Genomic DNA, 56,637 nt, shown 5'->3' with positions numbered 1-56,637 from the left:
GGGCGCGAGTGTCGGCACCTCCCCGGCCACGGCCTCGCGGACGTCGTCGCCCGACGCGTTCGGCTCCAGGGCGCGCAGGAGTCGTCCCGACGCCACCGCCGCCGCCGCGTCGGGGTCGAAGAAGGCGGCGGAGATCGTCTGCTCGACCGCGTCCAGCGTCGCCGTCGTCACGCGTTCCCCGCGCGACTGCGCGAGCTGTCCCGCCGCCTGCGCCAGCCGTCGCGTGAGGGCGCGCCGCTCACGTCCGAGCTTCGCCAGCGCTGCGGCGTCGAGGTCCGCCTGCGCCTCCCGCAGCTCGGCGGCCAGGCTCAGCGCCTCCCCCAGCTGCTCCGCCCTCTCCCGAGCGAACACGTTCACGATCCACGCCGCGACCGAGGGCTTGCGCAGCTCTCGCACGGCCGCGGCGGTGGCGGCATCCGCGGTGTCCTTCGCGCGAGCGGTGCGCGCCGCCACGAAGTCGCCCGGCGACGCCGCGTACAGGTCCGCGACGATCTCGTCGAACGTGGAAGCCGCCATGCGCCCACGATACGCGGCGCCAGACCCTACTCGATCGTGAGGTGTCCGCCCCAGTCGGAGCCCACGAGCGTCTTGGTCCCGAAGGTCCCGTCGCCGAGACCGCTGTACAGGTAGACCTCGCCCGCAGGGGTGCGTCCGAGGAGGTCCGCCCGGCGGTCGCCGTTGTAGTCGACCCCGCCCGTGAGCGCCGTGAACTCGATCCACCCTTCGCCGACGACCCGAGCCGTCTGGAAGCCGTAGTTCGCGCCACGGTAGAAGTAGAGCGTCCCGGTGTCCGACGCGGCGATCAGGTCGCCCTTCCCGTCGTTGTCGAAGTCGCCGCCCACGATGAAGTGGAAGCCCTCCCACCCGACTCCGAGTGTGGTCACGCGCCCGGTGAAGCCGCCGGAGCCGTTGCCTTCGTACAGCGACATCGCCCCGTTGGGGGCGACGCCGATCACGTCCTGTCTGCCGTCGCCGGTGAAGTCGGCGCCGGAGACGATGTGCAGCAGGCCGTACCAGCCGTTCCCGATCGCGGTCCCGGCCGCGAATCCTCCCGCACCGTTCCCGGCGTAGAACTCGAGCGTGCCGTCGGATCTCGCCGCGATCAGGTCGGCCTTCGTATCGCCGTTGAAGTCGGCGTGGGTGACGTGGCGACGGCTGCCGCCCCAGAGTCCGAGGGCCGTGGTCGCCGCGGCGAACGACCCCTGGCCGTTGCCGGTGCGCAGACGCAGGTCGCCGTTGCCGGCGACCACGAGTACGTCGGCGTTGCCGTCGCCCGTGTAGTCCGCGGAGGCGACGGTGCCCGAGCCGGTGCCGAGACCGGGGAAGAACAGCGGGATGGTGGCACCGCGCGTGACGTTCGACAGGCACGTGAAACCGTTGTTGATCTGCGAGTAGACGCGGCCGTTCAGCCACACCTCGAAGTGCAGGTGGTAGGCGGCGGAGTTGCCGGTGTTGCCGACCACGCCGATCTGCTGGCCCCGCAGCACGCGGGTGCCCGGCGGGTACCACGCGGTGCTGGCCATGTGGGCGTAGCGGGTGACGTAGCCGCCCGCGTGCTCGATGTCGGTGTAGTTGCCGTATCCGCCGTTCGACGTGCGCGTGCGGACGACGCCGTCGTAGGCCGCCAGGATCGGGGTGCCGCCGTTGCGTGAGATGTCGATGCCGTCGTGGGCGCGGTAGTTGCCCAGACAGCCGTCACCGACCTTGGACTGGATGTTGCCAGACGCCGGGTAGACCATGTAGCCGTCGGGCGCGGCGGCCACGGCCGGGTCGCCCGTGGTGAACGCGGGAGCCAGGGTGCCGAGCATCACCGCGAGCACGGCGACGATCCCGATGCGGCCAAGGCGCAAGCGGGACGTGCGCTCCATCGTGACGTTCTCTCTTGCTCAGCGGCCCCAGGGACATCATGTCCACCGCGGTCACCGTACCAAGCGCGGAGCGCGATATCCGTCAGCGCCACCCCGCGGGCGATGGATCGGTCGGGCGGGTTCCGGCGCTGTCCGCGTCAGAGCAGCTCGTGGTCGAAGAAGTCGCCTCGGGGGAAGATCGCGACCGGAGGCTCGTCGGGTTCGACGTCGTGCGGTTCGACCGAGATCACGACGTGACTCATCGGGGAGACGAGCACGTTCACCCGCGACCCGTCCGCCACGGTGAACGCGACGAATCCGCCTCCCGCCCGGACCGCGGCGTCGATCTCCTGCTTCATCCCGTCCGCCGACTCACCGGGTGCGAGCACGAAGCCGACATCGTTCACGACGATCCGCACGCGCGCCGTCCTCTTCGCCTCATCTGCCACTGCCGTCACCTGTCCCGTCTGCGCGTTTCCGAGGCCCGCCTGTCCGGCGACAATAGGCCTCCGGCTCCTCACACCGAAGGGGGTTGCGCCGATCAGGGATGAGAGGCAGAGGGCCTCGGAGCGGTGTACGGTCAGCACTATGGGCAGACTCCGCTACGACGGTCATTCCGACCCGATTCTCATCGAGGATGAGACCCTGGCGCACCTGAAGATCGTGATCTCCACGAAGCTCCGTCGACAGGAGAGCTTCATGATGACCTGGCTGCCCGTCGCAGCCGGGGTGGACAAGCGCGCGACGATCTGGATCCACCCGGCCATCCCGCTCCAGTTCGGCTTCGACGCGGCGGAGCCGCCCCGCATCGACCCGCACCGCGTGCAGGAGATCATGCAGGCGCTCAACTCCTCCGGTGAGCTCGTGCTGGACGCGCTCACCGCACCCCGCTGAACGGACCGCCGTTCCGCCCACACGGATCAGTCGTGGTTCCCACTCTCCTTCTCTTCGGACTGCTCATCCTGGCGATCATCGTCGGGGCCGCCTTCCTGCGCCCGTGGCTGAACCGCAGCACCGCGGCCGCAGGACGCCGCGCGGGCGACCGCTTCGCGCGAGACCAGCTCGACAAGGCCCTCGCCGAGTTCGGTCGCACGCTGCGGATCCACGCGCCCGCCCCGGAGGCACGGGAGCTCCTGACGATGGCAGCGGCTGCGGGCAAGGACTTCCTCCCGCTGGATGACGGCGCCATCGCCATCCGCTTCGTCGACCCCGACGACACCGTCGTGCGCGTGACCGCCGACCCGATGGGCGCGGTGCTGCGCGTCGAGACCTTCCGCGAGTACATGGGGTTCCCGCAGACCACGGCGCTGTGGACCGAGTTGCGCTCCCGCGTCGCGGCGGCGGCGGGGGCGCGGGGGATCACGGTGTCCGACGGGCCGCCGGTCTCGTACGTCCGTGGCGCGCTGCTCGACGATCGCAATGCCCGCTGGTCACGCTCCGGATGAACCGTCCGTCGGCACCGCCCTCCCCGGTGTGAAGAGGGGCTCACGATCCACAGCCGGCGCAACTAGGCTAGGACCGCGTCGCGCCCGGCACAGCGTCCGCTGAGGACACGGTCGCGACGTGCGCCGGGCGGCCTCCTCGTCCGTGCGTGCGATCCCGTTCGGCGGTCGGAGCCCCCGCTCCGCGTCCGGACACGCCAGAAAGGCCCAACCATGAGCGACTCCCCGGACGGCTCCCGCGACGAGCGGTCGCCGGACTTCTTCGACCAGCTGATCGAGACGGCACCGCGCGACCAGCAGTCGTCGTCGGCGTCGAACGCCGCGTTCACGATCGGCTTCCGCGGCTACGACAAGGGCGAGGTCGACGCGGCGCTCGCCTCCCTGCGGGCGCAGGTGCAGCAGCTGTCCGACCAGCTCGCCGAGACGCAGACCAGGGAGACCGAGTCGGTCGAGGCCATCCGCGCGGAGGAGCGTGAGGCGCGCGAGGCGCTGGAGAGCGAGCTCGCCGCCGCGAACGCCAAGGCCGCCGACGCCGAGCAGCAGGTCGCCACGCTGACCTCCGAGCTCGTCGACACCCCGCAGCCCGATGGCGAGGAGGCGCCGTCTCGTCAGCAGTTCGAGGCGATCCTGCGCGTCGCGGAGGAGCAGGCGAACGTGCTGATCCAGAACGCCGCCGTGCAGGCCGACCGGCTCATGGCGGCGGCGCGCGAAGAGGTCGCCGCGCAGCGCGCCGAGGCCGAGGCCGACGCCGATCGCATCACTTCGCAGGCCCAGCGGGACGCCGACCAGGTGCGCCTGAAGATGGAGACCGAGTACACGGCCCACGAGGCGCGCATCGAGCGGGAGGCGTCGCACGCCGCCGAGAAGGTGAACCAGGCGTCGCAGGAGGCCACCGCGATCCGCACGGAGGCCGAGAAGGGCGCGGCGGCGCTGCGTTCGCTCGTCACGAGGGAGACCACGCAGCTGCGGGCGGATGCGGAGCGCGAGGTGCGCGAGATGAACGCCCGCGTGCTCGAGTTCGAGGAGACGCTGACCCGTCGCCAGGACGACGCGCAGCAGGAGTTCCTGGTGCTGCACAACCAGGCCGTCGCGCACGCGGAGCGCATCACGACCGATGCCAACGAGCAGGTCACCGCTTCCCTGGAGCACGCGCAGCGGATCTCCGCGAAGGCGGACGACTACGAGCGGCTCATGCGGTCGCAGGCGCAGGCGATCGAGGCGGACGCGCAGGTGCGCGCGAGGGAGATCCTCGACCGCGCCAGGGTGAAGTCGCAGAAGATCGTCGATGCGGTCACCGGTCACACGACCGCGGTGCTGCACGACGCCGAGGACCGCACGCGGCAGCTGCGCTGGCAGCAGCAGCAGCTGTCGAGCTTCATGGCCGAGGTGCGCGAGCTCATCCGCCCCGACGGCATCTTCAGCGACGATGCGCTGCCCTCGTCGATCGCGGTCGCCGAGGCCACGATCGACGACGAGGACGAGTCGGGTTCGGAGGCCACCGAGACGGTCGTGGAGACGTTCCTGGGCGACGAGGTGCTGGACGACGAGCTCGACGACGACAGCCCGCTCGAGAAGATCACGATCGACGTGGTGGAGACCGACGACAGCAAGCGGTAGAGCCGGACACGACGAAGGCGCGAGCAGCTCTCTGCTCGCGCCTTCGTCGTGTCGTCGGTGTGGTCAGGCCCTGGCCCGGCGCACGCGGCGGCGTCCGGAGCGCGGCACGGACCGGAGCCCGGAGCGCGGTGCGGGCCGGGCCGCAGCGTCGAGTGCGTCGCAGGCGTCGTCGAGCGAGGCGTAGGTACCGAGGTCGGTACCGCGCTCGTCGCGCAGCACGTGTGCGGCGCCGTCGAACTCGACGAAGCCGGCGAACTCGCCGCCGCGGGTGGCGACGTGCACGTCGATGTCGGCCTGCTTCCAGGTGAGGGGGTCGGACGGAGGGACGGTGGTGGTGCTCATGGCGATGCTCATTGCTATGTGGCGGGCACGCAGGGCGGTCCGCAAGTGAGGAGATCGAAGGCGGCGTCGCGCGCGTCGATGTGCGCGAACCGTGGATGGGCCCTGATCAGTGGCGACGCGGCGGCCGAGAGGGGCGAAACGCACACGTTGCATCGTCAGTCTAGCAGAGATGCCGTGACGACGGGTTCGGGGGCGCGACGGAGGAGGTGGGGACATCGCTCCGCCGCGCACGCTGCCGAGCGAGAGTTCGTCAGGCAGCGGTTGCCGGGGCGACGGGGAATCGCGCGCGCGGCGTGGTCGACGATCGGGCGCTGGGGACGCTCACGATCGCGATCCATCCAGTGCATCACGGGATTGGTCAAGTGTCAAGTTTTTCTTGGATGAGTGTCCAGTTTTTACTTGACGACTGTTCAAATCCGTGACGGTGCCCACTAGCATGACCGATACCGAACGCAGGGACGGAGTCGAGACGAGACGATGAACACAGCGATCAAGAGGGCCGAGCGCGCCGGAACCGACAAGTTCGCCCTCCGTCGACGGAGCCTGGCGGAGGCCGCGCTGGAGGCGATCGCCGAACGCGGGTTCGCCCGCACGGGGCTGCGCGAGATCGCCCAGCACTCCGAGCTCTCCCACGGCTCGCTGCACTACTACTTCACCGACAAGAACGACCTCATCGCGGAGGCCGTCCGCATCTCGCGCGGCCAGCCGGCCGAGCGCTACGCCGCCATCATCGAGACGGCGACCACCCCCGACGAGCTCGCCGGGCGCGTGGCCGACGAGATGGCCAGGAGCCTGAAGGACGACGCGTCGCTGCACCGCCTCTGGTACGACCTGCGCAATCAGGCACTGTTCGAGTCCGGCTTCGGCGACACGATCGAGCAGATCGAGCAGATGCTGCAGGAGGCGATCGGCGAGGTGCTCGCGCGCTACGCGGAACTCGCCGGGAAACCGTGTCGCTTCGACGCCACCCTGGCGTACGCCCTGACCGACGGCATGCTCCAGAACGCCCTCATCCGCCATCTGCGCGGCGACGCGGAGGCGATCTCGCGACTGCGTCAGGAGTGCCTCGCCCTGTTCGCCGCCTGCGTCTGAGCGGCGCGGCGCCTACGTCCCCGCCGGAGCCTCGGCCTCGCGCGTGACCGGCGGTCGGAGCACGAGCACGACCACGACGGCTGCCAGGATCAGTGCGGTGAGCGTCACCGGTACCGGCAGCACCGGATCCAACAGCACGAGTGCCGCTCCGGTCGGCACCACCGTGTTGACCACACGGTCGGCGTTCTCCTTGATCGCGATCCACCAGACGCCGAGGAGGAACACCGCGATGGGGACGGTCACGGTGAACGAAGCGGCCATGCTCGACAGGTGGCTCTCACCGGTGAGCACGTCCAGCTCCACCTCGATGCCTGCCGAGAAGGCGGCGGCCGCCGCGAAAACGAAGTAGTGCGTGTAGCCGTACCGCAGCGACCGGCGGAACGAGGTGATCGCGCGGTGATGCGGCGGCCAGAAGTAGATCCACCAGAGCGAGGCGGTGACCACCAGCGTGAGCACCGAGATCGCGATCAGCGGCCCGAGCGCCTCGACCTCGTCGAGCGCGTCGATGATCGCGTTCGCCGAGGCGAGCAGGCTCTCCCCCAGCACGATGAGAGTGAACAGCCCGTAGCGCTCCGTGATGTGGTGCGGGTGCCACGGGGTCTGCCGGCGGTATTCGGCGAACACCGGGACGGAGATCTCGATGAGGGCGAACACCACGAACGCCACGAGCTGGGCGGGGCCCGTCGGGATCAGGAGGAACAGCACCCAGAGCACCTGCACCCCGGCGATGCCCGCCGCGTACCGGCGGGTGGCGGAGCGCAGCGCACCGGCCGACCGTGAGGCCCTGAGCCACTGCGCGACCATGGCCACGCGCATCACGACGTACCCGATGACCGGCACGGTGAAGTCGCCCTCGTCGAAGGCCCGCGGCACACCGGCAGCGAGGATGAGCACCCCGCCCATCTGCACGAACGTCGTCACGCGATAGAGCCAGTCGTCCGTGTCGAACGAGGTGGCGAACCACGTGAAGTTCATCCACGCCCACCAGATCGCGAAGAACACCATCGCGTACGACGTGATGCCGTGGACGAAGTCGCCGTGCGAGAGGGCGTGGTGCAGCTGTGACGAGGCGATGCTCACGGCCACGACGAACACCAGGTCGAAGAACAGCTCGAGGGTGCTCGCGGTGCGATGCGGCTGCGCCGGATCACGGGGCAGCATCGTTCGCAGGCGAGAACGAGGAGAGGGTGGGGGCGCCGTCACGGCGTCAGGATAGCGCCCGGGCCGCGCCCGACCGCGCACCACCCGCGATGGGGTTTCATCCATTCCCCGGATTTGTCTTCCGTTTCCTGGCCGCGTCCGCTACAGTGTTCCAGGTCTGCAGCGCCTGCTGCACGAAGCCGCCGGTTGGGACGGCGCCTTCGACTCCGAGATGTGGGATCACGGAGTTCCAGCAGGACCCGAGGGGTCGGGACGCAGACGACTGCCGTGAACGTGGGGTTCACGGTCTGGGGATATCAAACTGGGGAAATCAATGTCGCACTGGGGAATTCTGCGTACATTCACGGCTCAAGGGGCCTCGGCATGACGTCCGTCGAGGATGCTCTGAGCATCTCTCGCACGGGATTCGTTCCGGCCACCGCTCCGCGGGCCACCACGTCGTCCACGCGCCCGGCGACCACGCCGCGCGCTTCGGCGACGCTGGAACGGCGTCGGCAGTGGGAACGTCACTATCGGATGCGGCTGCGGATCACGGATGCGGCTGTCATCCTGATCGCCGTCGCTCTGACGGTCGCGGTCCAGCTGACCTCCGGCGTCGTGGCGATCGAGGCGGGGCGCAACGCTGCTCTGCTCGGCCTCGCCTGGTATCTGATGCTGTCGGCGCTCAACACCCGCGACGCCGCCATCTTCGGTTCCGGGGCCACGGAATACCGCCGCGTGGCACACGCCAGCGGCCTGGCATTCGGCATCACCGCTATCGCGGGCGTCCTACTGGCGTGGGAGGGACTGCAGCCGCTGTTCCTCGTCGCGCTGCCTGTCGGGACGTTCGGGTTGCTCGGCGCGCGCTGGGCCTGGAGACGGTGGCTGCAGCGCCGCCGGATCCGGGGCCAGTACGCGTCGCGCACCCTGGTGGTCGGCGCGACCGAAGACGTCGAGTATGTGATCACGTCTCTGCAGAAGGGCGCAGAGAACGGCTACCACGTCGTGGGGACGACGCTGGTGGATCGCAAGGCCGGCGCGTTCGCGATCGGGGAGAGCATCTACCCGGTCGTCGGCGATCTCGACAGCGTCGCCGCCGCGGCAGCCCAGCTCGGGGCGGACACGATCATCGTGGCGAGCCGTCCCGATGGAGACCCCGACTTCGTCAAGCAGCTCAGCTGGCAGCTCGAGGGCACCGCCGCCGAGCTCGTGCTCTCGAGCCGACTGACCGACGTCGCCGGTCCTCGCATCTCGCTGCGTCAGGTCGACGGCCTGCCGCTGATCCAGGTGAAGATCCCGACGTACGAGGGCGGAGTGCACGTGCTCAAGCGCGCGCTCGACATCTTCGTCGCGACGGTCGCGCTGATCCCGATCGCCCTCGTCACCCCGGTGCTGATGGCGCTCATCAAGCTCGACTCGCCCGGACCCGCGTTCTTCTTCCAGGAGCGCGTCGGCCGCGACGGCCGCCGCTTCAAGATGGTGAAGTTCCGCTCGATGAAGACCGATGCCGAGCAGCAGCTCGCTGCCCTCAAGGCGCAGAACGACGGCGCCGGTCTTCTGTTCAAGATGAAGGACGACCCCCGCGTCACCCGCGTGGGAAAGGTGCTGCGCAAGCTGTCGCTCGACGAGCTGCCGCAGTTCTGGAACGTCCTCACCGGCGACATGAGTGTCGTCGGGCCTCGTCCGCCGCTTCCCAGCGAGGTCACGGCGTACGACGGCACCGTGTTCCGCCGCCTGTACATCAAGCCCGGCATCACGGGCCTGTGGCAGGTGTCCGGGCGCAGCGACCTGTCGTGGGACGAGAGCGTGCGCCTCGACCTGCGGTACGTCGAGAACTGGTCGGTCATGAATGATCTGCAAATCATGTGGCGGACCGCGAAGGTGATGATCCAGCCGAAGGGGGCTTACTGATGAATGACGAAGGACAGGTGATCGAGGGCGAGAAGGCGCCCGCGACGCACCGCAGACGATGGATCGCGATCGGTGCCGTGGCACTGCTCGCGCTGGGCGCCGCAGGGGTTGGCGTCGCCCTCGTGACGAACAACGGCGGAGCGCCGTCGGCCTCGTCCACCCACAAGCCCGTCGACGACGGCGACGAGGACAAGGCGGCATCCGAAGATCCGCTGAAGTCCGTCCCGAAGGTGGTCGACGGCCCGATGAGCGATGACCAGGACGCCGAGGTCAAGCGGGCGACCGCGGCCGCCGACGCCGTGGTCGCCGCCCTCGACGAGGTCAGCCAGCGCGGCGACGGCTCGGCGGTCGGCGTCGACGCGGTCGCGACCGGCTGGGTGCTCGGCGAGGTGCAGTCCCACGCACGGGAGCAGATGGACCTGGGCTACACGCAGACGGGCAAGGCGGTCGTCACGAGCGTCACCCCGACGGCGGTGGACCTGGCGTCCTCCCCCGCGACCATCACCCTCAAGGTGTGCGTCGACGTGTCCGACATCGACGTGAAGGACGCGGCGGGCAACTCGCTCAAGGACTCGCTGTACAACCCCGGCCACCCCGTGGCCCACATCTACGGAGCCGTCTTCGAGGACGACACCTGGAAGATCTCGTCGCACGAGATCCCCGACGTTCAGGACTGCCCCGCAGCCTGACCTCCCCCACACCCCCCGGGGGATCGCCGATCTCTCGAACACCCGAACGTGGCTCACCCGCACCTGGAGCGACTCACCCCCGAGTCGCTCCAGGCGAGCCTCACACCCGAAGAAGGACTCCATGAACACTGCAGCACCCGCGCGGAGAGTGAAGGCGACCCGCGCAGCCGCTGGCGCCATGATCGCCGCGGCCGTCCTGGTGGGCTCACTGCTCACCCCGCTCGCGGCGAACGCCGCACCCCCGGCACTGCCGGACGGCCTCTCTCAGGAGACCGCCGCCGCGTCGTGCTGGGAGATCAAGCAGAACTACCCGCAGTCCACCGACGGCGTGTACTGGCTGGTCACCCCGGCGCTCGTCGCGCCGGAGCAGTTCTACTGCGACCAGACCACGTCCGGCGGCGGCTGGGTGCTCATCGGCCGAGGCCGCGAAGGCTGGAAGGAGGGGTACAACGGTTTGCGCACCGCAGCCCAGATCCGCAACACCCCGACCGGCACCGACGCGTTCCAGCCGGCACAGCTGCCGGCCGCGACGGTCGACGGACTCCTGAACAACGGCCGCGTCGACGCGCTGGCCGACGGCATCCGCCTGCGCCGCGCCACCAACACGGCCGGCACCCCGTGGCAGGAGGGCCGGTTCACGTTCACGCAGCGCGATCGCTGGGTGTGGACCTTCGGCGCCGAGCACCGCGTGAAGAACTACAACTTCGACGGCTCGACCGGCACCGGCGGTCAGACCAACAACTTCGGCAACAACAACCAGCTGCGCCGCGTCGTGTTCAGTGAGCAGGCGTCGCACAACTACATCAACGGGTGGGCGTTCGGCTCGAGCATCGGCGGCAGCACCGCGGCCACCTCGTACCTGTGGGCCCCGTCGGGCCAGGGCTACGCGCGGCCGTTCACGCAGGTCTTCCTGCGGCCGCAGCTGAAGCTCGCGAACCTCGACTTCGGCGCCGTGCCCGCCTCGGGCACGCCCGCCTCCACGGTCGCGGCCATCCCGGAGAGCAACGCCATGACCACCGTCTGGGGTGTCTCCGGCTTCGCCAACGGCAGCAGCGGCGAGCTCAACACCGAGGTGGCCGAGTTCGGCGAGGTCGCCGGCAAGGTCTTCGTCGGCGGCAACTTCCGCTACGTGCAGCGCAACGAGGGCGGCACCGGTCAGGTCGAGCAGCCGTACCTCGCGGCCTTCGACGTGAACACGGGCGAGTGGGTCTCCACGTTCCGTCCGCAGCTCAACGGTCAGGTCAAGGCCATCACCGGTCTGCCCGACGGCCGCGTCGCGATCGGCGGGCAGTTCTCCACGGTCAACGGCACCCCGCAGGCGGGCATCGCGATCCTCGACCCCACGACCGGGCAGCTCTCGGGCTGGCAGGTCAACGCGGAGCACCGGGCGACCGGCAGCGTGCCCTACGTGCGCGACCTCGACGTGCAGGGCGACTTCCTGTACGTCGCCGGTGCCATGACGCACCTCACCGCGGTCGGCTCCACCATCAGCGCGAGCACCTGGAACGGCGGTCGCATCAACCTGACGACGGGTCGTCCCGACACCAACTGGAACGCGTTCCTCAACGGCAGCTCGATCGCCGTCGACGCCTCCGACCAGGGCGACCGCACCTACTTCTCCGGCTACTTCAAGATGAAGCAGACCACGTCCACCCCGAGCGCGGCCGCCATCCAGACCGCCGCGGGCGCCCCGCTGGTCGACCCGCTGTGGGTGCCGAAGTTCAGCAAGGCCACGCTCAACGCGGACGGCTCCTACTCCGGCAACATCTGGCAGCTCGGCGTGACCGAGGCCGGTGGGAAGGTGTGGCTCGGCGGCTCGGAGCACTCGCTCTTCGCCTACGACCGGAACACGTTCGAGCGCGTCGGCGGGTCGATCACGAAGAACGGTGGCGACTTCCAGACCGTCGAGCACAACGCGAACCTCGTGATCGGCGGCTGCCACTGCGGCCACTGGGTCTACCAGGACGCGTACTCGTGGAGTGACGTGGGCACCGGCTGGACGCAGGCCGACAAGATGAACCTGATGGGTGCGTGGGACGCGCAGACCGGCAAGTTCGTGGCCGCGTGGTCGCCCGTCGTGCAGGCTCGCGCCGGCTACGGCGCCTGGGGCACGTTCTTCGACAGCACCGGCGTGCTGTGGGCCGGCGGCGACTTCAGCCGCTCGGTCAGGGCGGGCGAGGTCAACCAGTGGTCGGGCGGGTACATCCGCTTCGCCCCGCGCGACACCACCGCTCCCACGACGCCGGGTGCAATCACGGCGACCCCCGGCAACGGCGGCACCGAGGCGACGCTCACCTGGGCGGCCTCGACCGACACCGGAGGCGTGACCTACGAGGTGCTGCGCGACAACCGGGTGATCGCGTCGACGACATCGGCCACCTACACCGTGCCGATCACGGAGACCCCGACGAACTACTTCGTCCGGGCACGCGACGCCGCGGGCAACCGTTCCGCGAGCACGGCGGCCTACGTCGCGCAGCCCGCACCGGCCTCGGCGCTCACGTTCATCGAGAACGGCTCGACCTGGTCGTGGCGGTACTCGTCCGACGCGCTGCCGTCCGACTGGAACACGCTCGCGTTCGACGACGCGTCGTGGAACACCGGCAAGGGCCTGTTCGCCCGCGGGGTGGCATCGGCGACGACCAACATCGACCCGACGAACCTCGCGACGAAGCCGCTGAGCGCGCAGTTCCGCAACGAGTTCCAGGTCACGAACGCGCTGAGCGTCGTGAACGGCAGCATCTCGGTCATCGCGAACGACGGCGTGGTGCTGTACCTCAACGGCGTCGAGCTCGGACGGGTGCGGATGCCCGCGGGCACCCTCACGCAGAACTCCTACGCGAACGGCGTCGTGTCGCACACGACCGCCGCCGCGAACCGGGTCGTGTTCGAGGTGCCGCAGGGCGTGCTCGTGGACGGGACGAACGTGCTGGCCGCCTCGGTCCACGCGAACTACCGCACCACTCCGGACCTGAGCTTCGACCTCGCCTTCACGGCGGAGCGCGGCCAGGCGCCGGCGGCTCCGAACCCGGTCACGGGTCTCTCGGGGACCACCACTCTCGATTCCGCCACCCTCACCTGGACCGCTCCCGCGAGCGGCACCACCCCGCAGTCCTATGTGATCAGCCGGGGCGGCCAGCAGGTCGGCACGACGGACGCCGCGACGACGACGTTCACCGAGAGCGGCCTGACCGCCGCCACGGCGTACGACTACAGCGTGGTCGCGGTCGGGATCGGCGGTCTCGCGTCGACTCCCGCGACGGTCCAGGTGACGACGGCGACTCCGCCGTCGGACAACGAGCTGCCGGTCAGCGTGCCGAGCGGTTCGGCCTGGTCGTGGCGCTACTCGGCCGATCCGCTGCCGGCGGACTGGAACGCGGTGGCGTTCGACGCCTCCTCGTGGGCGAGCGGCTCGGCCGTCCTCGCCCGCGGGGTCGCGACGGCGGCGACGAACATCGACCCGACGAACCTCGCAACCAAGCCGCTCAGCGCGCAGTTCCGGCACTCCGTCACGGTGACGGACGCCGCGAGCGTCGCGAACGGCACGGTCACGGTTACGGCGGACGACGGTGTCGTGGTATACCTCAACGGGGTGGAGCTCGGGCGGGCGAACCTCGGGGCGGGGACCCTGACGCAGAATTCGTATGCCACGGCGGCACCGCGGGCGACCACGGCTGCGGCCAACAAGGTCACCTTCGCGGTGCCCGCCAACCTGCTCGTGGAAGGGACGAACGTGATCGCGGCGTCTGTGCACGCCAACTATCGCGGAACTCCCGACCTGAGCTTCGATCTCGCATTGGACATGCCTCGTAAATGACGAAAATCTCCTACGCAGACGCGCGTCGAGCGCTCGCCTCCGCACAGAAAGCGGGGGCGGGCGTTCCCGCGTACCTGCGCTGGATCAATCGACCGCTCGGCGGCAGGGCCGCCGTGGTCGCCGCCACCTGGGGCGCCAGCCCCAACGGGGTCACGGCGGTCAGCGCGTTGTTCGGCCTCGCGGCCGTCGTCGTGCTGGCCGGCGTCACCGCGTGGTGGGCGGGGCCGCTCGCGGCCGTGCTCCTCCTGATCGGGTACATCCTGGACTCCGCCGACGGCCAGCTCGCGCGCATCCAGAAGCGCGGCGGCCCCGCCGGCGAATGGCTCGATCATGTGGTCGACGGTGTGCGGGCCCCGCTCGTGCACATCGCCGTCGCGGTGCACCTGCTCCGCACGGACGCGTGGCCGTGGTTGGTGCTGGTCGCCGGCCTGTTCTCGGTGCTCGTGTCCGGCTGGTTCCTCTCCCAGCTCCTCGCCGAGAAGCTCCTCCCCAAGACTCCCCCTTCCCCGGACGACGGACGCCGTGGCATCCTGGAGTCGTTCGTCAAGCAGCCTCAGGATCCCTCCACGACGTATGTCGTCCTGGCGTTCATCGGACTGCCGTTCGCGTTCGCGGTGCTCTACACCGCACTGTTCGTCTGGCACGTGCTGATCTTCGCCGGCTCGCTCCGCCGCAAGTACACGCAGCTGACCGCACTCTGAACCTGGACGCATCCGCATGGCACTCATCTCTTCACCGAGCCGTTCGCTGATCGCAGCGACCGGTCAAGACCCCAGCCTGGAGGTCGAGCCGAGATCGCTGCCCGCCTGGCCGGTGCTGACCGTGCTGTGGGGCTACCCGCTGTTCTGGCTCCTCGGGATGCTGCCCTTCGCGTCGGTGATCATGGCGGTGCCCATGGTGGCGCTGCTGATCATGCGGCGGCGCATCCTCATCGTCCCCGGCATCCTGCCGTGGATCGGGTTCGTGCTGTGGATGATCCCGTCGGCGCTCATGATCGATCAGCTCGGTCGCGGCGTCGGCCTCGGCGTACGCATCAGCCAGTTCCTCGCGCTGGCGATCATCATGGTCTACATCGTCAACGCGCGCAGCTCGCTCACGCCCAAGCGCATCTTCAACGGGCTGACCTTCATCTGGCTGTTCGTCATCGTGGGTGGCTACCTGGGGATGCTGTTCCCCGAGGTGCAGCTGACCATGACGATCGGTCGGCTGCTGCCGGACGCGATCTCGAGCAACGACTACGTGTCGGAGCTCGTGTTCCCGACCCTCGCCGAGATCCAGACGCCGTGGGGAGCTGCCGAGCCGTTCGTCCGCCCGTCGGCACCGTTCTCGTACACGAACGGCTGGGGTGCGGCGATGGCGGTGCTCACCCCCATCGCGATCGGCACGGCGATCGGCCACCGCACCGCGCGCGCCATGTGGTTCCTGGTGATCGCCCTCGTCGCCGCGATCCCGCCGGCGATCGCGACCACGAACCGCGGCCTGTTCCTCGGCATCGCGGGCGCGATCGTCTACGTCCTGTTCTGCCTGCTGATCCGCGGACGCTTCCTCGCCTTCTTCTGGGTCACGGTGCTGGGTATCGCCGCGGCCGTCATCCTCTTCCTCTCCGGGTTCCTCGACGGCATCGTGGCCCGCCAGGAGACGGTCGACACGACCGAGGGACGCGGCAACCTCTACGCGGAGACCTGGGAGCGGACGCTGCAATCGCCGGTCATCGGCTGGGGCGCTCCCCGGCCCAGCACCTGGAGCGAGATCTACGTCGGCACGCAGGGCGCGATCTGGAACGCCATGTTCTGCTTCGGGCTGGTCGGCCTCGTCCTGTTCCTCGGGATGATCGTGATGGGCGCGGTGCGCACGTTCGACGCGCCGAACCTGTCGGCGGTGTGGATCCACGCCAGCGTGGTCGTGGCGGTCGGCCTGTCGATCTTCTACGGCCTGGACAGGCAGCTGGTGTTCGTCGGCATCGCCCTCGCGGTGCTGCTGCGGGAGAAGTATCTCGGCAAGTCCTCGTACTGGACACCGCAGCCGACGCCGTTCGCGAAGGCGGCGAATGAAGAGTGAGGGGCTGGCGAAGAGTGGTCTGATCAGCCTGTTCGGCTCCGCTTTCGCCGCCCTCGCCGCCCTGCTGCTCACCGCGATCGTCGGTAACACCCTCGGTGCCGACGGGACCGGTCTGTTCTTCCAGGCGATGGGGATCTTCACGATCCTCACGCAGGTCCTCCGGCTCGGGACCAACAGCGGCATCGTCCGCTACATCGCCGAGCAGCGCGCTTTCCACCGCGTGGGCGCGGAGTGGCGCATCGTGATGTTCGCGCTCGGACCGGTCGCGGTGGTCTCCGGGCTCGTATCGCTCGCGGTCTGGCTGCTGGCCGACGCGCTCGGCGACTGGCTGGCGACCCCGAGCGACTCGGCCGCTCTGGCCGACCTGATGCGCGCGATGGTGCCGTATGTCGTGGTGGGCGCCCTGATCGGCGTCCTGCAGATCGCGGCGCGCATGCTTCGGGGCGTCACTGCCTTCACGCTGCTGCAGAGCATCCTGCTCCCGGCCAGCCGACTGCTGACCGTGCTGCTCGCGGTCTCGGTCGCCGGGGTCGGCGCGTGGGGAGCGTTCGAGGCGTGGCTGCTGCCGCAGCCGTTCTGGCTGGTCGTGACGCTCGTGGTGATCGCGGCGCCGTTCGTGCGCGACTTCCGCCGTCGCCGGGAGAGCACGCCGGGCACGCGACCCACGATGGGCGAGTTCTGGCGGTTCAACGCCCCGCGCACGGTGAGCTCTGGCCTGGAGACCGCGCTCGAGTGGTCGGACGTGCTCATCATCGCCGCGCTCGCCTCGCCCTCCGCCGCGGGCGTGTACGCGGTCATCACCCGTGCCGTGCGCGCGGGTGGCGTGGTCGACAAGGCGATGCGCGTGGCGGTGTCCCCGACGATCTCCGCTCTCCTCGCCCGCGAGAACTACGCCGAGTCCACACGACTGCACACCAAGGTCGTGCGGGCGATGATCCTGATGAACTGGCCGTTCTACATGCTGCTCATCTCGATGGGCCCCGCGGTCCTCGGCATCTTCGGCTCGGAGTTCCGCTCCGGGTGGGGACCGATGGTGCTGCTGGCTCTGGCGATGATGTTCCAGACCGCGTGCGGCATGCTGCAGAGCATCCTCCTGCAGGGCGGGAAGAGCACGTGGCAGATGTACAACAAGGCGATCGCGCTGGCTGTGAGCATCGGAGGCAACCTCGCCCTCGTGCCGCTCCTGGGGGTCTGGGGTGCCGCGATCACCTGGGTCATCGTGATGCTGGCCGACAACCTCATCGCCGCCCTCCAGGTGCACCGCCTGATGCATGTGGACCTGCAGCCCTCGAAGCTGCTCGTGCCGATGCTGCCGCCCGTCTTGATCTTCGGCGGGGGCGGACTCCTGTTCACGTGGTTCGCGGGGTCGAGTCTGCTCGTGCTGCTGGTGGCCGGTGTCGTGCTGTGCGCGGTGTATGCCGCCGTGCTCTGGCTGTTCCGACACGCCCTGCACATCGAGACGCTGTGGCGCCGGATCCCGTTCCTCGGCCGCTGGGCCTGACGGGAGTCCGGCGCCCGAGCGTCAGCGCCGCAGCTTGGTCGCGATGATCGCAGTCCCGCTGCGGAACAGGCGCGGGACGAAGGCGAACCACGGCGCGCGGCGGACCGGCTGCTCGAGCAGGGCGCGCACGGTGTCCGCCCCCGGCGTGGCGATCGTCCCGGGGGCTTCCGCGCCGCCGGAGAGCGCACGGTCGAGCTGGGCGGCGAGTTCAGCGGAGGACAGGGCGCGCCGGATGATCCCGAGCTCGGCCATCTCCGCGCTGAACACGAGCTGGTGATCGTCGACCACCTCGCCGTCGCCGGGCACGCGCGGCACGACGATCGGCACGATGCCCAGGGCACGCATGTCCATCACGCCGCCGGCGCCGCCCTGGAGCACGACCGCGTCGGCCTCCCGGCACAGCGTCAGGAGTTCGGTGTAGGGCAGGATCTCGACGTTCTCGGCGCCGTCGACCGGAGCGGACGGGCCGTGCTGCATCACGAGGCGCACGCCGGGGTTCCGGTGCAGCCACTCCTCCACCCACTGCGAGAGCCGGTCGAAGGGCAGGTGGTACGTGCCGGCGGAGACGACGACCAGCGGCGCGCTCACAGCACGACCCCCACGTTGCGCGACCCGGGGTAGAACCGGCGCATCCGCTCCCACTGCACGAGGAACTCGTCCGCGAACGGGTAGACGAGTCGCCCGCTGAGGCCGGGTGAGGTGATGCGGTCGACGGGCTCCAGGTACACCGTCCGCGCCCCGAAGAACCGCGCCTGGGTGAAGAACGGCAGGGCGATGGCCGCGCCGGTCGAGAACACGATGTCGGGCCGCTCCTCTGCCAGCACGCGTCGGGCGAGACCGAAGTTGCGCAGCAGATTCGGCACGTTCCGCACGGTCGGGTAGTGGATCTCGTACACCTTCTCGTCGGCGAGGCGCGAGCGCGCATCCTCCACCGGGAACGTGGCCCAGCATCGCTCGTGCTCGCCCCACCAGTCCCGCAGCGCCAGCGCCTGGGTGAGATGCCCGCCGGAGGAACAGGCGATGAGGATCTTCATGGCGTCAGATCCCCCGGCCGAGCTTCTGGACGACCTTCGTGATCGCCTGCGGGGTCACGAGCTTCCACGAGATGGCGATCGCGAGCGCCGCCTTGACCTGCTTCGGGTTGTGGCGGAGCGCGCGCCAGGCCCACGAGCGGGCCTCCTTGCCCTGCCCGGCCGAGGCCAGGGAGAACGCGACCTGGGCCTCGATGCGACCGAGGGCCGCGGGGATGGTCGCGAAGTCGGGGTGCTTGCGCAGCAGGTACTGCAGGGCCTCGGCGTACGCGGCCCACTTCCCGAAGTAGTACGACTGCCCCGTCCACAGCACGCGCACCAGCGGCTCGTTCACCACGGTCACGAGCCCGAGGGAGGAACCGCGCAACAGGATGTCGTAGTCCTCGCCGTAGCTGCGCGGAAGCTCCTCGTCGATCAGTCCGAGCTCGCCCAGGAGCACCTCGCGCCGGAACATCAGGCTCGACGAGTGCAGGCCGGGGTTGCGGTTGCGCAGGAAGTCCTCGTGAGTGAGGTCATCGGATGGCACACGGCGGACGATGCGGTTGGTGCCGTCGTCGACGACCATGGCGGTGCCGACGATGATCGCCTCCGGCTTCTCCTCGAAGCGGCGCAGCTGCGCGGCGAGCTTGCCGGGGAGCCACTCGTCGTCGTCGTCGAGGAAGGCCACCAGCCGCCCCTCCGCGGCCAGGATCCCCGAGTTGCGCGCGCCGGCGAGTCCGCGGGTGCGGGTGTTCGAGATGCCGCGCACCGTCCACCCCTCCGGCACCTCGACGTCCGGCACCTCGATCGGGCAGGCGTCGAACACGATGACGACCTCTCCCGTGGCCGAGGTCTTCTGCGCGAGCACGCTCTCGACGCCGAGCTTCATCAGCTCCGGTCGGTTGTGTGTCGGCAGGACGACAGAAACATCCAACTGCATGGTCACTCCCCTTATGTGACGCGTCCGACCCACGCCGTCGGCGTGCGTCAGAATCCCCTGAGATACACCGGGCCCCATCCCGGCGCGAAGTTCGCACTGCCATCAGCGCGGACTTCGGGTTAGTATAGCGGCTGGCGTCTCTACGGGGAGAGGCGCTTCTGAAGGGGAAACCAACTGGGGAAGGGGATTTCGTCGTGCCAGAAAACACTGACACACGACGTGTTCGGGTCGGAGTCGTCGGCGTGGGGAAGATGGGGCTCTCCCATCTGTCCATCGTCCGGGCTCTGCACAACGTGGAGCTGGTGGGCGTCGTCGACGCCACGGACTACCTGCTCGACGTGCTGAACAAGTACACGGGGGCGCCGACGTACTCGACGCTCGACAAGATGCTCGACGACGCGGCACCGGAGGCGGTGATCATCGCCACGCCGAACGCCTCGCACGCTGCACTCGTCCGCAGCGCGCTCGAGCGCGGTGTGCACGTCTTCTGCGAGAAGCCGCTCACGCTGAGCGCGGCCGAATCGCTCGAGCTCGCCGCGTTGGCCGCCGAGCGGGGGCTCATCGCACAGGTGGGCTTCCACAACCGCTTCATCGCGACGTTCCAGGAGGTCAAGCGCCTGCTCGACGCCGGAGCGCTCGGCCGTGTGACGCACGTCCTGGCCGAGGCCTACGGGCCCGTCGTGCTCAAGCCGAAGGGCTCGACCTGGCGCACCAAGCGGTCGACGGGAGGCGGGTGCGTCTACGACTACGCGGCACATCCGCTCAACCTCGTCAACTGGTACCTGGGCACGCCGGAGCGCGTCCGCGGATCGGTGCTGAACAGCATCTTCTCCGCCGACATCGACGACGAGGTCTATTCCACGCTCGACTACCCCGACGGCCTGAGCGTGCAGCTCTCGGTCAACTGGTCCGACGAGTCCTTCCGGAAGATGTCGACCTCGGTCACGATCTCCGGCTCGCAGGGCCGCATCATCGCCGACCGCCAGGAGTTGCGCGTCTACCTCCGCGAGGGGGCGACGATCCCGGCGGGCTACCGTGCGGGGTGGAACATCTCCTACACGACCGACCTCACCGAGCAGGTCGCCTTCTACCTCCGGGGCGAGGAGTACAGCGCGCAGCTGGCATCGTTCGTCGACGCCATCGCGGCGGGCGAGACGGAGGCGCGGGAGAACGGCTTCGCCGGAGCGGCCGAGACGGACCGCGTCATCGAGTGGATCCTGCAGGATTCCGCTGCCGCTGCGGAGTCCGCACCGGCACCTGCCGTGGTCGCCGCGGCACCCGCGGCGAAACGCGGACTGTTCGGACGCGGGAGGAAGGCATGAGCGAGATGACGACGACGACCATGGACCGGCTGCTGCTGGGCGACAACCAGTTCTTCGGCATCAACCACATGTCGGAGGAGAAAGCGCGGGCGCAGGCCATCCGCTTCCAGGACACCCAGGCGATCATCGACGTGGTCGACATCGCCCTCGACAACGGCATCCGCACCCTCATGTGCACCACGCACGAGCGCATCGCCGAGGTCTGCGATCACATGCGCGCGAACCCGCAGCGGTACGCCGACTACCGCTTCTACCCGTGCATGCCGTACGCGCACAAGTACGCCAACGCGGTGACCGACAACGGCATGCTCGGCGCGCTGAAGCAGTTCCTTCCGGAGGAGGGTCTGCTCAACGCGGCGGTGCGCGGCGGCAAGTCGTTCATGAAGAAGGACATCGAGGGCATCATCACGCTGCTCGTCGACGCGGAGATGAAGATGTTCCAGGGCCTCAACACCCCGGTGGTCTTCCTCCAGAACGTCGTGGTCGACCTGATGCTGGGACTCGGCTTCGACGAGGCCTTCGCGATCTTCGATCGTCACGTGCGCGAGCGCTACAACGCGGAGCCCGGCTTCATCACGATGAACCTGCCGATGCTGCTCGACACGCTCGACCGCGTCGGAGTGAAGAACCCGATCGTGTGCGCGAACATCAACGAGATCGGCTTCCGGATGTCCGGCGGCATCGAGGCATACGAGCAGGCTCTGCGTGAGCGCCCGTTCCGCCCCGTGGCCATGTCGGTGTTCGCGTCCGGGGCCATCCCGCCGCGGCGCGCCCTGGAGTGGATCCACGACCACGCGAACGTCGAGTCGATCGTGTTCGGCGCGTCGTCGCGGTCGTCGATCGAGAGCACCACGGGAATTGTCAGGGAGCTTTGGGGGAGCGACGCCGTATAGTAGGCGGACAACACCCGTCCACAGGATGCATCGAGGGGGAATGCTCGGCCCGCATCCGCAACCCGGACGGTGCTGTGCGAGCGACCGGTTTGCACAGCACCGTTTCGCTCCCCCTCGAGATGAAACTGAAGACACACACCCGAACCCCCATCCATCGCATCCTCTTCGCCTTCGTCGCCGCGCTCGCGGTCGTCGGGGCATCCGTCGTCGCCAGCGGGCCCGCCGTGGCCGCTGACACCACGATCACCTCGGTGATCCCCCGCGGCTCCGCGGGGTGGTCCTACTACCGGGCCGCGACGCCTCCGCCTGCCGGGTGGCAGACGGCCGCCAACACCTGGAAGACGGGCACGGCACCGCTCGGTGCCGGCACCGGGACCGGCACCATCGGCACGCTCATCCCCCGCACGTCGGGTCAGCAGCCGATCGCCACGTACGCCACCAAGACCTTCACGCTCACTTCCGATATGCCGGAATGGGCGTGGGTGAACACGTGGGCCGACGACGGCATCGTCATCTGGATCAACGGCGTCGAGATCGGCCGCAAGAACGCCCCCACCGGGCGCATCACCGACAAGAGCTACGCGACCGCCGCTCCGTCGTCCACCGCCGCCCGCAAGAACCCGGTCTCGTTCTCCATCCCGAGCCGACTGTTCCGCACCGGCACCAACACCATCGCCGTGCAGGTGCTCTCCAACTGGCGAGAGACCCACAACATCAGCTTCGACGCCCACCTCGTGCGCGAGGACAAGCCGGCCGTGACACCGCCGCCGAAGCCCACGCCGACTCCGACGCCGACTCCCACGCCGAAGCCCACGACAACACCGAGCCCGACGCCGAAGCCGACCACCCCGCCGGCGCAGCCTCAGAAGCCGACGACGCCTCCCGCATCGGACGGCAGTGTCCCGGGCTGGGGTGCCCCCACCTGGCGTGACGAGTTCACCTACCGCGACTCCTCCGGCAGCCCCGCGGTCGACCCCGCGAAGTGGAACGTCCGCGGCCAGGACGACCTCGGCCTCCTCTTCGACGCGGCCGTCCCCTCCCGCGACCAGGTGTCGGTGGACGGGAGCGGCGTCCTCCACATCCGCGCCGATTGGCGGACCACCCCCGCGATCCGCCCCTCCACGCAGAGCGGCCCGCGCGAGCTCTGGCACAACACCGGCTACCTGGACCAGCGCCGCCTCCAGTCGGATGACGTCAGCATGAGCCAGCAGTACGGTCGATGGGAGATCCGCGCCAAGACGCCGAGCGGCCCGAACACGTTCGGTTCGCTGGCCGCCTTCTGGCTGCGCAACAACCAGTCCGGAGAGATCGACATCATGGAGGCGTGGGGCTACGACGACGCCGCGGTCCGCGACCAGCGGATCGACACCGCCACGACGACGGTCCACACGCACACCTCGACGCCCTCGGCCAACCAGCGCTACATCTGGCATCACGCCGACTACGGCGCCGCGACACCGGTGTGGAAGGACTTCCACACGTACGCGTTCGAGTTCACGCCGACGTACGCGGCCGTGATCGTCGACGGGAAGCAGCTGCTGCGCGCGACCCCCGCGACCCACCCGAACCTGTGGAACCCGAACTACTTCGGCTCACCGCTGCACATGCGGTTGAACCTCCACGTGGGTCCGTCGACGACCTACTGGGGCCTCCCCAACCCGGCCGACAAGGCGGCGACCCAGAACCTCGACTTCCAGGTCGACTACGTGCGGGTCTGGAGCTACTCCGGCTGACGGGACAAGCGAAGAGGGCACCGGGTCGTCATGACCCGGTGCCCTCTTCGTCTTCTGGTGGCGTTTCAGCGCCGCGAGGTCGTGTGCCCGCGTTTCGGAGCTCCGATCGGACGCGAGACCGGCAGCCCCGCGTCTTCCGGCTCCAGCAGCCGGTCGTCCTCATCGAGGGCGACGTCGTCGTGCTCCGGCACCTCTTCGGTGTCGTCGGCATCGTCGGCGTCGACCTCGTCAGCGACACTGCGCTTGTAGCTGGCGCCCGGTCCGTTGCGCACGCGCGACACGATGAGCGCAGCGATGGCGCCGACGAGGATGCCGAGGAAGAGACCCGCGGCGATGAAGACCAGCACCGAGGGCCGGTTCGACTTCTGCGGCGGATCGGCCGGCGTCACGAGCGTGCCCGAGTAGAACGGCGTCGCGGTGATCCGCGCCTGCTGGTCGAGCAGACCCTGCAGCTGGAGCTGCGTGGCAGCCCGCTCGCTGCTGTCGATGGGCTGCGAGTCGACGACGGCCTGCAGCTGCGCGATGGAGTCCCCCAACTCCGCCGTGGTCTGCTCGACGACGGCACGCGCGTTGTCGGTGCGCTGAGCACCGTACGCCTCAGCGAGCGCGTTCGCCCGGTCGGCCGCCTCCTGCGGCGTGTTCGCGGTCACCTGGAAGCTCAGCACCTGCGAGTTCCGCGGCACGTCGATCACGGTGTTGTTGCGCAGCGCCTCGATCGACGTGTCGTCGAGGTCTTCCACGGCGCGCTTGAGCACGGCCGTCGAGGTCGCCACGACCTTCTCGGTCTCCATGTTCACCGTGTTGAAGCTCGATCCGGTCGAGAGCACGCTGATCGGCTCGACCGTGTGCTGCGCTTCCGCCGTGTACTTCTGCGGATAGATCAGGAAGATCCCGAAACCGACCAACGCGAACGCGACGATCGTCCCCACCAGGACCATCCACGACTGCATGACCCCTCGATAGAGGTCTTCCAATGTCCAGTGTGTTGCCACTTGTGCACTCCCCCAATGCGGCGCCCGACACGTCGTCGGGCGCAGAACGGCGTAAGTCTAGTACTCGGTCCTGTTCAGGAGCCGTGAGCGTTACGCGCCTCAGGGGGCGTCGGGAGCGTGCGAGATCACGAGCCGAGCCTTGCCGCCCTGGCTCTCGATGCTCTCGACCTCCATCGCCGACACCGCGACGGCGTCGTCATCGAGCAGCGTGCGCAGGGCACGCACCGCCGTCGCGGCGGCATCGCGCGCCCCTCCCGGCGTCGTCGGGACGTAGCGGATCGTGACCGCGTAGTCCTCCGCCTGCACGACCTGCATCTGCCGGATGGCTCCGGGGTCGCCGAGGAACAGCCCGCTCAGGCCTCCCGTGATGCGGCGCCCCGACGGGGTTCGCACCACATCGGCCAGTCGTCCCTGCACGGGGGCGATCCGGGGGAAGACTCGCCCGCACGCGCACGCGCCGTCGAGTCGCCGTGATCGGTCCCCCATCTCGTATCGCACGAGCGGGAACACCTCGTTGCTGAAGTCCGTGACGACGACCGAGCCCTCGGTCCCCGCATCCACCGCACGCCCCGCGTCGTCGACGATCTCCACCAGGCGCTGATCGCCCGCGACGTGGAGTCCCTCGTGCTGCTCGCACTCGGCCGCGATCCAGGGGATCTCCGCCGAGCGGTAGGTGTCGAACACGGGAGCACGGAACACCGACTCGAGCAGGGCGCGCTGCCCCGGCTGCAGCATCGCCGCCGTGACGGAGACGGCCGACGTGGGCAGCGTCCGCCCCGTCCGCGCCAGATGCGTCGCGACGGCCGTCGCGCCCTCGACATAGGCGACGAGCAGTCGCGGACGCACCCGCTGCCAGTCGCGGACGAACGTCTCGATCGCGTCGTCGGTGATCGCCCGCGCATCGAGGTGCAGGTGGCGACTCGGCCACCACTGCGCGGCGTACACCAGCGCCTCCCTGCCCTGCCGGAGGCGTCGATAGATGAAGGCCATGTCGTCCGCGGGATGCACGCCCCACCAGCGGTAGATCCGCCACCACATCGCCGCGGTCGGGGCGGCCTGGTCGTTGCGCACCCGCAACGGCGATCCGGTGCTGCCGCCCGTCTGCGACACCAGCGCGCGCGAGGAGGGCACCGTCGTGGAGAGCACGGCATCCCCCGCATCGCGCAGCGCGGCCTTGGTCACCACCGGCAGCGCGGAGAAGTTGCCCGCTTCCGCGACGTCCTCCCGACCGAACCCCGCCCCCGCGTACAGCTCGCGATAGAACGGCGACGAGTCGAACGCGTGCAGCGCGATGCGGGTCGCCGCGCCCCGCGACAGTTCCTCGAAGGCCGCGCCCCCCAGACGTTCATTGCGGACCATCACCTCGAAGGCGCGTCGGTCGTTCCGCATCAGCAGACGCGTCTTGGCGTCGAAGATCGCTCTTTTCACCACTCCCCCAGCAGCCCGGCCCCCTGCCGGTCAGGTCCATGGTAGAGCGCCGGCCTCAGAGCTCGCCCGGTTTCATCACCTCGACGTCGATCGCGCGGATCACGCGCTGCGCCGCGGTGTCGGTCTCGGGCTCCGCGCTCTCGCCACGACGGCGACGCTGCGGCGCGTACACGACGAGCGAATGGAAGAGGAAGCGCGCGAAGAACGCCACGATCAGCGACAGGGCCGTGGCCAGCACGCTGGAGATGTGCCAGGTCTCGACCATGAGCGCCATGACGGGGATGCGCAGCGCCGCCTCGACGTTGTTGAACGCGAAGGAGCTCGCGAAGCGGATGCCGAGCGCTCGGGCGTCCGTGCGCATGTCGGCGAACACGAAGCGCTCCTGCAAGAGGAAGTTGCCGATGATGGTGACCTCGGCGCCGATGATCGCCGCCCAGACGTACGGCACGCCCGCGGCCGTCAGCGCCCACATGATGCCGAGGTTCGCCACGGCCCCGATGACTCCGATCAGCGCGAAGAGCGACATCTTCCCGAAGCGCAGCCGAGCGAGATGGGCGATGAACGTGGCGCCCTGGCGGATACTCGCCTTCGACGTCCCGTGCCGCCGCTCGGCGAACTCCATCGGCACTTCGGCGATGCGCAGGTCGTTGCGCGCCAGGATCTCCAGCAGGATCTTGAACCCCTGCGGCTTCAAGCCGTCGAGGTCGAGGCGCGACCGGTCCACGAGGAAGAAGCCCGTCATGGGGTCGGTGCTGCGGGCCAGCCGGATGGGGAACATGGCCCTGGTCAGCCACGTGGCCGCGCGGGACACCCCGAAGCGCAGCGCCGTGCCGAGGCCGCTGGTGTCGCCGCCGCCGATGTAGCGCGATGCCGCGACCACGTCCGCCCCGCCCTCGGCGTGCCGGTCGAGGAGCGCGGGCAGCAGCTCGGGCGGGTGCTGGAGGTCGCCGTCCATCACGATGCAGAGGTCAGCGGCTGCGGCGTGCAACCCGAGCACGACGGCACCGCCGAGCCCGCCGGTGTTCTCGGCGCGATGGATCACCCGCACCGGGAGCGGCGCGTCGACGGCCACGCGTTCGACCTCTGCGACGGTGTCGTCCGAGCTGTCGTCCACGAACAGGATCTCCGCCTGCCGCCCGGCAAGCGCCGCCGCCGTGCGCGCCACGAGCTCGGCGACGTTGTCGCGCTCGTTGAACGTCGGCACGATGACCGTGACGGCTGGCCCCACTCGAGTCCCCTTCGCTCGGCAGGCACCGCGCCTGCGCGCTCCATCGTTTCACGCCGACCTATGGGCGGGGAAACCCGCGTCTGATAGACTCTGGCAGCGCGGCTGTGGGAGTCGCATTAAGTGGGTGGGGATCCGCTTAACTGGGGATTTAGTGATCTGGGGAGATCATGGGGACGCGTATCGGCTATGCCGTCGGAGCATTCGACCTTTTCCATGTGGGGCATCTGAATCTGCTCCGGCATGCCAAGCAGCACTGCGACATCCTGATCGCGGGCGTCGTGAGCGACGAGATGCTGCGGCAGGTCAAGGGCATCGAGCCGGTCATCCCGACCGCCGAGCGCGCAGAGATCGTCAAGCACATCTCGTTCGTGGACGACGTCTACATCGAGACCACGCCCTCGAAGATGGACTCCTGGAGAGACGTGCAGTTCACGCACTTCTTCAAGGGCGACGACTGGCGAGGCACCGACAAGGGCCTGCGCCTCGAGCGCGAGTTCGCCGAGGTCGGCGTCGAAGTCGTCTACTTCCCGTACACCGCGCACACGTCGAGCTCCGCGCTCCGTCGTGCGCTCGACGCCATCACCGCCAACGCGGCCGGCGCCGCTACGGCGTCCACCCGCTGACGCGACGCGACCCTTCGGGGGCGGACACCGGCGTCCGCCCCCGAAGCGCGCCACTCGTGCCATGAACCGAGGAGTGCGCAGGACTCCGAGCGTGCCGGCGGCATGCTCGGACGCAGCGACCTAGGCGCCGTCCGACCCGGGACCCCCACCGGGTGCGACGCCGAGCCCGCGCTCCGCCGCGGATCACTCCGGAAGGACACGATGCGAACCGACGCGATTCGGTGGGGGAACAGATCTGTGCGCACGCTGATGGCGCTGGCCGCCGCGGCCACGCTGGTCGGCTCTCTGCTCGCACCCCTGTCGGCGCCCTCCGCGCGCGCCGCCGGGACCGGGAGCGCAGCTCCCGACGGACGCACCGCCGAGACCGCCGCCGCATCGTGCTGGGAGATCAAGCAGAACGACCCCGATTCGGACGACGGCGTCTACTGGCTGGTCACGCCGACGCTCGTCGCTCCGCAGCAGTTCTACTGCGCTCAGGAGGAGTACGGCGGCGGATGGGTGATGATCGGGCGTGGCCGCGAGGGGTGGAGCGAGGACTACGCCGGGCAGGGCGCACCGACGCAGCTCGCCGAGACGCCGGACGGCCCGGGCGCCTTCACCCCGATCCAGCTTCCGGCGAAGACCGTGGACGGCCTCCTCGACGGGGGCCGGGTCGACAAGCTCGCAGACGGCGTGCGGGTTCACCGCGCCTCCTCGATCGACGGGACCTACGGTCAGGAGGTGCGCTTCCGCATCCAGCAGCGCGACCGCTGGACCTGGGCGCTGGGCGGCGCCAACCCCGTGCGCAACTGGGTGTTCGACGGCACGAGCGGCACCGGTGGGAGCACCCGGACCTTCGGGGAGGGTGACGGGTGGCATGTCTCGTCGTTCGTCCACCGCGCGACGCACAAGAAGAAGGCGGGGTGGGCGTACGGCCGCACGGTGACCGGAACCGGCGACAGCTCGTCGTACCTGTGGGCTCCGGCGGGCGAGGGCTACGCGATCCCGTTCGCGCAGGTCTTCGTCCGCCCGAAGCTCCGGCTGTCCGATCTCTCGTTCCCGACGGCACCCGTCACCGGCACGCCCGCCGCAGCCGTGCGCGCCCTCCCCCGCAGCTCCGCGATGAAGACGCAGTGGGGTGTGGCGCAGTCGGCGGAGGACGAGGACGGGAGTGCCGCCGTGCGCGCCTTCGGGCAGGCGGGCGCGAGCGTGTTCGTCGGCGGCGACTTCCGGTACGTGCAGCGCACCGAGTCGGGGATCGGTCGTGCGGAGCAGCCGTACCTCGCGGCCTTCGATGTGACGACGGGCGAATGGCTCCCGCGATTCCGACCGGACCTGGACGGCGAGGTGACCGCCATGACCACCCTGCCCGACGGTCGCCTGGCGATCGGCGGCCGGTTCACGACCGTCGACGGCGCGCCGCAACCGGGGCTCGCCCTGCTCGACCCGAGCACCGGCCGCCTGGCCGGCCCCCAAGTGACGGTGGAGCAGCGCGAGACCGCGCGCACACCGGCGGTGCTCGGCCTCGACGTGCACGGCGACGAGCTCTACCTCGCAGGGTCGTTCACCCACCTGTCCGCCGCGGACGCCGACGCCGCGACGCCCGCGCACAACGGCGGACGGATCGACCTCGCCACCGGCCTCCCCGACCCGGAGTGGAACCCTGATCTGAACGGCACCGCGCTGGCGATCGACGCGTCCGACATCGGCGACCGCGCGTACGTCGCCGGGTACTTCACGGCGACGCGCACCACCCCGTCCCGGAGCGCGGCCGCGCTGACAACCGCGCCGGGTGCCGCTCCGGCGCCTCCCCTGTGGGCACCGGCATTCAGCGCGACCGGAGTCCCTGCACGCGCCGTGGTGGAGACGGGCGGGCGCGTCTACCTCGGTTCCACGCGCCGCTCGATCGCCGCGTACGACCACGCCACCTTTCGCGTGCTCACCGGGTCGACGGCCTCGGGCGGCTCCGACATCCGGAGCATCCTCGCCGCCGGAACGGTGGTGATCGGCGGCTGCGCGTGCGGGCGCTACACCTACCAGTACCAGGGTGAGACGCTGAAGCGGAAGACGCGCAAGATGCGGGCGAGGGCGCTCCAGGTCGATCGCCTCGACGGCCTGGGTGCCTGGGATGGGGCCACCGGCGTCTTCCTCCCCGACTGGGCGCCGCGGCTCGGCTTCGCGGGTCACCTCGGCGTGCAGCGCAGCTTCGTCGACAGCGCGGGAGCGCTGTGGGTCGGCGGTGACCTCGACCGCTCGGTCCGCGCCGGCGGTTCGACGCAGTGGTCGGGTGGCTTCGCCCGGTTCGCCCCGGGGGACAGCACGCCGCCCACCACCCCGGGGCCGATCACCTCCACCCCGGTCGCGGGCGGCGAGCAGGCCGTGCTCACCTGGGGCGCGTCGACCGACACCACGGACATCGTCTACGAGGTGCTGCGCGGGGACCGTGTGGTCGCCACCACCACGGCATCGACCTACACCGTGCCGATCACCGCCGACCCCACCGCGTACCAGGTCAGAGCACGTGACACCGCGGGCAACCGATCGGCGGGCACCGCGGCCTTCGTCGTGCAGCCCCCCTCCCCGGCCAACCTCACGTTCATCGGGGACCGCGACACCTGGGCGTGGCGCTACTCGGCGACCGCCCCTCCCTCCGACTGGACGACGCCGGGCTTCGACGACTCCTCCTGGCACACCGGGTCCGGACTGTTCGGCGCCGGGGTGCGGGGTGCAGCCACCACGCTCAGCCGTGGGGGCGGGCGACCGCTGAGCGCGCAGTTCCGCAAGTCGTTCGAGGTGCAGAACGCTGCCACCGTCACGAACGCACGCGTCTCCGTGATCGCCGACGACGGCGCCGTGCTCACACTCAACGGCACCGAACTCGGACGCATCCGCATGCCGGACGGACAGGTCACCGCGGACACGCTCGCGACGCAGGCCGTTTCGCCGCTCGAGGCGGCCGGGGGGAGGGTCGTGATCCCGATCCCCACGGACGCCCTGATCGAGGGCACGAACGTACTCGCCGTCTCGGTGCACACCGCCGACCGTGCACGGCCCGCCCTCGGATTCGACCTGGCCCTCATCGGCGAGCGCGCTGCCCCACCGCAGCCCGTCACCGGCCTGTCCGCGACGAGCACCGCCGACACGATCGCCCTCACGTGGCGCGCCCCGGCCGCGGGCACGGCCCCGGCGTCCTACGTGATCCGCCGTGACGGGAAACAGGTGGGCATCGTCGCCGCACCGACCGTCGCATTCTCCGACGGAGACCTCGCCGCCTCGGCGGGACACCGCTACACTGTGGTCGCCGTCGCGGCCGACGGACAGGCCTCGACCGCGGCGACCCTTCAGGCCAGCACCACGGCGGACGCGCCCATCGCGATCGCGAACGGTTCCGCGTGGTCATGGCGGTACACGAACGCCGCCCTCCCCGCCGGATGGAACACGCTCGGCTTCGACGCCTCGGGCTGGGCGTCGGGCGCGGCGCTGCTCGGCCGGGGTGCGCGCGTCGCGACCGACATCGATCCCGGCCATCAGTCGCCCTCGCCGATCAGCGCCCAGTTCCGCCACGAGTTCACCGTCACCCACCCCGCCACCGTGCGAGACGGCACGGTCACGGTGATCGCCGACGACGGCGTGGTCGTGTATCTCAACGGCGTCGAGCTCGGCCGGGCGCGCATGCCGGGCGGCGCGATCGGCCAGAACACGTTCGCCTCGGCGTCGGCGGCTGCTCGGGGCGCCTCGGCACGCCGCGTCTCGTTCGTCGTTCCCGCCCGCCTGCTGGTGAAGGGCACGAACGTGCTCGCCGCCTCGGTGCACGCGAACTACCGCACCACGCCGGATCTGAGCTTCGACCTCGCCATGACCGTGGCTCGCGGCTGACCTCACGCCGCACCCCGCCCCCATCAGGAAGGAACAACAATGACCAGAAGCACGCAGAGGGGCTCCGCCCGCGCGGGCGCCCTCGTGGGGATCGCGACGGTCGCGGTCCTGGCGGGCTCGCTCCTGGCGCCACTCGGCGCCTCAGCGACCGAGAACGCGCTCGACGCGAACGCGCCCGTCGAGAACGCGGCGACCGAGAACGCGCCGACCGAGAACGCTCCGGTGGCGAGCGCCAGCGCACCGGACGGGCTCACCCCGGAGACCGCGGCAGCCTCCTGCTGGGAGATCAAGCAGAACAACCCCGGGTCGGAGGACGGGGTGTACTGGTTGGTCACGCCCACGCTCGTGGACCCGCAGCAGTTCTACTGCGACCAGACCACCCTCGGCGGAGGCTGGGTCATGATCGGCCGCGGACGCGAGGGGTGGAAGGAGAACTACAACGGCGTGGGAACGCCCGAGCAGATCACCACGACACCCTCGGGGACGGCCGCTTTCGCACCGGCACAGCTGCCGGCCAAGACCGTCGACGGGCTCCTCGACGGCGCCCGTCCCGACCAGCTCCCTCCGGACAGCATCCGCGTGCACCGCGCATCGGCCGTCGACGGCAGCCGGTGGCAGGAGGTTCGCTTCAGCCTCGCGCGCCGCGACCGCTGGAACTGGACCATGGCCGGCGGCAACCCGATCAAGGACTGGATCATCGGCGGCTTCACCGGCACCGGCGGCTGGACGGGTGCCGTCGGCTGGGGCGGCCCCTCACGATCGGGCTTCGGGCACGACACGGGATGGAACGGCTCCTACTTCGCCCAGCGGCAGTCACACCGGTACCTGATGGGCTGGTCGTACGGCGCCGAGATCACCGGGCAGGACACCCCGACGTCGTACCTGTGGGCCCCGGCGGGTGCCGGCTTCGCGATCCCCTTCGCGCAGATGTTCGTACGGCCGCAGCTGAAGCTCGCCGATCTCGACTTCGGTACCGTGCCCGGCACGGGCACGGCCGCCTCGACGCTGCGCTCGATCCCCGACAGCAACGCCCAGCGCACCGTGTGGGGTGTCTCCGGCCTCGCCAACGGCAAGGACGGGGAGCTCAACGTCGAGGTCGCGGAGTTCGGTCAGGTCGGGAACACCGTGTTCGCCGGAGGGAACTTCCGGTATGTGCAGCAGTCACGAGACGGCGCCGGACGGGTCGAGCAGCCGTACCTCGCGGGCTTCGACGTGAACAGCGGACAGTGGGTGTCGACGTTCCGGCCGCAGCTCAACGGACAGGTCAAGGCGATCGCCGCGCTGCCGGACGGACGCGTGGCCATCGGCGGCCAGTTCACCCAGGTCGACGGCACCCCTCAGGTCGGCCTCGCGTTCCTCGACCCGGCGACCGGCCGGCTCTCCGGGCCGCAGGTGGCCGTGCAGAGCCGCGCCGTCGGTGCCGTGCCCTCGGTGCACGACCTGGACGTGAAGAACGGCTACCTCTACGTCGCCGGGGCCATGACGCATCTCACGGCCGTGGGCTCGGGAAAGAGCGCGAGCGCCTGGAACGGTGGTCGCATCCTCCTGTCCACCAGCACCCCGGACACGAACTGGAACGCGAACCTGAACGGCACGGCCATCGCGGTGGACGCCTCGGATCGCGGTGACCGGACGTACTTCTCCGGCTACTTCACGCGGAAGCAGACGACGTCGACGCCGAGCGCCGTCGCGCTGCAGACCGTGGCCGGCGCTCCGCTGGTGTCGCCGCTGTGGGTGCCGACGTTCAGCGAGGCGACCATCGACGCGAACGGCGACTACCAGGGCTACATCTGGCAGAACGGGGTGACCGAGGTCGGCGACCGCGTGTACCTCGGCGGTTCGCAGCACTCGCTGTTCTCCTACGACCGCTCCACCTTCCAGCTGGTCGGCGGCTCGATCGCGCACGAGGGCGGCGACATGCAGACCGTCGACGACAACGGGTCGGTGGTCATCGCGGGCTGCCACTGCGGCGACGAGGTCTACCAGGACAAGTACCTCAAGCGGGAGATCACGGAACCCTGGACAGAGGTCGACAAGATCAACCTCGCCGGAGCCTGGGACGCGGCGACCGGACACTACATCCCCGACTGGTCTCCCGTGGTCCGTTCGCGTGCGGGGCAGGGCGTGTGGGGCTCGTTCTTCGACAGCACCGGGACGCTGTGGGTCGGCGGCGACCTGACCGACTCGATGCGGGCGGGTGGCGTGAACCAGTGGTCGGGCGGCTTCATCCGCTTCGCCCCCCGCGACAGCACCGCGCCGACGACACCCGGTCCGATCTCCGCGACGCCCACGGCGAGCGGGGATCAGCAGGTGCTCACGTGGGGCGGCTCCACGGACGCCGGTGGCGGGCTCGTGTACGAGGTGCTGCGCGGCAACCGCGTCGTGGCGACCACCACGGCCGCGACCTATACGGCACCCGTCACCGCCGAGCCGACGAACTGGTTCGTGCGGGCGCGCGACGCGGTGGGCAACCGGTCGGCCAGCACGGCCGCGTTCACGGTCGAACCCGCTCCGGCGTCGGCGCTGACCCTGATCGGCAACGGCGACACGTGGTCGTGGCGGTCATCCACGGACCCGCTCCCGTCGACCTGGTCGGAGGCCGACTTCGACGACGCGGACTGGACGGTCGGCCGGGCACTGTTCGGCCGCGGCATCAGCGGCGCCACCACCGACCTCGACCCGTCCGACGCCGCGACGAAGCCGGTGAGCGCGCAGTTCCGGAAGAGCTTCGCGGTGCAGGACGCCGCCTCGGTGGTCGACGGCACCGTCTCGGTCATCGCGAACGACGGCGTGATCCTCTACCTGAACGGGAAGGAGCTGGGGCGCGTGCGGATGCCGGACGGCACCCCGACGCAGAACACGACGGCGACCGCGGTGGTCTCGCAGAAGACCGCGTCGGGAGCGAGGTCCGTGTTCTCGGTACCCGCGGGCGCCCTCGTCGACGGCACCAACGTGCTCGCGGCGTCGGTCCACGCCAACTACCGAGCGACACCGGACCTCGGCTTCGACCTCGCCTTCACGGCACGGCGCTCCACCGCGCCGGGCCCCGTGACCGACCTCACGGCCACCGCCACCGCGGATTCGGCGACACTGTCGTGGACGGCGCCGGCGAGCGCGAACACGGCCGCGTCGTATGTGATCACGCGGGCTGGGAACCAGGTCGGAACCGTCGCCGCGCCGGAGACGGCATTCACGGAGACGGACCTCGCGGCCTCGACGGCGTACGAGTACGGTGTGACCGCGGTCGGCGCGGACGGCGAAGCCTCACCGGTCACCGCCGTCACCGCCACGACGACCGCGACGGCCCCCGACCCTGTTCCGGATCCCGACGCGGGCGGCGACCAGAAGGCCGATCCCGATCAGGACGCCGCTCCCGACGCCGATCCGGCGGCCGACGCGGTGACCGTCGCCGAGGGCTCCACCTGGTCGTGGCGCTCCTCGACCGAGGCGCTCCCGGCCGACTGGAACGCCGTCGGGTTCGACGACTCGGACTGGAGCACGGGTGAGGCGCTGTTCGGCCGGGGCGTGACCTCCGCGACCACCGACCTCGGCGCGGGCGGTGACTCCGCACCGCTGAGCGCCCAGTTCCGGCACACCTTCACCGTGGACGACCCGGCGGCGGTGCACGACGGTTCGGTCACGGTGGTCGCGGACGACGGGGTCGTGCTCTACCTGAACGGGGTCGAGCTCGGGCGGAGCACTCTTCCCGACGGCGCGATCACCGCGGAGACGTACGCCACGGCGGCGCCCCGGGCGACGACCGCGGCGGCCCACCGCGTCACCTTCACCGTTCCGGCGAAGCTCCTCGCGAAGGGAGAGAACGTGCTCGCGGCATCCGTGCACGCCAACTTCCATCTCTCCCCGGACCTGAGCTTCGATCTCGGACTGACCATGCCGCGCGGCTGAGGTCAGGTCAGGACCAGAGGGCGTCCTTCCCGATCCGATCGGGGAGGGCGCCCTCGTCCGCTCAGTTCGCGACGCCGAGCAGGCTGCGTGCCATCCGGGCCACGTGCGGCGGGGTGTGCGGACCGAGCCAGACCGTCCAGTGCTCGGGCGGCTCCGTGCAGGTCCACTCGACGCACCACGCATGTACGGCACGGGCCAACCGCTCGCCGCGCGCGTGAGCCCTGATCCCCTCGTCGCGGACGAGCCAGCGCACGGAGACACCGGCGGGGGCATCGATGTGCCGACGCGGAAGATGGGCGGCGGCCTCCAGCAGGATGACACCCTGCGCGTCCCCCGGCAGCCGCGCCGCGATCCCGGCGATGACGCCCGCGTCCGCCGCATCGCCGGCCACGAGCACCACCCCCACGAGGTCGTCCCAGTCGGGGTCGTCCCGGTGCTCGCACGCGCTGCTCATGAGACCACCATAGGTAAGGATACCCTTACCTATCAAGACCCCACCGGGCTAGCGCGCACAGCCATCGCCGTCAACAGTGTTGTCGGCCGTCGTGGACCCCGCGAGGCTGAGCGCCGTGAGTAGGAGTTCCTCGGACCGACCCGCCCGCGCCGGGCGCACCGCCGCGGCCGTCGCCGGGCTGCTGATCGCGGCACTGCTGTCGGGCTGCGGGATCACGGTGCCCAGCGACCCCGACGGCACGTTGAACGCCGTGACGGGCGGCGAGCTGCGCGTCGGGACCTCCCCCGACGGAGACCTCGTCGAGCTGTCCGGCGACGAACCCCGAGGACCCGTCGTCGACCTCGTCGACGGCTTCGCGGCGCACCTCGATGCCGAGACGACCTGGACCGTCGCGTCGGAGGAGACCCTCGTGCGCATGCTCGAGCAGGGCGACCTCGACCTCATCGCCGGCGCCCTCACCCCGGACACCCCGTGGATCGACAAAGCCGGAGTCACGCGCGGCTACCCCGGCATCGACGGCGCCGGCGACCGCGAGCTCGTGATGCTCGTGCCGCTCGGGGAGAACGCCTTCCTCTCGGCGCTCGAGGCGTACCTCGACCGGAAGGTGGGGTCGCCATGACGACGACCGGGCAGTTCGGACGGACGACCCTCCCGGACGAGCAGCAGCGCGCGATCCGGAAGGCGGTGCGGTGGGAGGTCTTCACGATCGTCTACACCTCGGTGACGATCGCCGTGATCGCCCTCGTGGTGGGCGAGTCGCAGGCCATGCGCACCGCGTGGATCGAGGACATGCTCTCCCTCATCCCGCAGGTGGCGTTCCTCACCGCGCTGCTCTTCGTGCGCCGCCGCCCCACGCGGAAGCACCCGTACGGGCTGCACAGGGCGATGGGCGTCGGTCACCTCGTCGCGGGCGTCGCCCTCCTCGCCGTGGGCCTCAACCTGGCCATCGAGGCGGTCACGGGTCTCATCTCCGGCGAGCACCCCACCATCGGCACGGTGCAGCTGTTCGGGCAGACCATCTGGCTGGGCTGGCTGATGGTCGCGGTCATGGTCGTCGTGATCGTCGGACCCGTGTTCTTCTACGGACCGGCGAAGTCGAAGCTGGCACCCGTGCTGCACAACAAGCTGCTCTACGCCGACGCCGACATGGCGAAGGCCGACTGGCAGACGACGGTCGCCTCGATCGTCGGCGTGCTGGGGGTGGGCATCGGCATCTGGTGGCTGGACGGCGCTGCCGCCCTGTTCATCTCGCTCGGCATCATCTGGGACGGCTTCCGCAACACCAGGACCGCGATCGTGGATCTGATGGACCAGCGCGCCCGCACGTACGACAGCAAGAACCCGCACCCGCTCGCGGGCGACATCGTGTCGTATCTGCGCAGTCGTCCGTGGGTCGCCGAAGCCGCCGTGCGCATGCGCGATCAGGGTCAGGTGTTCCACATCGAGGCCTTCGTCGTGCCGCGCCGGGGCAAGGTCACCACGCACGACCTGTCCGCCGCGGCCGCCGGCATCACCGATCTCGACTGGAAGGTGCAGGACGTCGTGATCGCCCCGGTGGAGAAGCTGCCGGACGAGGCGGACCCCGGGCGATGACGGACGGCGAGCTGTTCCCGGGGTTCACCGAGGAGGTAGTGCGCACCGGCGCCTCCGACGTCTTCGTGCGGCACGGCGGCTCCGGGCCGCCCGTCGTCCTGCTGCACGGTCACCCGCGGACCTCCGCCACCTGGCATCGCGTGGCCCCGCTCCTGGTCGAGCAGGGGTTCACCGTGATCTGCCCCGACCTGCGCGGTTACGGTCGCTCGCGCGGACCCGCGCCCACGCCCGACCACTCCGCCCACTCGAAGCGGGCGGTGGCGGAGGACGTCCGCGGCGTCGTACGCCACCTCGGCCACGAGCGCTTCCACCTCGCGGGGAACGACCGGGGCAGCTACGTCGCGCTGCGTCTCGCCCTCGACTGCCCGGAGGCGGTCGAACGCGTCGCGCTGCTGGACTGCCTCCCGCTCACGGAGCACCTCCGGCGCGCCGACGCCCGCTTCGCGACGCGGTGGTGGCACTGGTTCTTCTTCGCGCAGCCCGACATCCCCGAGCGCGTGATCGGGGCCGACCCGGAGGCGTGGTACGCGCCCAAGGCGGATCCGGAGACCATGGGCGCCGCGAATCATGCGGAGCTCGTCCGCGCCGTGCACGACGCGTCCGTCGTGCGCGCGATGCTCGAGGACTACCGAGCCGGCCTCACGATCGACCGCGCGCACGAGGAGGCGGACGCCGCCGCGGGGCGCCGCCTGCGGATGCCCGCGCTCGTGCTGTGGTCGACGCGCGACGACCTGGAGGACCTCTACGGCGACCCGGTCCGCATCTGGCGGGACTGGGCCGACGACGTGCGCGGGCACGGCATCGAGAGCGGCCACCACATGGCGGAGGAGGCCCCGGCACCCCTCGCCGCGGCGCTGGCCGCCTTCTTCGGCGCCACCCCCGCGGCGCGGACGTAGGCTGGAGGCATGACCTCACCCGTCTCCGACACCATCACCATGTTCGGCGCCGACTGGTGCCGCGACTGCATCCGCACCAAGAAGCAGCTCGACGAGCTGGGCGTCGCGTACACGTACGTCGACCTGGTCGCCGACCCCGCCGCCGCGGACATCGCGAAGGACATCTCCGGTCGCACCAACATCCCCGTCGTGGTGTACCCCGACTCGACCCACCACGTCGAGCCGTCGAACGCCGACGTGGAGTCGAAGCTGCGCGAGCTCTCGCTCATCTGACCGGCCCCATCGCGCCGCTACACTGGCGCGATGAGCACCGAGGCTCGACCCGACCGCGCCCCCGCCCGGCTGTCGCCCCGCACGATCGCGCTGTACGCCGTGGGCTCCGTCGGCACCGGCGGCTACGCGACGCTTCCCGGCCTGGTGCTGACCTACTTGCTCACCGACAACCTCGGCGTCGCCGCCCTCGCGGCCGGCCTGATCGTCACGCTCGCGAAGGTGTGGGACGTGCTGATCGATCCGCTGATCGGTGCCGCGTCCGACCGGCAACTCGCCCGCACCGGCTCTCGCCGCGGGTTCATGGTGGTCGGCGCCGTCACGCTCCCGGTGTTCTTCGCCCTCACCTTCGCGGTGCCGCCCGCCTGGGGTCCCGTGGCCGGAGCGCTCTGCGTGCTCCTGGCCTTCCTCGCGACGGCGACCGCGTTCAGCCTGTTCCAGGTGCCCTACGTCGCGCTGCCCGCCGAGCTGACGTCCGGCTACGACGAGCGCACGCGACTGCTGGGCTGGCGCGTGGTGGTGCTGACGGCCGCGATCCTGCTGTTCGGTGCCGGTGGTCCCGCACTCCGGACGGCCGCGCCCGACCCGGTCGCCGGGTATCTGCTGATGGGCGTCGCGGCGGGACTCGCGATCGGCGTCGGCATGCTCATCGCCTCGCGCACCGCCGCCGCGACCGGCGACGACCCCGCACGGCCGCGGGGCCCGGAGGCATCGTCGGCGTGGCGGGAGCAGTACCTGTCCGGGTTCCGAGCGCTGCGCCGCAGTCAGCCGTTCCGCGCCCTGCTCGCCACGTTCCTGCTGCAGGCGCTCGCGACCGGCACGATGCTGGCCGGGGCCCAGTACGTGGCGACGTGGGTCCTGCGCTCGGAGGACGCGGTCACTCTCGTGTTCGTCGCCCTGGTCGGCCCGGCACTGCTGGCGACGCCCGCGTGGACGGTGGTCGCGCGGCGCCTCGGCAAGGAGCGGGCTTTCGCGATCGCCAGCTGCCTGTTCCTGCTGGCCGCGCTCTCCCTCGTCGCCGCGGTGTGGTCGCCCGGCGGGTGGATGTACGCCGCGGTCGCCGCGGCCGGCATCGCGTACGCGGGCCTGCAGTCGCTGCCGATGGCGATGCTGCCCGACGTGATCTCGCACGACGAGCGGTCGAGCCGCCCCGGACAGGCCGGCACGTTCACCGGCATCTGGACCGCGGGCGAGACGGTGGGCTTCGCGCTCGGAGCCACCGCCGTCTCGCTCACTCTGGCCGCGACAGGCTACGTCTCGACCGTCGCCGGGGAGGCGGTCGTGCAGCCGCCCGCCGCGATCACCGGCATCGTGCTGAGCTTCAGCGTGCTGCCCGCCGCACTCATGGCCGCGAGCCTGGCGACCCTCCGGCGCTACCGGCTGCGCCGGGAGGACATCGAGGCGCTGCAGACCACCGACGCCTAAGCTGGGACCGTCCGAAGGAGACGCCGATGACCCCTGCGCGCACGACAACGCCCGACTCCGACTCCGACGCCACCGCCGCGACGGCCCCCGCCTCTCCCCCGCTGGGCGAGGGCGAGCAGGAGCGGTTCGACACCGCGATCGAGGAGCTGCACACCGGGACGCAGCTGTGGGCCGCGCTCACGATCGCCCAGCGCGCGACGCTGCTGCGACAGGTGCGCACGAGCGTCGCCGCGACCGCGGAGGACTGGGCGCGCACCGCCGCCGCCTCCAAGGGCCTCGACGCCCGGCACCCGCTGCGCGGCGAGGAGTGGCTCAGCGGTCCGTACAGCGTGCTCGGCGCGCTCGACGCCTCCATCGCCACGCTGACCCGCCTGGCCGATGGACGCAACCCGCTCGACGGCGTGAAGGTCGACCGCGCGCCGGGCGGCCGCGCTCGCGTGCACGCGTTCCCGCTCACGGGGATCGACCGCTTCCTGCTGTCGGGCTTCACGGGCGAGGTGTGGCTGCGGCCGGGTACAACGCCGAACGCCGCGCGGGCCAGGGCGGGACTGGCGCAGCGCACGCCGGCGCGGTCCGGCGGCGTGGGGCTCGTGCTCGGCGCCGGCAACGTGACCTCGATCCCGGTGCTCGACGTGCTGTACGAGCTGCTGGCGCACAACCGCACGGCCCTGCTCAAGGTCAATCCCACGCAGGACCCGCTGGTGCCGGTGTACAAGCGCGCGCTCGCCCCGCTGATCGAGCCCGGCTTCCTGCGGATCATGCGCGGCGGCCCGGCGGCGGGCGCCTACCTCACGCAGCACCCCGGGATCGCGCACGTGCACATCACCGGATCGGCCGCGACCTTCGACACGATCGTGTGGGGCCCCTCCTCGGGCGAGGGCGCCGCGGCGACGAAGCGGCGGCGGCGTGAGAACCGCCCGCTGCTGAAGAAGCCCATCACGGCCGAGCTCGGCGGCGTCTCCCCCATCATCGTGGTGCCGGGCCCGTGGACCGATGCCGACATCGCGTATCAGGCCGAGCACATCGCCACCATGCGGCTGCAGAACAGCGGGCACAACTGCATCGCCGGTCAGGTCGTGATCCTGTCCGCGGACTGGGACCGCGCCGACGCGTTCCGTGCCGCCCTGCGCCGCGCGTACGCCAACGCACCGGAACGCCCGACCTGGTACCCGGGTTCGGCGTCGCGGATGCAGACCGCCACCGACGCCTACCCCGACGCGCTCGTGCTCGGCGACCGCCTGCTCGTCGAGGTCGACGGCGACGACGACGCCACGGCGCTGGAGAACACCGAGTACTTCGCCCCCGTGCTGGGCGTGGTGAGCCTGCCGGGCTCGGGACAGGCGTTCCTGGACGCGGCGGTCGCGCACGCCAACGAGAAGCTGCAGGGCACGCTCGGCGCCAATCTGCTGATCGACCCGGCGACCGAGAAGGCGCTCGGCAGTGGGTTCGACCGGGCGCTCACCGCGCTGCACTACGGCTCGATCGCGATCAACGGCTGGACGGCGTTCGGCTTCATCACGCCGACCCTCACGTGGGGTGCGTTCCCCGGCAGCACGATCGACGACGTGGGCAGCGGCATCGGCGTGGTGCACAACGCGCTGCTGCTCGACGATGTCGAGCGCTCGGTGCTGCGCGGCCCGTTCCGCCCGTTCCCCCGCTCCCTGCCGGTCCTGAACGGTGGCGGACGAGCGACCATCCTCCCGAAGCCGCCGTGGTTCGTGTCGGCCCGCACGGGCGCCGAGGTGAGCGAGGGTCTCACCCGGCATCGCGCGAACGGCGGTGTCGGCGGGCTGCTGGCGACGCTGACGAAGGCCCTGCGCGCCTGACGCCGCGGGGTCAGGCCTCCGCGCGGAACCGGTCGGTTGCGGCGCGGAGCGCGGCGCTGATGCCGGGCTCCGTGGCCGCGTGCCCCGCATCGTCGACCACCACGAACTCGGACTCCGGCCACGCGCGGTGCAGATCCCACGCGGTCATCATGGGCGTCGCGACGTCGTGCCGACCCTGCACGATCACGGCCGGGATGTGCCGGATCGCGTCGACGCCCGCGATCAGCTGTCCCTCGTCCCACCAGCCGCCGTGCACGAAGAAGTGGTTCTCGATGCGCGCGAACGCGGTCGCCCGGCGCGGATCCGACATCGCCGCGATCTGCTCGGGGTCGGGGCGCAGCGTCACGGTCGCGGCCTCCCAGGTCGACCACGCGATCGCGGCGGGCACGTGCACCGCGGGGTCGGGGTCGAACAGCCGCCGGTGGTACGCCTCGATGAGCCGCGAGCGCTCCAGCACCGGGATCGGGGCGATGAACCGCTCCCACAGGTCGGGGAAGAGCGCCGCAGCCCCGCCCTCGTAGAACCACTCGAGCTCGGCGCGGCGCAGGGTGAAGATGCCGCGCAGGACGAGCTCGGTCACCACCTCCGGATGCGCCTGGGCGTAGGCGAGGGCGAGGGCGCTGCCCCACGAGCCCCCGAACACCTGCCACCGCGGGATGCCGAGGTTCTTGCGCAGCAGCTCGAGGTCGGCGATCAGGTGGGCCGTCGTGACGTGCCGCAGATCGGCGTCGGGCTCGCTCGCCGACGGGGTGCTGCGTCCGCACCCGCGCTGGTCGAGCAGCACGATGCGGTAGGCGTCGGGGTCGAAGAACCGGCGCTGCCACGGCGACGTGCCACTGCCGGGGCCGCCGTGCAGGAAGACCACCGGCTTGCCGTCGGGGTTGCCGCTGACCTCCCAGTACACGCGGTGGCCGTCGCCGACGAGCAGCTCGCCCGTGTCGTACGGCTCGATCGCGGGATAGAGTCCCTCGGTGTTCGTCATCATCGGCCCCCCAGCCGGTCGTGCAGTCGTGCGATCTCCACGGTAGCGGAGCGGTCGCCGCCGCCCGGGATCTACGGGTCGAGCTGGTCGGCGGGCAGCGTGAAGACCTGCCCGCACGCCTCGAGTCCGGTGGCGTAGCCCTCCGCGAACCAGCGCTGCCGCTGCTCGCTCGAGCCGTGCGTCCAGCTCTCCGGGTTCACGAAGCCGGACTGCTCCTGGATGTGGTCGTCACCGACCGCGAACGCCGCGTTGAGGGCGTCGACGCGCTGCTCCTCGGTCGACGGCTGCAGGTACGGCACCCCGTTGGGATCCGTGCTCTTCGACATCTGTCCGATCCACGCCCCCGCGTAGCAGTCGGCCTGCAGCTCGGTGCGCACCCCGTTGCTGCCGGGACCCGTGCCGTTGTTCGGGTACTGGTCCATGACCCCGGTGATGTACTGGATGTGGTGGCCCCACTCGTGGCCGACGATGTAGAGCTGCGCGAGGTTGCCGGCGGTCGCCCCGAACTGCTGCTGCATGAGCTGGAAGAACGTGGGGTCGATGTAGACCGTCTCGTCGCCCGGGCAGAAGAAGGGGCCGACGGCGTTCGACGCGGTGCCGCAGGCCGTGGGGGTCGAGCCGTCGACGACGATGAGCTGCGGAGCACGGTACCCCTCGACGTGGTCCTCCCAGAACGCATCGAGCGCGAGCTGCGATCCGGCCATGCGGCAGTCGACGTCGGCGTTGGCGTCGGCCCCCGTGTCGCAGTTCTCGATCACCGACCCCTCGGCGGGACCGCCGCCGCCGCTCGGTGCCGCTCCGCCGACGAGTCCGGACAGGTCGATCCCCAGCAGCGGACCGGCGATGAGGGCGAGCAGGCCGAGGACGCCGATACCGGTGCCACCGGCGATCGCGGCCGTGCGTCCGCGACGGCGCGTGGTGTTGCCGGAGAGGTCGGCATCGGGATTGAACGTCATGCGTCGAGGGTACTCCGCGCACGCCCGCGCCGACGGTCGTAGGCTCGGGTCATGACCACGACGATCACCATCACGGGCGCGGGCGGACAGATCGGCTACGCGCTGCTGTTCCGCATCGCGGCGGGCGACCTCCTGGGTCCCGACGAGCGGATGCGGCTGCGGCTCCTGGAGATCCCGCAGGGCCTCGGCGCTGCGGAGGGAGCCGCCCTCGAACTGCAGGACGGCGCGTTCGACCTGCTCGAGCACGTGGAGGTGACGGACGACGCGGCGGTCGGGTTCGACGGCTGCGACCTCGCGCTGCTCGTCGGCGCGCGCCCCCGCGGCCCCGGCATGGAGCGCGGCGACCTGCTGGCGGCGAACGGCGGCATCTTCGGCCCGCAGGGAGCGGCCATCGCCGCGAACGCCTCGCCGGACGTGCGGGTCACGGTGGTGGGCAACCCCGCCAACACCAACGCGCTGATCGCCGCGGCGGCCGCGGACGGGGTGCCGGCCGAACGCTTCACGGCGCTCACCCGGCTCGACGAGAACCGGGCGAGGGCGCAGCTCGCACAGACCCTCGGCACGCCCGTGCGCACGGTGCGGCGCGTGCCGATCTGGGGCAACCACTCGGCCACGCAGTTCCCCGACGTGTCGCACGCGACCGTCGGCGGGGAGCCGGTGCAGGAGGCGCTGACGCAGATCGTCGGGGACGTGCCGACCTGGCTGGAGCAGACGTTCATCCCGCGGGTCGCGAAGCGCGGTGCGGAGATCATCGAGGTGCGCGGCTCCTCCTCCGTGGCCTCCGCGGCGAGCGCGACCATCGACCACGTGCGCGACTGGGTGCGCGGCACCGACGACTGGACCTCCGCCGCGGTGGTGTCGCACGGCGAGTACGGCGTGCCGGAGGGGCTCGTGTCGTCGTTCCCCGTGCGGTCGGTCGACGGCGAGTGGCGGATCGTCGAGGGTCTGGAGCTGAGCGACTGGGCGCGGCGCCGGATCGACGCCTCTGTCGCCGAGCTGCAGGAGGAGCGCGAGGCGGTGCGGGCGCTCGGGCTGCTCTGACGGCCCTGGGGCGCATGGGGAGTTCTGCCCATCGCCGCGTTCGTGCCGCCCCGGTAGATTTGCTGCGGACGGGACACCGTCGAGGAGGGGCGACGACATGGCACAGTGGGACGATCTGCATCCGGGGCGCGGGGTCACGAGCGCGGTGAACGACGCGGCGACGCGCGTGAGCAACCGCAGCACCGGGACCGAGACGGTGCGCTCGGCGCTGGCGAACGCCGCGACGAGCACCACGGACGAGGTGTGGGCGGGTGACGCCGGTGCGGCCTTCCGGACCTCGCTCACCAAGCCGCAGAACCTGTGCACCGAGCTGACCACCGAGTTCGCCGCCGTGCAGTCGGCGCTCACGGCCTACGCCGCCGAGGTCGACCGCATCCGCGCCGCGACCGCCGCCGCCCACCAGGCGTATGCGAACGGCTACGCGACGTGGAAGGCCGCCGAGGCCGAGGAGAGCCCGTTCCCGCTCTCGACCTACACGTTCAACGCCCCCAGCCCCACGCTGCAGCCGGGCCTGTGGGTGCCGAGCGGCACCACCGCGGGCCTCGCCGACATGCGGCAGGCCGCGAACCAGCTCAAGGCCCTCGCCACGCAGCGCGAGACCGCCGACAGCACCCTGGTGGCCGCCCTCGCCCCGCCGGCCTCTCCGCGCTGGGACGCCATGCAGTCGGCGCTGAGCTTCGCGGGCATCGACGACATCGACGACCTGAACTACGACAACCTCGGCGACGCGTTCGCGAACGTGGCGGACGAGATCGCCGAGGGCGACATCACCGACGAGAACCTGCAGGCGATGCAGGACTTCTTCGACGTGTGGGGCGACGACACGTTCGTCATGTCGCAGTTCTTCCTGGAGGTCGGCGGCGAGAACACCGTCTCGATGATCGACAACCTCGGCGACGCCGTCATGGTGGACGGCCTGGCCGGTGCGACGGCGCTCGCCCTGGCGACGTCGATCCGCGGCGGCCTGTCGACCGGATCCCAGATCTGGATGGAGTCGACGTCGAAGGACTTCGCCGAGAGCATGCTCACCGGCGCCTCGTCGAGCGTCGGCGGCGCGGTCGCCGCGATCGGCTTCCTGTTCTCCGACGAGAAGAACCACCCGCTCGGGGTGAACCTCACGGTGGCGATGGCTGACGAGATCGATCGCATCGAGCGCGACCCCGCCAGCATGCTCTACGGGGGCTGGACCGACTTCTCCCCGAACGCGGGCGGCCGCACCCTGGCGTTCCTGGAGGGCGAGCAGACCGGACTCGACGGCAACCGCGTCGACGATCTGGCCGGGCGCATCTTCTCCACCCTCGGCACCTACCCCGACGCGGCCCTCGACTGGCTCACCTCCACCGAGAACGACCCGTTCGGCGACGGCGACCTCGGCGACGGCCGCATCGAGTACTGGTTCGGTGAGCGCGATTGGAGCGCGAACTCGTCCGGCGACGGCTTCGAAGGGCCCGGAGCTCTGTGGGCCGGCGCGCAGCAGGCCGCGGGAGGCCCGGCCGATGCGACCCACACGTACAACCCCGAGACGTGGCAGCGCGTGGCGGAACTCACCACCCAGGTCGTGCGCGAGCTCACCGGCAACGAATCGTTCCTGCCGGAGAACCTCACGAGCATCGGCCAGGTGCGCGTCGCCGAGGGCATCTCGGTCGCGATGCCCTACTTCTCCGAGGCCATCAGCGAGAGCGACCCGGCCGCGGGAACCCGTCCGTACTTCGAGAACCTGCTGATCGGGACGGACGACCCGCGCGCGATCCCCGATGTCACGCAGGCGCAGCTCGCACAGCTCCTCGGCACGGCCGCCTGGAGCGACGGGGACACGCCGTCCGCCGGCGCCGCGGTCATCGCCCAGTCGGTGCAGCAGTACCAGGACGCGCTCATCGCGATCGCCGACCTGGCGCCCGCCGACAGCGCCTTCAAGGCCGACGCCCTGGAGCGTGTCGTGGAGCTGCAGGGCTGGCTCGACGGCTCCCCGGCGGGAGCCGCCCTCGGCGAGGCGACCCGTCACGACGAAGCGGTCCAGGCCGCGATCGACGGAGTGGGCACCGTGGTCGGCCTGATCCCGATCCCGGCCGTGGGCGACGTCCTCGTGGCCGGCGGGAGCGTGGTGATCGATGTGGCGCAGAGCGCCGTGATCGGCGGCGTCTCCGACTGGGGCTCCGGACAGGCGACGGCGGCGTGGGCGAACTCGCACGAGGCGCTGCTGGAGGCTCAGGCCGACGCGGCGAACGGCCGCGAGATCGCGACCATGGAGACCATCGAGCAGATGCTCGTGGACCTGGGAATGACCGAGGGCCTCTCGGCGGGACAGGTCGACGACCTCGCCCGCGAGATGTTCGCCGACTACCAGCGCGGTGTCGAGGCCAACACCTCGTGGGCGGAGGGCACCTGATGCGGCGATCCGGCGGCTGGGCGCTCATCCTGATCGGCGGGATCGCGCTCGTCGGCTGCACGCCCGCCGCAGCCGCTCCGCGCGCGGTCTCCACAGAGCCGTCGGCACCCTCCGGCGACCCCCGACCCGACCCCACCGAGACCTACTCCCCCGACGATGTGAAGGTGCCGTGATGACCGATCTCCAGTTCGACTCCGAAGCCGTCGGCGCGACCGGCGGCACGCTGCAGAGCACCGCATGGGCCATGAGCCTCGACGTGGACCTCGCACTCGGCGCGTGCGGCAGCTCCGCCGTCTCCGCGGCCGCCGACACCTGGGCGATGTGGGCCAAGGGCACGCTGCTGCAGCTGCAGAGCATGACCGCCGGTGCGGGCGTGGTCGCCCGCGATGCCGCGACCGCGTTCGAGACGCAGGAGGCCGAGATCACCAGTGCCGCGAACGGCGGAACCCCGTAACCTGCGGGGCGCGTTCGCTCAGCGCCAGCGGATCGCCTGATCCGCGTCACCGCCGCTGGAGGTCCACAGCTCCTGCAGTTCGGTCTTCCACTCGTCCGCGACACCCGCCGACTCGGCGCTCGCCGTGAGCTCCACGACCTGGTCGTCGTTCCGCGTCACCTTCAGCTCGACGCTGCTCACGGGAGCATCGGCGGCGGTGACGCCGTCCCAGCCGGCGAGCGACGCGAGGAACGCCGCCTGCTGGTCGAACCCGTCCGCGGCGATCGCGCCGAGGCCCCAGTCACCGGTCCACGAGCTCTCGCCCTGTCCGTAGAACCAGACGGCGACGGAGGTGTAGTCCTCGGCGTCGTCCTGCGCGAGCACGAGATCGCGCACGCCCTGCAGCACCTCCGCGGAGTCGTCCTCGGACAGCCCCGGTTCGGTCGCAACCACGACCTCGACGCTGTCCACGCGCGCGGTGTCCACGCCGTCGATGCCCTCCAGTTCGGCCGCGAGGTCGCCGCGCCGCTCGTCCTCCGATGGGGCGCATCCGGCCAGCAGGAGGAGCGAGGCGGACGCGAGAAGGACAGCGGTGAGGCGACGCATGACCCCTATTCTGGTCGGGCTCCCGCCACGGGTGCAAAACCGGACGCCCGGCGGGCGCCCGCAGGGCACAGATCCGGTCGCGGACAGGGCACAATGGAGGACGGAGGTGCGCGATGAGCGAGACGATCGAACCCACGACGGCGGCATCCGTCGACGAGGCCCTGACGAGCCCGCTGCATCTGCCGCACGCGGCCGCCGAGTGCCCCAAGTGCTTCACCGAGCTGCAGGCGAACCGCAACTTCTGGCTCGCCCGGCCCGATGGCTCCCGCCTGGTCGGCCTCGTCGTCTCCCGCGACGACATGCCCTCGGTCGTGGAGCAGCGCGCCGACCTCACCCGCTTCGGCGTGCCCATCGAGGGCTTCCGCCATCCGGCCCCGGACATCCTGGAGAGCTGGAGCGACCGGATCGCCCGTCTCATCGGCACCCTGCACGCCGGTGACGTGCTGGTCGTCGCGACGATCGCCGCGCTCGGCCGCGACAGCGAGGAGGGCGCCCGCACGGTCGCCGAGCTGCGCCGCCACGGCATCATCGTGAAGGTGCTCAACCACAACGCCCGGCATCTGGCCGACGCGGCCGCGGCCCTCCGCTGAGCAGACCTCGACCCCTGGACGTCCGGACGTCCAGGGGTCGAACTCTGCGCGGCGGGGGCCGCCGACGCGGTCAGGAACTCGTGCTCACCGCTGCGCGACCGAAACGCGACGAGCGTTCAGCGCCACCACGACGAGAACAGGCTGTTGCCCCACGAGGAGACCTGCTGCGGCGAGTATCCCGAGTTCTGCACGCTGGGCGCTCCGGCCCAGGAGTTGCCCTGCAGCACGTTCTGCACGACGTCGTTCGACGCCCACCAGTTCGACGATCCGTTGGGCTGACCCCACCCGTCGCCGTAGGAGCTGCCGTAGCCGTAGCCGCCGTCGTACCCCTGGCCCCAGCTGTACGTGTTGCCGGAGCCGAAGTCGTAGCCTCCGTAGCCGTCATCGGCCGAGGCGGGAGCCGCGAACGCGATCCCGCAGGCGACCGCGACGGCTCCCGACGCCACCGCCAGCTTTCCCCAGCGCGCGAACCGCCGCCCATTGTCGTTGCTCTTCATCGTCGTCTCCATGATCTCTTCCTTTCCCGCTGCGGGCAGGATGAAGCCTCGAAACGAGAGTGCTTTCCGAAACGCCAGCCCCCGTCAGCGTGTTTCGGAAGTCACGGTATGCACGGGTCATGCGCATGGCAATATGCCGACGCGGGTGACGCGGAGCGTGCCGCATCCGTCCTCGTGCGGGGTCGGGGACAGCGCCCGGAGACGCAGAAGAGGGGATGCCGGATCGGCATCCCCTCTTCTCGCTGAGGCGTTACTGGCGGATCTGCGCCGCGAGCTGCTCGTCGGTCGACTGCAGCGACTGGGCCGCCACGTCGAGGAAGCGGGCCATGCCCTCGATGCCCGCGATGGTCGCGGTGGCACCCTGGTTGAACTGCGCGTACGAGGCGTCGAACGCACCCGAGGCGGACGTGGTCACGAAGCCGCCCGAGACGAGCTGCGACACGTAGGCGCGCAGGTTCTTGAGCTGGGTCTCGATGTCCTGCTGGCCCGTGCGGAGACGGCCAGCAGCGTCCTTCATGTCGGCGTAGCTGACTTTGAGGTTCGTCATTGGTGTTACCTTCCGGTCGCCCCGGCCGGTGCCGGAGGTGTTCTTGTTCTTCGAGAGTAACGAAGGGCACCCGCCGCGCAAATGGGGAGAAGTCCCCATCAGCTCCCCGGCGGTCGCCCACCCGCGCCGGGACCACCCTGCGGGGCGCTGCCGGCGCTCGGCGTCGTCGTGGTGTCGACGCCCACCATGAGCGATGCGCGGTAGCCGGTGCCGGTGTCGCCGGCGATGCTCGCGAGCTGCAGGGCACCGCCGTCATCGCCGAACACCATGTCGGCGTCGAGCGAGGTCTGCGCGAGGTTCCCGGCCGAGCCGTCGTACGCCGGCAGCGCGTACACGGCCGCGCACGCGGCTTCGGGCAGCGCCAGCTGCGAGGTCGCGATGGCAGCGGTCGAGTCGGTGATCGCGGAGACGTCGGGGTACACCTCGAAATGGATGTGCGGCCACCGTCCCGAGTAGCAGCCGGGGAAGATCGACGAGAAGGAGACACGGCCGTCCGCATCCGCGACCTGCACGCCGCGGAGGTAGGTCACGTCCTCCAGGCCCGAGGAGTACATCGAGTACTCCCCCTGCGCCGTGCAGTGCCACGCGTACACGGCGACCCCGGCGAAGGGCACCCCGCCGTTCGCGAGGTCGAGCACCGTGAGCTCGAACGTCAGCGGCACCCCCTCGGCCGTCGCGCCCCCGTCGATGCTCGAGCGGATGTCGCGCCGGACGATCCCGGACTCCTCCAGCACGTCGGGGCCGTTCGAGCCGTCGCCCGGATAGGGGCCGGCCGTCTCGTCGGGAATCTCGCCGTCCACGCCCGTCGTCGCGGTGCCGTCGCTCCCCGCGTCGGCGGTGGGCGCGGCGGTCGTGCCGGCTCCGGACGACAGCGGCGCGCAGGCCGCGAGCGCCGCGGACGCAGCCCCCAGTCCCACCAGCCCGAGCACGCCGCGCCGGCTGAACAGCGTGCCCAGGTCGAACGCGGCCCCCTGATCGACGACCTCTTCGTCGGTACGCGGCAGCAGTCGCCCCTCGTAGGCGGGGCCCCGCGGTGTGGGCGTGGGTTCGGGACTCGGGCTCATGGCGGCTCCTTCGGGGGCGTCGGGAGTCACCATGGTGCCCGCCCCGATGATCAGGAGCCTCTGGCGGGGCTATGGCTTTCGTATGGGCGGCGGAGGGCCGCCGGTCAGACGGTCTCGGGGATCACGAGCGGGAACTGCACCCGCACGATCTTGCCGCGCTGCGCCAGCACCGCCCGGCCGACCGGGAACTCGCCGCGGCCGATGCGGGGCAGCGGCGCCTTGAGCACGAGCTCGCCGTCGATCGTCTCCGGCTGGAGCACCACACCGCGCCGCGCCTGCTTGATCTCGCCGAGCAGCCCGAAGTTGCTGGTCCACTCGCTCGTGTCGCCCGTGAACAGCAGCAGCAGCTCGCCGCGCGTCGCGCGCTTGACCAGGTCGGACAGCGGCATCTCGAGCAGCGACGACGCGAACTCCGCGACGCCCTCCACCGCCACGACCGGCTTCAGGCCCTGCTCGGCCTTCTCCACGATCTCGGCCACGGCCGCGCTGCCGCTGATGCCGTCCGCCGCCGTCGCGGTCCACGACACCGCGTGGCGCGCCGGGGAGCGGGTCGACCCGAGGAACAGCGTCGGCGTGCCCGGTCGCGCCCGCAGCACCTGCTGCGTGATCGCGGCCAGCGCGTTGCTCTTGCCGCTCGCGGGCGGACCGGCGATCACGAACGTGCCGGTCGGCTCGATGCCGAACGGACCGAGGTCGCTGTCCGCCAGACCCACCACGAGCTGGTCGCCGACCATCGCCGGCACCTCCTCCAGCCCGTAGCTGAGCGGCAGCGCACGCACCGGCGGCGCGTCGGGCACGCCGCGGCGCGACATCGACGCGGCCATCCGCTCGATCGCCAGCGACTGCTCCTTCATGCTGCGCGTACCGCCGATGATCGCGATCTGCGCCTCGTTCTCGCCCACGATCGCGCGCCCCGGCACCGATTCCGGCGTGAGCACGTCCTTGGGCACGTTGAGGATGTTGTACGCGTCGGTGTCGGCCATGCGCAGCACCACGCGGCGCTGGATCATCGCGTTCAGAGCGCTCGGGATGCTCTGGAACCGGTCGGCCGACAGCACCACGTGGATGCCGACCGCACGGCCGTCGGACAGCACCTCCTGCAGCGCGTTGTACGTGTCGGTGCGGCCGATCACGGCCTCGTAGTCGTTGCGGAACGCCGCGAACCCGTCGATCAGCACCACGATGCGCGGCTCATCGCTCTTGCCCGACAGCTGCCGGTACTCGGTGAGGGTCGCCGCGCCCACCGCCGAATACGCGTCGCCGCGGCGGTCGAGCTCCTGACGCAGCGTCGCGAACAGCCGGGCGACCCGCTCGGCGTCGTCGCCCGAGATGACCGAACCCACGTGGGGCAGGGGCTCCAGCATGCGCAGCGCGCCCGAACCGAAGTCGAGACCGTACACGTGCACGGGTCCGCCGCGCGGCGTGATGCCCGCCGACACCGCGAGCGTCCGCAGGGCCGCGGACTTGCCGGAGCCGCTGGTGCCGTAGATGACCATGTGGCCCTCGGTGTCGGGCAGGAAGTGGAACGGCACCTGCTCCTGACGCTCGGGCTCGTCGATCACGCCGAGCAGCAGGGCCGCGTCGGTGCGCTGCGGCAGCTTGAGCTGGTCGAACGTCGGCGCCAGCTCGTCGAGCCACGGGCGCCGCGGCTGGGCGACCTGCGCGGCCTGCGCGGCGAGCACCATCGTGCTCACCAGGCGCTGCTGGTCGTTCGGGCCGAGGTCGTCGTCGACCACCACCGCGTTCTCGTCGATCGGCAGCTCCCACGGGCCCTGGTCCGTCGAGCCGAACGCGGCGATGGAGACGTCGGTGCCGTCGTCCTCCCCCAGGCTCCAGCCGCCCGAGTACGCCGACTGGAACAGCGTCATGCGGCCGGGACCCGTCTTCGCGATGCCGCGGCCGGGCGTGCCCGGATCGAACAGCGCCGCGTCCTTCGTGCCGATCACGTCGTTGCTGTCGGTCTCGTCGGCCATGCGCAGCGCGACCCGGAGGTTCGTGTTCGCGCGCAGGTTGTCCTTGATGACACCGGCCGGACGCTGCGTGGCCATGATGAGGTGGATGCCGAGGGAGCGACCGCGCTGGGCGATGTCGATCACGCCGTCGACGAACTCGGGCACCTCCTTCGCCAGCGCCGCGAACTCGTCGATCACGAGCACCAGGGCGGGCGGGGCCTGCGGGTCGCCCGCGCGCTCCAGCTCCAGGATGTCCTTCGCCTTCTTGCGGTTGAACAGGTGCTCCCGGTAGTGCAGCTCGGCGCGGAGGCTGACCAGCACGCGGCGCACCAGGTGCTCGTTCAGGTCGGTCACGATGCCCACGCAGTGCGGCAGGCTCACGCAGTCCGCGAACGCCGAGCCGCCCTTGTAGTCCACGAAGAGGAACGTCAGGCGCTCCGGGCTGTACTCGGTCGCCATGCCGAGCACCCAGGCCTGCAGGAACTCGCTCTTGCCGGAACCGGTCGTCCCGCCCACGAGCGCGTGCGGGCCCTGCTGCCGGAGGTCGAGCTGCAGGGCGCCCTCCGCCCCCGCGCCGACCAGGGCGCGCAGCTTCGGCTGGTACCGGCGCGCGGAGCCGACCTTGCGCCGGGAGTGCAGCGAGTCGTTCTGCGTCCACCGGTCGATCACGCTCTCCGGCTGCGTGGCCATGTCGCGGCCGAGCAGGTGCAGCATCGAGATCGTGCGCGGCACGTCGCTGCGGTCCAGGGCGACCTCGCCCGCGTCGGTCAGCCGCGCCAGAGCGCGCGCGAACACCGCGAACTGCTCCCGCGTGAGCTCGTCGACGGACAGGTCGTCGATCACCTCGCCGAGCCGGACGAAGTGGGCGCTGTCGGTCGACCCGAGCTCGACGAACGTGCGGCACGACGCGGGCAGGGCGGCCGCGTCCTCCGTGAGCCAGACCGGGAAGATGCCGCGGGTGGCCGCACGCTCGGACAGCTGGATCAGGCGGCCGCGGTCGACCGGGGCATCCGGCGCGATCAGCACGACGATCGCGGGCTTGGGCACCGCGTCATGACGGCTGCGGGAGTCCTCGCCGACCTTCGAGCCGCTGTTCGTCGCGGCCTTCTCGGCCTCCAGCGCCCCGAGCTCCACCGCGTCGCCGCTGCGGGTCGAGCGCTGCGCGATCAGCTCCTCCAGGCGCGCGACGATCTGCCCAGCCGAGGTGGGACCGTCGCCGATCGGCTGCACACCCAGCACGGCCTGCGCCGACCACGCGTGCGGCAGCCACTTCGCATCGGCCAGCTGAGCGCCCCAGCGCGGACCCCACAGGCCCACCACCCCGACATCGGCGGGTGCGTGCAGCCCCGCGAGCTGCGCGAGCAGGGCCCTGGCGTATCCGGTCGAGCGGCCGCCGAGGCCCGCGATGCCGAGCGCGCCGACGTCGGTCAGGTCCTCCAGGATCGGCACCTGCGGCACGATCCTCGTCGCCTCGACGACCGCGTCCAGGCGGTCGACGTACTCCGGGATCGCGCGGTCGCGGCCGTTGGAGTCCTTCACCGAGCTGCGCGAGGCGGTGTCGCCGATCCCGAGTCGCACGTGCAGGAACGACCAGTGCTCGGTGCGGCGCGTCCACACCAGCGGACCGGCGGTGAGCGCGGCGTCGCTGATCTCGCGCAGCAGCGGCACCTCGCGGCGGCGCACGTCGATCTCCCGGTCGCGCTCGCTCTGCAGCCGCGCGTCCAGGCGCTCCAGCTGCTCCTCGAAGCGCTTCTTGTCCTCTTCCAGCTCACGCTTCTGCTGGTTCTTCGTGGTGAGCCACGTGCCGATCATCAGCAGCGGCGACAGCGCCACGAACATGATCGACAGCAGGTTCTGCGTGAACGCGTACATCGCGCCGCCCATGAGCAGCGGGGCGACGAGCGTCAGCAGCGGGAACGGCTGCTTGCGGGCGGGCACGGGGAGGTCGGTGCCGTCGAGCTCCTCGCCCAGGTACCGCTCCTCGACGCGCGGCGAGCGCACGAACTCGACCTGGCGGATGGAGGCCTCCGCGGGCGACGGCGTCGTGGCACCCGCCTCGACCTTGACGCGCACGGGGGTGTCGCCCAGCACGACCGACAGCTCGCCCTCCGCCGCCACCAGGCGCACGACCGAGGCGCCGTCGACGAGGATGCCGTTCGCGGAGTTCAGGTCGATCAGCTCGACGCGGTCGCCGATCTCCAGTCGCGCGTGCTTCTTCGACACCAGCGGATCATCGATCACCACGTCGCACGACTCGTCGCGACCGAGCACGATCGTGCCGCGGGTCAGCGCGATCGAGCGCGCACCCGGGCCCGCACCGACCTCCATGCGGCCGACCACGGGACGCTGCTCGTACGACGCGGGGACCACACGGACCGTGGCGCCGTGCGCCAGCCCGACGTGCGCGAACGTGGACTCCGGCGCGAGCAGGTCGCCCGCCCCCGACACCACCGAGCTGTACGCCTCCAGGGTCACGGCGGCCGGGTCGGCGTGCGCGAAGGAGCCCAGCGGATCGGCGCGCACGATCATCGCGGCGATCTCGCCGATCGTCGCCGTGCTCTCCGCCGTGACCTCGATGTCGCTGGATGCCGCGCCCTGACGCAGCAGGGTCAGCCGTACCTTCACTCGTTGTCTCCCTCTGCCTCGCTCGGCTGCGGGGCGTCCAGCAGCGGGAGGTCGTCCTTCGTGACGAGACGCGACGCGATCACGTGCTCCACCAGACGCGCACGGCGGTTGGTCGCGAAGCTGCGCTGACCGCCGCGCATGCCTGGCACGCCGACGCGGTCGAACTTGTCGCACACGTTGTCGAGCTTGCGGTTGAACCGCGTGACCGTCCACCCGAGCCGCTCGGCCGCCTTGGCCGACGACGGGATCTCGCTCATGCCCGTGCCGTCGCGACGCAGCTGCGGCTCGGCGAGCGCCAGGATCAGCAGCTTCTGGCTCAGCGTGAGCGGCACGTCGCCGATCGTGGACATGCCGTCGTCGTCGTAGTCGCGCTTGGTGGCACGGAACGCGGGCTCCGCGGCGTGCAGCACCAGCTCGTACGTGGTCGGTCCCGCGCTGAAGACCACCGTGGTGGTCTCGAACACGAGCGGCAGCCGCGCCCCCGGCGCGAGCCACGCCTGCACACCGCCGGCCGAGTCGGTGACGGTGGCGGTGAGGCGGGTGCCGATGTTCGTCAGCCACCACAGGCCGTCGCCCTCGCTGATCTCCAGGAAGTGCCGGTGCAGGAACAGGTTGTCGTCGAGGGCCAGGTCGCCCTCGCGCCCGACCACGAACCGGTTCCCGTGGTCGATCGGGTAGTACTCGCCCGCGAACTCGACCGTGACCCCCGCCACGGCGCTCACTCCACGCACCCCGTCACGGGCTCGGACGCCCTGCCGTCGCCGCGGCGCAGCATGACCTCGATGCACACCTCGCCGGCCGACGCCGGGGCGAACGTGACGGTCGGCTCCGCCACCTGCTTCACGGCTCCGTCGGCCGCGCTGCCGGTCTCGGTCCAGATGAAGCTGTCGTCCTCCTGCGGGTCGGGGTTCTGCCACGTGAACGTGACCTGCTCCCCGGCCCGGGTGCCCGCGAGCTCGGTGACCTTGGGCACCGCGTCGGACACCGGGTCCTGCGGGTCGACCGCGGACTCGGTGCTCTCCGGCGCCGGGTCGGGCGTGAGGCCGGACACCAGCACGTTGAGGCCCACGATGCCGCCGACGACCACGACCACCGCGGCCGCGGCGAG

At 70.8% G+C, this 56,637-nt stretch carries 46 protein-coding genes and 2 pseudogenes; 27 read left to right on the top strand and 21 right to left on the bottom strand.

Annotated features, from left to right (window positions below):
• From DW309_RS04215 to DW309_RS04205, 3 genes and pseudogenes are all read right to left on the bottom strand, one after another.
• Positions 1 to 516: pseudogene (locus tag DW309_RS04215) on the bottom strand (transposase); the annotation flags it as partial.
• A 26-nt stretch (positions 517 to 542) separates the two neighbouring features.
• A complete protein-coding gene (locus DW309_RS04210) occupies positions 543 to 1,868 on the bottom strand; it encodes a VCBS repeat domain-containing M23 family metallopeptidase (RefSeq protein WP_136044649.1) in 1,326 nt (441 codons plus the stop codon).
• A gap of 137 nt (positions 1,869 to 2,005) precedes the next feature.
• Positions 2,006 to 2,266 (bottom strand): hypothetical protein, encoded by a 261-nt coding sequence (locus DW309_RS04205; RefSeq protein ID WP_136044648.1) that lies wholly within the window; start codon positions 2,264 to 2,266, stop codon positions 2,006 to 2,008.
• A gap of 169 nt (positions 2,267 to 2,435) precedes the next feature.
• Between DW309_RS04205 and DW309_RS04200 the strand changes: the two genes are divergently transcribed.
• The 3 genes from DW309_RS04200 to DW309_RS04190 all read left to right on the top strand — a co-directional run bounded on the left by DW309_RS04200 (position 2,436) and on the right by DW309_RS04190 (position 4,906).
• A complete protein-coding gene (locus DW309_RS04200) occupies positions 2,436 to 2,741 on the top strand; it encodes a DUF7882 family protein (protein WP_136029383.1) in 306 nt (101 codons plus the stop codon).
• Between the two features lie 32 nt (positions 2,742 to 2,773).
• Complete coding sequence (locus DW309_RS04195) at positions 2,774 to 3,292, top strand: hypothetical protein (protein ID WP_136044647.1); 519 nt, start codon at positions 2,774 to 2,776, stop codon at positions 3,290 to 3,292.
• 210 nt (positions 3,293 to 3,502) lie between these two features.
• Complete coding sequence (locus DW309_RS04190; RefSeq protein ID WP_136037116.1) at positions 3,503 to 4,906, top strand: DivIVA domain-containing protein; 1,404 nt, start codon at positions 3,503 to 3,505, stop codon at positions 4,904 to 4,906.
• 63 nt (positions 4,907 to 4,969) lie between these two features.
• Here the strand turns inward: DW309_RS04190 and DW309_RS04185 are convergent, their stop codons facing one another.
• Positions 4,970 to 5,248: a hypothetical protein gene (locus tag DW309_RS04185; RefSeq protein WP_136044646.1), complete on the bottom strand. Its 279-nt coding sequence runs from the start codon at positions 5,246 to 5,248 to the stop codon at positions 4,970 to 4,972.
• 477 nt (positions 5,249 to 5,725) lie between these two features.
• Here DW309_RS04185 and DW309_RS04180 point away from each other — a divergent pair, with 477 nt between their 5' ends.
• On the top strand, positions 5,726 to 6,340 hold the full coding sequence (locus DW309_RS04180; RefSeq protein ID WP_136037115.1) for a TetR/AcrR family transcriptional regulator: 615 nt from the start codon (positions 5,726 to 5,728) through the stop codon (positions 6,338 to 6,340).
• A gap of 12 nt (positions 6,341 to 6,352) precedes the next feature.
• On the opposite strand, the gene DW309_RS04175 is transcribed toward DW309_RS04180, so the two are convergent.
• Positions 6,353 to 7,501 (bottom strand): low temperature requirement protein A, encoded by a 1,149-nt coding sequence (locus DW309_RS04175; RefSeq protein WP_136044645.1) that lies wholly within the window; start codon positions 7,499 to 7,501, stop codon positions 6,353 to 6,355.
• A gap of 363 nt (positions 7,502 to 7,864) precedes the next feature.
• Here DW309_RS04175 and DW309_RS04170 point away from each other — a divergent pair, with 363 nt between their 5' ends.
• The 6 genes from DW309_RS04170 to DW309_RS04145 all read left to right on the top strand — a co-directional run bounded on the left by DW309_RS04170 (position 7,865) and on the right by DW309_RS04145 (position 17,456).
• On the top strand, positions 7,865 to 9,391 hold the full coding sequence (locus DW309_RS04170) for a sugar transferase (protein ID WP_136044644.1): 1,527 nt from the start codon (positions 7,865 to 7,867) through the stop codon (positions 9,389 to 9,391).
• On the top strand, positions 9,391 to 10,080 hold the full coding sequence (locus DW309_RS04165; protein WP_136044643.1) for a hypothetical protein: 690 nt from the start codon (positions 9,391 to 9,393) through the stop codon (positions 10,078 to 10,080). Before DW309_RS04170 ends, DW309_RS04165 begins: the two co-directional genes overlap by 1 nt.
• A 121-nt stretch (positions 10,081 to 10,201) precedes the next feature.
• Positions 10,202 to 13,897 (top strand): fibrinogen-like YCDxxxxGGGW domain-containing protein, encoded by a 3,696-nt coding sequence (locus tag DW309_RS04160; RefSeq protein WP_136044642.1) that lies wholly within the window; start codon positions 10,202 to 10,204, stop codon positions 13,895 to 13,897.
• Positions 13,894 to 14,598 carry a CDP-alcohol phosphatidyltransferase family protein gene (locus DW309_RS04155; RefSeq protein WP_136029366.1) on the top strand — a complete coding sequence of 235 codons (705 nt, stop codon included), beginning with the start codon at positions 13,894 to 13,896 and terminating at the stop codon, positions 14,596 to 14,598. Before DW309_RS04160 ends, DW309_RS04155 begins: the two co-directional genes overlap by 4 nt.
• Positions 14,599 to 14,614: 16 nt before the next feature.
• Positions 14,615 to 15,955: an O-antigen ligase family protein gene (locus tag DW309_RS04150; protein WP_136029364.1), complete on the top strand. Its 1,341-nt coding sequence runs from the start codon at positions 14,615 to 14,617 to the stop codon at positions 15,953 to 15,955.
• Entirely contained in the window at positions 15,945 to 17,456 is a 1,512-nt protein-coding gene (locus DW309_RS04145; protein ID WP_136044641.1) for a lipopolysaccharide biosynthesis protein, read from the top strand. Before DW309_RS04150 ends, DW309_RS04145 begins: the two co-directional genes overlap by 11 nt.
• A 21-nt stretch (positions 17,457 to 17,477) precedes the next feature.
• Here DW309_RS04145 and DW309_RS04140 read toward each other — a convergent pair whose 3' ends face one another.
• Genes DW309_RS04140 through DW309_RS04130 form a run of 3 tightly spaced genes read right to left on the bottom strand, consistent with a single transcriptional unit; the run spans position 17,478 to position 19,406 of the window.
• Positions 17,478 to 18,044, bottom strand: a complete 567-nt coding sequence (locus DW309_RS04140) for a glycosyltransferase (protein WP_136044640.1) — start codon at positions 18,042 to 18,044, stop codon at positions 17,478 to 17,480.
• The gene (locus tag DW309_RS04135; RefSeq protein WP_136029358.1) at positions 18,041 to 18,490 is read right to left on the bottom strand and encodes a glycosyltransferase family 28 protein; all 450 of its coding nucleotides are present in this window, start codon (positions 18,488 to 18,490) and stop codon (positions 18,041 to 18,043) included. The genes DW309_RS04140 and DW309_RS04135 overlap by 4 nt, the downstream gene beginning before the upstream one ends.
• 4 nt (positions 18,491 to 18,494) lie before the next feature.
• Positions 18,495 to 19,406, bottom strand: a complete 912-nt coding sequence (locus tag DW309_RS04130) for a glycosyltransferase family 2 protein (protein ID WP_168387168.1) — start codon at positions 19,404 to 19,406, stop codon at positions 18,495 to 18,497.
• Positions 19,407 to 19,600: 194 nt separating this feature from the next.
• On the opposite strand from DW309_RS04130, the gene DW309_RS04125 reads away from it, so the two are divergent.
• From DW309_RS04125 to DW309_RS04115, 3 genes are all read left to right on the top strand, one after another.
• Positions 19,601 to 20,728, top strand: coding sequence for a Gfo/Idh/MocA family protein (locus tag DW309_RS04125; protein ID WP_205814420.1), 1,128 nt, complete (start codon positions 19,601 to 19,603; stop codon positions 20,726 to 20,728).
• A complete protein-coding gene (locus DW309_RS04120; RefSeq protein ID WP_206251847.1) occupies positions 20,725 to 21,621 on the top strand; it encodes a hypothetical protein in 897 nt (298 codons plus the stop codon). Before DW309_RS04125 ends, DW309_RS04120 begins: the two co-directional genes overlap by 4 nt.
• Before the next feature lie 119 nt (positions 21,622 to 21,740).
• A complete protein-coding gene (locus DW309_RS04115) occupies positions 21,741 to 23,354 on the top strand; it encodes a glycoside hydrolase family 16 protein (protein WP_136044638.1) in 1,614 nt (537 codons plus the stop codon).
• Positions 23,355 to 23,419: 65 nt separating this feature from the next.
• On the opposite strand, the gene DW309_RS04110 is transcribed toward DW309_RS04115, so the two are convergent.
• The 3 genes from DW309_RS04110 to DW309_RS04100 form a co-directional block, all read right to left on the bottom strand.
• Positions 23,420 to 24,346, bottom strand: a complete 927-nt coding sequence (locus DW309_RS04110; protein WP_136044637.1) for a YveK family protein — start codon at positions 24,344 to 24,346, stop codon at positions 23,420 to 23,422.
• Positions 24,347 to 24,445: 99 nt separating this feature from the next.
• Positions 24,446 to 25,774 carry a phenylacetate--CoA ligase family protein gene (locus DW309_RS04105; protein ID WP_168387167.1) on the bottom strand — a complete coding sequence of 443 codons (1,329 nt, stop codon included), beginning with the start codon at positions 25,772 to 25,774 and terminating at the stop codon, positions 24,446 to 24,448.
• Positions 25,775 to 25,829: 55 nt separating this feature from the next.
• The gene (locus DW309_RS04100) at positions 25,830 to 27,002 is read right to left on the bottom strand and encodes a glycosyltransferase (protein ID WP_136037106.1); all 1,173 of its coding nucleotides are present in this window, start codon (positions 27,000 to 27,002) and stop codon (positions 25,830 to 25,832) included.
• 167 nt (positions 27,003 to 27,169) lie between these two features.
• On the opposite strand from DW309_RS04100, the gene DW309_RS04095 reads away from it, so the two are divergent.
• The 3 genes from DW309_RS04095 to DW309_RS04085 all read left to right on the top strand — a co-directional run bounded on the left by DW309_RS04095 (position 27,170) and on the right by DW309_RS04085 (position 35,386).
• Positions 27,170 to 27,625, top strand: a complete 456-nt coding sequence (locus tag DW309_RS04095) for an FAD synthase family protein (protein WP_136029343.1) — start codon at positions 27,170 to 27,172, stop codon at positions 27,623 to 27,625.
• A 237-nt stretch (positions 27,626 to 27,862) separates the two neighbouring features.
• Positions 27,863 to 31,480 (top strand): fibrinogen-like YCDxxxxGGGW domain-containing protein, encoded by a 3,618-nt coding sequence (locus tag DW309_RS04090; protein ID WP_136044635.1) that lies wholly within the window; start codon positions 27,863 to 27,865, stop codon positions 31,478 to 31,480.
• Positions 31,481 to 31,519: 39 nt separating this feature from the next.
• A complete protein-coding gene (locus DW309_RS04085) occupies positions 31,520 to 35,386 on the top strand; it encodes a fibrinogen-like YCDxxxxGGGW domain-containing protein (protein ID WP_136044634.1) in 3,867 nt (1,288 codons plus the stop codon).
• 61 nt (positions 35,387 to 35,447) lie between these two features.
• On the opposite strand, the gene DW309_RS04080 is transcribed toward DW309_RS04085, so the two are convergent.
• On the bottom strand, positions 35,448 to 35,840 hold the full coding sequence (locus DW309_RS04080; protein WP_136044633.1) for an SIP domain-containing protein: 393 nt from the start codon (positions 35,838 to 35,840) through the stop codon (positions 35,448 to 35,450).
• A 115-nt stretch (positions 35,841 to 35,955) separates the two neighbouring features.
• Here DW309_RS04080 and DW309_RS04075 point away from each other — a divergent pair, with 115 nt between their 5' ends.
• Genes DW309_RS04075 through DW309_RS04050 form a run of 6 tightly spaced genes read left to right on the top strand, consistent with a single transcriptional unit; the run spans position 35,956 to position 41,850 of the window.
• Complete coding sequence (locus DW309_RS04075; protein ID WP_240753118.1) at positions 35,956 to 36,459, top strand: type 2 periplasmic-binding domain-containing protein; 504 nt, start codon at positions 35,956 to 35,958, stop codon at positions 36,457 to 36,459.
• The gene (locus tag DW309_RS04070) at positions 36,456 to 37,433 is read left to right on the top strand and encodes a cation efflux transmembrane domain-containing protein (protein WP_136029334.1); all 978 of its coding nucleotides are present in this window, start codon (positions 36,456 to 36,458) and stop codon (positions 37,431 to 37,433) included. Before DW309_RS04075 ends, DW309_RS04070 begins: the two co-directional genes overlap by 4 nt.
• Positions 37,430 to 38,329 carry an alpha/beta fold hydrolase gene (locus tag DW309_RS04065; RefSeq protein WP_136044632.1) on the top strand — a complete coding sequence of 300 codons (900 nt, stop codon included), beginning with the start codon at positions 37,430 to 37,432 and terminating at the stop codon, positions 38,327 to 38,329. The genes DW309_RS04070 and DW309_RS04065 overlap by 4 nt, the downstream gene beginning before the upstream one ends.
• Before the next feature lie 9 nt (positions 38,330 to 38,338).
• Positions 38,339 to 38,602 (top strand): glutaredoxin family protein, encoded by a 264-nt coding sequence (locus DW309_RS04060; RefSeq protein WP_136029330.1) that lies wholly within the window; start codon positions 38,339 to 38,341, stop codon positions 38,600 to 38,602.
• Between the two features lie 30 nt (positions 38,603 to 38,632).
• Entirely contained in the window at positions 38,633 to 40,024 is a 1,392-nt protein-coding gene (locus DW309_RS04055; RefSeq protein WP_136044631.1) for an MFS transporter, read from the top strand.
• Between the two features lie 26 nt (positions 40,025 to 40,050).
• Positions 40,051 to 41,850, top strand: coding sequence for an aldehyde dehydrogenase family protein (locus DW309_RS04050; protein ID WP_136044630.1), 1,800 nt, complete (start codon positions 40,051 to 40,053; stop codon positions 41,848 to 41,850).
• 10 nt (positions 41,851 to 41,860) lie between these two features.
• Here the strand turns inward: DW309_RS04050 and pip are convergent, their stop codons facing one another.
• On the bottom strand, positions 41,861 to 42,835 hold the full coding sequence (pip, locus tag DW309_RS04045) for a prolyl aminopeptidase (protein WP_205812613.1): 975 nt from the start codon (positions 42,833 to 42,835) through the stop codon (positions 41,861 to 41,863).
• A 68-nt stretch (positions 42,836 to 42,903) separates the two neighbouring features.
• Complete coding sequence (gene ypfJ, locus DW309_RS04040) at positions 42,904 to 43,788, bottom strand: KPN_02809 family neutral zinc metallopeptidase (protein WP_136044629.1); 885 nt, start codon at positions 43,786 to 43,788, stop codon at positions 42,904 to 42,906.
• Between the two features lie 51 nt (positions 43,789 to 43,839).
• Between ypfJ and DW309_RS04035 the strand changes: the two genes are divergently transcribed.
• From DW309_RS04035 to DW309_RS04025, 4 genes are all read left to right on the top strand, one after another.
• Positions 43,840 to 44,829 carry a malate dehydrogenase gene (locus DW309_RS04035; RefSeq protein ID WP_136044628.1) on the top strand — a complete coding sequence of 330 codons (990 nt, stop codon included), beginning with the start codon at positions 43,840 to 43,842 and terminating at the stop codon, positions 44,827 to 44,829.
• Positions 44,830 to 44,926: 97 nt separating this feature from the next.
• Positions 44,927 to 47,215, top strand: coding sequence for a hypothetical protein (locus DW309_RS04030; RefSeq protein ID WP_136044627.1), 2,289 nt, complete (start codon positions 44,927 to 44,929; stop codon positions 47,213 to 47,215).
• Positions 47,215 to 47,388 (top strand): hypothetical protein, encoded by a 174-nt coding sequence (locus tag DW309_RS19330; RefSeq protein WP_168387166.1) that lies wholly within the window; start codon positions 47,215 to 47,217, stop codon positions 47,386 to 47,388. The genes DW309_RS04030 and DW309_RS19330 overlap by 1 nt, the downstream gene beginning before the upstream one ends.
• Positions 47,388 to 47,669, top strand: coding sequence for a hypothetical protein (locus DW309_RS04025; RefSeq protein ID WP_136029318.1), 282 nt, complete (start codon positions 47,388 to 47,390; stop codon positions 47,667 to 47,669). Before DW309_RS19330 ends, DW309_RS04025 begins: the two co-directional genes overlap by 1 nt.
• A gap of 18 nt (positions 47,670 to 47,687) precedes the next feature.
• Here DW309_RS04025 and DW309_RS04020 read toward each other — a convergent pair whose 3' ends face one another.
• A complete protein-coding gene (locus DW309_RS04020) occupies positions 47,688 to 48,254 on the bottom strand; it encodes a hypothetical protein (RefSeq protein ID WP_136044626.1) in 567 nt (188 codons plus the stop codon).
• 113 nt (positions 48,255 to 48,367) lie between these two features.
• Here DW309_RS04020 and DW309_RS04015 point away from each other — a divergent pair, with 113 nt between their 5' ends.
• Positions 48,368 to 48,844 (top strand): recombinase family protein, encoded by a 477-nt coding sequence (locus DW309_RS04015; protein ID WP_136029314.1) that lies wholly within the window; start codon positions 48,368 to 48,370, stop codon positions 48,842 to 48,844.
• Positions 48,845 to 48,960: 116 nt separating this feature from the next.
• On the opposite strand, the gene DW309_RS04010 is transcribed toward DW309_RS04015, so the two are convergent.
• The 6 genes and pseudogenes from DW309_RS04010 to DW309_RS19325 form a co-directional block, all read right to left on the bottom strand.
• On the bottom strand, positions 48,961 to 49,353 hold the full coding sequence (locus DW309_RS04010) for a hypothetical protein (protein WP_136044625.1): 393 nt from the start codon (positions 49,351 to 49,353) through the stop codon (positions 48,961 to 48,963).
• Positions 49,354 to 49,591: 238 nt separating this feature from the next.
• A complete protein-coding gene (locus DW309_RS04005; protein WP_017204355.1) occupies positions 49,592 to 49,888 on the bottom strand; it encodes a WXG100 family type VII secretion target in 297 nt (98 codons plus the stop codon).
• Between the two features lie 98 nt (positions 49,889 to 49,986).
• Positions 49,987 to 50,952 (bottom strand): intradiol ring-cleavage dioxygenase, encoded by a 966-nt coding sequence (locus DW309_RS04000; protein WP_136044624.1) that lies wholly within the window; start codon positions 50,950 to 50,952, stop codon positions 49,987 to 49,989.
• A 104-nt stretch (positions 50,953 to 51,056) separates the two neighbouring features.
• Positions 51,057 to 55,529 carry a type VII secretion EssC family protein gene (locus tag DW309_RS03995; RefSeq protein ID WP_136044623.1) on the bottom strand — a complete coding sequence of 1,491 codons (4,473 nt, stop codon included), beginning with the start codon at positions 55,527 to 55,529 and terminating at the stop codon, positions 51,057 to 51,059.
• Entirely contained in the window at positions 55,526 to 56,242 is a 717-nt protein-coding gene (locus DW309_RS03990) for a hypothetical protein (protein ID WP_372490605.1), read from the bottom strand. The genes DW309_RS03995 and DW309_RS03990 overlap by 4 nt, the downstream gene beginning before the upstream one ends.
• Before the next feature lie 5 nt (positions 56,243 to 56,247).
• Positions 56,248 to 56,637: pseudogene (locus DW309_RS19325) on the bottom strand (serine/threonine-protein kinase); the annotation flags it as partial.

Origin of the sequence: Microbacterium sp. K41, assembly GCF_004794395.1 — a bacterium.
In the GTDB taxonomy this organism is placed as follows: Bacteria; Actinomycetota; Actinomycetes; order Actinomycetales; family Microbacteriaceae; genus Microbacterium; species Microbacterium sufflavum.
This window is presented reverse-complemented; position numbering and strand designations above follow the sequence as displayed.

What these genes read in the sequence shown, in the direction of transcription:
- DW309_RS04210 (WP_136044649.1), bottom strand. Translation starts at nt 1,868, where the DNA reads ATGGAGCGCACGTCCCGCTTGCGCCTTGGCCGCATCGGGATCGTCGCC.
- DW309_RS04200 (WP_136029383.1), top strand. Translation starts at nt 2,436, where the DNA reads ATGGGCAGACTCCGCTACGACGGTCATTCCGACCCGATTCTCATCGAG.
- DW309_RS04190 (WP_136037116.1), top strand. Translation starts at nt 3,503, where the DNA reads ATGAGCGACTCCCCGGACGGCTCCCGCGACGAGCGGTCGCCGGACTTC.
- DW309_RS04185 (WP_136044646.1), bottom strand. Translation starts at nt 5,248, where the DNA reads ATGAGCACCACCACCGTCCCTCCGTCCGACCCCCTCACCTGGAAGCAG.
- DW309_RS04180 (WP_136037115.1), top strand. Translation starts at nt 5,726, where the DNA reads ATGAACACAGCGATCAAGAGGGCCGAGCGCGCCGGAACCGACAAGTTC.
- DW309_RS04175 (WP_136044645.1), bottom strand. Translation starts at nt 7,501, where the DNA reads ATGCTGCCCCGTGATCCGGCGCAGCCGCATCGCACCGCGAGCACCCTC.
- DW309_RS04170 (WP_136044644.1), top strand. Translation starts at nt 7,865, where the DNA reads ATGACGTCCGTCGAGGATGCTCTGAGCATCTCTCGCACGGGATTCGTT.
- DW309_RS04165 (WP_136044643.1), top strand. Translation starts at nt 9,391, where the DNA reads ATGAATGACGAAGGACAGGTGATCGAGGGCGAGAAGGCGCCCGCGACG.
- DW309_RS04160 (WP_136044642.1), top strand. Translation starts at nt 10,202, where the DNA reads ATGAACACTGCAGCACCCGCGCGGAGAGTGAAGGCGACCCGCGCAGCC.
- DW309_RS04155 (WP_136029366.1), top strand. Translation starts at nt 13,894, where the DNA reads ATGACGAAAATCTCCTACGCAGACGCGCGTCGAGCGCTCGCCTCCGCA.
- DW309_RS04150 (WP_136029364.1), top strand. Translation starts at nt 14,615, where the DNA reads ATGGCACTCATCTCTTCACCGAGCCGTTCGCTGATCGCAGCGACCGGT.
- DW309_RS04145 (WP_136044641.1), top strand. Translation starts at nt 15,945, where the DNA reads ATGAAGAGTGAGGGGCTGGCGAAGAGTGGTCTGATCAGCCTGTTCGGC.
- DW309_RS04135 (WP_136029358.1), bottom strand. Translation starts at nt 18,490, where the DNA reads ATGAAGATCCTCATCGCCTGTTCCTCCGGCGGGCATCTCACCCAGGCG.
- DW309_RS04130 (WP_168387168.1), bottom strand. Translation starts at nt 19,406, where the DNA reads ATGCAGTTGGATGTTTCTGTCGTCCTGCCGACACACAACCGACCGGAG.
- DW309_RS04120 (WP_206251847.1), top strand. Translation starts at nt 20,725, where the DNA reads ATGAGCGAGATGACGACGACGACCATGGACCGGCTGCTGCTGGGCGAC.
- DW309_RS04115 (WP_136044638.1), top strand. Translation starts at nt 21,741, where the DNA reads ATGAAACTGAAGACACACACCCGAACCCCCATCCATCGCATCCTCTTC.
- DW309_RS04095 (WP_136029343.1), top strand. Translation starts at nt 27,170, where the DNA reads ATGGGGACGCGTATCGGCTATGCCGTCGGAGCATTCGACCTTTTCCAT.
- DW309_RS04085 (WP_136044634.1), top strand. Translation starts at nt 31,520, where the DNA reads ATGACCAGAAGCACGCAGAGGGGCTCCGCCCGCGCGGGCGCCCTCGTG.
- DW309_RS04080 (WP_136044633.1), bottom strand. Translation starts at nt 35,840, where the DNA reads ATGAGCAGCGCGTGCGAGCACCGGGACGACCCCGACTGGGACGACCTC.
- DW309_RS04070 (WP_136029334.1), top strand. Translation starts at nt 36,456, where the DNA reads ATGACGACGACCGGGCAGTTCGGACGGACGACCCTCCCGGACGAGCAG.
- DW309_RS04065 (WP_136044632.1), top strand. Translation starts at nt 37,430, where the DNA reads ATGACGGACGGCGAGCTGTTCCCGGGGTTCACCGAGGAGGTAGTGCGC.
- DW309_RS04060 (WP_136029330.1), top strand. Translation starts at nt 38,339, where the DNA reads ATGACCTCACCCGTCTCCGACACCATCACCATGTTCGGCGCCGACTGG.
- DW309_RS04055 (WP_136044631.1), top strand. Translation starts at nt 38,633, where the DNA reads ATGAGCACCGAGGCTCGACCCGACCGCGCCCCCGCCCGGCTGTCGCCC.
- DW309_RS04050 (WP_136044630.1), top strand. Translation starts at nt 40,051, where the DNA reads ATGACCCCTGCGCGCACGACAACGCCCGACTCCGACTCCGACGCCACC.
- pip (WP_205812613.1), bottom strand. Translation starts at nt 42,835, where the DNA reads ATGATGACGAACACCGAGGGACTCTATCCCGCGATCGAGCCGTACGAC.
- ypfJ (WP_136044629.1), bottom strand. Translation starts at nt 43,788, where the DNA reads ATGACGTTCAATCCCGATGCCGACCTCTCCGGCAACACCACGCGCCGT.
- DW309_RS04035 (WP_136044628.1), top strand. Translation starts at nt 43,840, where the DNA reads ATGACCACGACGATCACCATCACGGGCGCGGGCGGACAGATCGGCTAC.
- DW309_RS04030 (WP_136044627.1), top strand. Translation starts at nt 44,927, where the DNA reads ATGGCACAGTGGGACGATCTGCATCCGGGGCGCGGGGTCACGAGCGCG.
- DW309_RS19330 (WP_168387166.1), top strand. Translation starts at nt 47,215, where the DNA reads ATGCGGCGATCCGGCGGCTGGGCGCTCATCCTGATCGGCGGGATCGCG.
- DW309_RS04025 (WP_136029318.1), top strand. Translation starts at nt 47,388, where the DNA reads ATGACCGATCTCCAGTTCGACTCCGAAGCCGTCGGCGCGACCGGCGGC.
- DW309_RS04020 (WP_136044626.1), bottom strand. Translation starts at nt 48,254, where the DNA reads ATGCGTCGCCTCACCGCTGTCCTTCTCGCGTCCGCCTCGCTCCTCCTG.
- DW309_RS04015 (WP_136029314.1), top strand. Translation starts at nt 48,368, where the DNA reads ATGAGCGAGACGATCGAACCCACGACGGCGGCATCCGTCGACGAGGCC.
- DW309_RS04010 (WP_136044625.1), bottom strand. Translation starts at nt 49,353, where the DNA reads ATGGAGACGACGATGAAGAGCAACGACAATGGGCGGCGGTTCGCGCGC.
- DW309_RS04005 (WP_017204355.1), bottom strand. Translation starts at nt 49,888, where the DNA reads ATGACGAACCTCAAAGTCAGCTACGCCGACATGAAGGACGCTGCTGGC.
- DW309_RS04000 (WP_136044624.1), bottom strand. Translation starts at nt 50,952, where the DNA reads ATGAGCCCGAGTCCCGAACCCACGCCCACACCGCGGGGCCCCGCCTAC.